Raw genomic sequence first — 51045 nt, 5'->3', positions numbered from 1 at the left:
CCCGCCACAGTGACAAGCCCTGCCTGCCAGCTTACAGGCTATTCATCAGCTCGGCCGCAATCTCGAACGAGCGCAGACGGGCCTGATGATCGACGATGGGGCCGTTGAACATCAGCTCATCGGCCCGGGTCTCGGCCAGCAGCGCCTTGAGGCCGTGACGCACCCGCTCCGGATCGCCGACCAGGGAGCGGGCCAGGGTCTGCTCCATCGCCATCAGTTCGCGGGGTGACCACTCTTCCCCCAGCTCGACCACGGGCGCGGGCAGCTTGCCCGCGTCACCGCGGTAGAGACGCAGGAACTGCTGCTGCACAGTGGTGAACTGGAAGCGGGCCTCCCGCTCGCTGTCGGCGGCGATCATGTTGATGCAGACCACGGCATAAGGCTTGGGCCAGCGCACCGAAGGGCGGTACTGGGTACGGTAGATCTCCAGTGCCTGCAACAACAGGGCGGGGGCGAAGTGGGAGGCAAAGCCGAACGGCAGCCCCATGGCCGCCGCCAGCTGGGCGCTGTAGAGGCTGGAGCCCAGCAGCCAGATGGGCAGGTGCAACCCCTGACCCGGCACCGCCTGTACCGCTCCCGCCCCGTCCCCAAAGTAGCTCATCAGCTCGCGCACATCCGCCGGGAACTCGTCCACCTCGCCGCTGCGCTGGCGCCGTAGCGCCTGCATGGTGCGCTGATCTGTGCCGGGCGCCCGGCCCAGCCCCAGGTCGATGCGATCAGGGTAGAGCGAGGCCAGGGTGCCGAATTGCTCGGCGATCACCAGCGGCGAATGGTTCGGCAGCATGATGCCGCCAGCACCGATCCGCAGTGTGTTGGTGGCACCCGCCAGGTGGCCGATCAGCACAGAGGTGGCGGCGCTGGCGATGCCCGGCATGTTGTGGTGTTCGGCCAGCCAATAACGCAGGTAGCCCCAGCGCTCGGCATGTTGCGCCAACTCGCGCGAACGACGGAACGACTCGGCCGGCTGGGATCCTTCGGGGACGGGCACCAGATCGAGCACGGAATAGGGGATGGCAGACATGGGTCACTCCATTGATTCACAGACCAGTAACAAGGAGGGCAATGTAGCACGAGATACCTGAATGAATCACGCATCGGGCCGGCGAATTGCCCCGCTCAATCTCTGGCAGGCCTACAACCGAAAGCGTCACACAGGCCGCACGCCTGATTTATCCTGCCCTGGCATCAGGTGGGATAGCGCTATGCCAGCCCTGACGGGGCGTCAACTGACAAGTTGCACAGTTACCCTCTCCGGCCGCAGGCGCTAGCATGCTGTGGCTCGTCGTCTGGTTGTGAGCTACACACACCCTCTTCTTGCAGGAGAATACAGGCATGAATGCAATCACAGACACCAAGACCGGCCTCTTCCTCGCCTCTTTCGAGATTGGCAAAGCCATGCCGGGGGCACAACTGCTGCACCTGAACCTGGCCGTCTATACCCCGGGGGAGACGGTGAACGGCGTCGCTCACCTGACCCAGGCAACCAATCCACCGCTGGACATGGCCTCCGAACTGAAGGGCCAGTACACCTATATGTGTGTCATGCCCAAGCTGTGCCATATCCTGGTAACCGCCCAGGGTTATCCCATCATCAAGTGGCCGCAAGGTGGCGGGATCGGCCCCGTGATCCAGCCCAACTTCGAGCTGCGCATGGTGCTCAGCGAAGACTGGAAGTCAGGCACGGCCAACTACAAGTACCAGGACAGCCACCAGGTGTGGCACGAGGTGAAAGACGCCCCCGTCAACCTGGTCCCCGCCGCCGTACTGGCGTGATCCCCAAGACGGCCCCGCCAGGGGCCGTCACATCCGACGCCATATCCTGATACCGCTCAATCATTTATTGTGTTTTCTGTCATCCTGTTGGCACACTGGTAGTTGATCGTCTCTGCAATCGCCCGTGTGACAAGGATGCGTCCATGACAAGTGCCAGGCCAGGTCGTAAACCCTTCTATGTGCATATCGCCACCCTCTTCATCCTGCTGTTTACCCTGCTGGGCAGCGCCCTCATAGCGCTGCAATTCCAGCAAGGGGCGCGCCAGGGGCTGGAGCATGAGCGACAGAACTTTCTGCAATACCGGGAACAGTTGTCCCTCGCGCTTCAGCTGAACGAGCGACCTGCCCGCATGTCCCTCAGCCTGCTGCGCAGCGGCCAGCTGGCGGCCATGACCAGCCTGGATGCTCGCCTGGGCTACCTGCCGCAACTGGCGGAAGTGCTGGCCAACAGCCCCAGCTATGGCGCCATCTACGCCGGCTATGAGGATGGCGACTTCTTCCTGTTGCGCAAGCTGACCGAACGGGCCAGAGCCCAGCTGGACAAGGTGCCCGCCGCCAGCACCCTGCTGGTACAGAGCCTGCATCAGGGCAAGGGGGAGTTTCTCTACTTCGATCAGCGGCTGACCCTGCTCGAGCGCCGGGCCATGCCCCTGTACCAGTTTGATCCCCGCAGCCGCGACTGGTATAAGCAGGCACGCTGGCGCACGGGGATCGCCACGACCAGTCCCTATCTCTTTTTTACCACCAAGGAGCCAGGCATGACGCTGGCGGTGGAGAGCGATGACAGACGGGCGGTGATCGGGCTGGATACCAGCGTAGAGGGGCTGTCGGCCCTGATCGGCAAGCTGCGCTTGCCAGCGCAGAGCCAGGTGATCCTGTTCGACGAATACGCCACCCTGCTGGCCGCCGATCCCAGGCATCTCCCCAGCTTCGAGCAGCTGAGCCAGCTGCCCACGCTGTCGGCGCTGTCCCATCCCGTGCTGACCCGGCTGCAACAGCAGATCAGCCGCCAACCCGCCCTGCTGAGCAGTCCGGTGGAGCTGAACCTGACCGCCGCCGATGACAGCGACTGGCTGATCAACCTCTCCCCCCTCGGCGAGGGTTCCCCCTTCCATATCGCCCTGCTGGTGTCGGCCGATCTGCTCTACCAGCAGGCCCGCGACGAGGCACTGGTCAATCTCGGCTGGGCGCTGGCGGGCTTGCTGTTGCTGCTGCCGGTGATCTGGCTGGTCTCCCGCCGTACCGCCACCCCGCTGCTGGCCCTGACCCAGGAGGCGGAGCGGATCCAGCACTTCGACTTCGGCGAGAGCCGGGTGCCTGAGTCGGCGATCCGCGAGATCGACGATCTGGCCCGTACCATGTCCGGCATGCGGCTGACCCTGGGCAACTTCATGAACATGGGCCGGGCGCTGGCGGCCGAACACCGCTTCGACTCCCTGCTCAGCCGCATACTGCAGGAGACCATAGCCGCGGTGCAGGCCCAAGGGGGCTGCCTCTACCTGGCCCAGGAGCAGAGCATGGTGGCGGTCCAGGCGAGCTGGCGACAGCAAGCCCTGCCTGCCGGGCAAGTCCCCTGGCAGGAGGCGCTGCTCGGCAAGCTGGCCCAGACAGAGCGACTCACCCTGGCCGTCGACGAGCGCGGCTGGCAGCAACATCTGGCGAGCTGGGGCCCCTTCCCCGGCCCCTGCCAGCTGGTGGCCGAGCCCCTGCGCAACCATAGACAGGAGCTGATCGGCTGCCTGCTGCTGATCCTGCCCGACTGCTCCGCCCGCGAGCTGGCCTCGCGCATCAGCCTGATCGAGGCGCTGGCAGGCACCTCGGCCTCCGCCATCGAGAACCAGCGCCTGCTGGAGGAGCAGAAACAGCTGCTGGAGTCCTTCATCGAGCTGATGGCCGGCGCGATCGATGCCAAGAGCCCCTACACAGGGGGTCACTGCCAGCGCGTGCCCGAGCTGACCCGGATGCTGACGGAGGCGGCCTGTACCCAGCAACAGGGCCCGTTCGCCGACTTTCGGCTCAATGAGGAGGAGTGGGAGGCCATCCATATCGCGAGCTGGCTGCACGACTGCGGCAAGGTCACCACGCCGGAGTTCGTGGTCGACAAGGCCACCAAGCTGGAGACCCTCTACGACCGGATCCACGAGATCCGCACCCGCTTCGAGGTGCTCAAGCGCGACGGTTACATAGAGGCGCTGGCGGCCCGCCTGCCGGCGTCAGAACGGGAAGCGGCCAGAGCGGAGGTGGCGCCGCTCTGGAGCACCCTGGACCAGGAGTTTGCCTTCGTCGCCGAGTGCAACCTGGGGGGCGAGTGGATGGCGCCGGAGAAGCTGACACGGCTGGATGCCATCGCCAGCCGCACCTGGCTGCGCACCCTAGATGACAGACTCGGCATCAGTCGGGAGGAACTCAAGCTGCGCCAGAGCGAGCCCGCCGCGCCGCTGCCCTGCGTCGAGCCGCTGCTGGCCGACAAGGCGGCCCACCTCATTCCCCGCCCTGTTCACGACCGCCTGGATGAGCACAACCCCTGGGGTTTCAAGGTCAAGGTGCCCCCCCATCTCTACAACCGGGGGGAGCGCTACAACCTGGCCATAGGCCGCGGCACCCTCACCGAGGAGGAGCGCTACAAGATCAACGAACACATCATCCAGACCATCCGCATGCTGGAGCGGCTCCCCTTCCCGCGCCACCTGCGCAGCGTGCCCGAGATCGCCGGCGGTCACCATGAGCGCATGGACGGCAAGGGTTACCCCCGTCAGTTGCTGGGGCAGCAGATGAGCATTCCGGCCCGCATCATGGCCATCGCCGACATCTTCGAGGCGCTGACCGCCAGCGATCGCCCCTACAAGTCGGGCAAGACGGTGGCCCAGTCGCTGGCCATCATGCAGAGCATGGTGCGCGAGCAGCACATAGACCCGGCGTTGTTTGCCCTGTTCGTCGGCAGCGGCATCTGGCGCGACTATGCCGAGCGTTTCCTGGCGCCGGAGCAGCTGGACCAGGTGGATAGCGATGCCCTCCTGGCCGCGCTGACGTAGGGCGGGATCATATTTTCTTACATTTGTGCGCTGGTCTGAGCGCACCGGCTTGGTTATAACTGTGCCCCTATAGCGAAGGGGGAGCAAAAGACTCCCCCTCACTCTTTGTCACACCACACTGTTCAGGTTATCCATGTCAAAACATCTCATCATGCTGGGCGCACTGGCGCTGTCCGGCTGCTCCCTGTTGTCGCCGCCCCCGCCCACAGTCACCCCGGTGCACCTGGCCGATGCCAGCCAGCACGGCTTCTATATCGAGTGCAGCAGCATGGCGGCCTGTTTCAATCAGGCCAACCAGACCTGCCCCCAGGGTTACAAGGAGACGGATCGCCGTCAGCAGACGCTCTACTCCACCCAGTACACGACGGGCAGCTATGACGAGGAGAAGAAGCTCTACAAGGCGGGCAAGCCTTATCGCGTGGCCAGTACAGTCCATTCGCTGACCATTCAGTGCCCCACGGACTTGAGTATCACGCCGCGCTAGCAAGCAGCCGGCAACGAAAAAGGGCCCGCGGGCCCTTTTTTATCGCGCCAGAACAGCCTCAGCGCGTCGCCTCGGCATGCTGGCGGGCCAGCTCATCGCTCATTGCCTCCCGCATCTTGAACTTCTGCAGCTTGCCGGTCACCGTCATGGGGTACTCCTCCACGAAGCGGATATGCCTGGGTACCTTGAAGTAGGCGATGCGGGCCGACAGGAAGTGCTTGAGCTCCTCCTCGCTGATCTCATGCCCGGGCCTGAGCTTGACCCAGGCGCACACCTCCTCGCCATAGCGCTCGCTGTCGACCCCGAACACGGCCGCATCCTGCACCGCCGGATGGTCGTAGAGCCGCTCCTCTATCTCGCGCGGATAGATGTTCTCGCCACCACGGATGATCAGCTCCTTGCTGCGCCCGACGATCTGCACATAGCCCTCTTCGTCCATGATGCCTATGTCCCCCGAATGCAGCCAACCCTCCTCGTCTATGGTCTCCGCCGTCTTGGCAGGATCCTGCCAGTAACCCTGCATCACCCCCTTGCTGCGACAGCAGATCTCCCCCCGCTCGCCGATGGCCACCGTCTCGCCACTCGGATCAACCAGCTTGATCTCGGTGTGATCGAGGGCGCGGCCGACCGTGGTGACCCGCTTGTCCAGTGGCGCATCGATGGCGGTCATGTGGTTGATGGGACTGCACTCTGTCTGGCCGTAGGCTATGGTCACCTCGGTCATGTGCATCAGGGTCTGCACCTTGCGCATCAAGGGCTCGGGGCAGATGGCCCCGGCCATGATGCCGGTGCGCAGGGAGGAGAGATCAAACTCAGCAAAGCCGGGCAGCTCCAGCTCGGCGATGAACATGGTCGGCACGCCGTGCAGGGCGGTGCAACGCTCCTCGCTCACCATCTGCAGGGCCACCACAGGGTCGAATGCCTCCGATGGAAACAGGGCGCAGGCCCCCACGCTGATGCAGACCAGATTGCCGAGCACCATGCCGAAACAGTGGTAGAGCGGCACAGGTATGCAGAGCCTGTCCTGCTCGCTGAACGCCATGCCCCGCGCCACCTGACGGCCGTTGTTGAGTATGTTGCCGTGGCTCAAGGTCGCGCCCTTGGGGTTGCCCGTGGTGCCCGAGGTGAACTGGATGTTGATGGCATCGTCCGGCTTGAGGCCGGCCGCCACCCGGGCAAGCCGGGCCGGATCCTGCTGGTCCCCCAGCGCCAGCACGGCACCGAAGTTGAGCATGCCGGCGCTGGCCTCCTCACCGAGCCGGATCACCATCGCCAGGCTCGGCAAGCGGGCGCTGACCAGCTGCCCTGGTGGCGAACTGGCCAGTTCTGGGGCCAGCTCATTGAGCATGGCGAGGTAGTCGCTGCCCTTGAAGGCACTGGCACAGATGAGGGCACGACAGCCCACGTTGTTGATGGCAAACTCCAGCTCGTAGCTGCGGTAGGCTGGATTGATGCAGACCATGATGGCGCCGATGCGGGCGGTAGCGAACTGCACCAGACACCACTCTATGTTGTTTGGTGACCAGATGCCGACCCTGTCCCCCGGCTGGATGCCGAGCGCCAGCAAGCCCAGCGCCAACCTGTCTATCTGGGTCAGGTATTCGCGGTAGTTCCAGCGGATCTGCTGGTGGCGCACCACAACGGCGGGCCGTTCGGGAAAGCGTTCGGCTATCTCTTGCAGGTATTCGCCTATGGTCTGATGAAGCAGGGGCTGATCGCAGGGACCGGCCCTGTAGCTGAGCAGTGAGGTCATGGGGTGACTCCTGGCCACGTTCAATTTGAATTGCCTACTGCTCGGCTGGCACGCTTTTTTCAGATTGTTACATTAATGTAAATCTCCACTATTAAAAAGACTCACTTTGGTCTAATGCCGACCACAAAAAACGGCCAACCCAGGTTGACCGTTTTGCATCCAGAACAACTGCCCTAGAACAACAGATGCGCCACACCGGCGATGACCGGCAGCGTGACCAGGGTGCGCAGCAGGAAGATGACAAACAGCTCCCACAGCTTGACCGGGATCTTGCTGCCCAGCAGCAGGGCACCCACTTCCGACATATAGATGAGCTGGGTGACCGACATGGCGGCGATCACGAAGCGGGTGATGTCGCTCTCTATGGTCGATGCCAGCACGGCCGGGATGAACATGTCGGCGAAGCCCACCATGATGGTCTTGGAGGCGGCTTCCGCATCCGGCAGTTGCAGCAGCTCCAGCAAGGGCACAAAGGGCGCCCCCAACCAATTGAAGATGGAGGTGTGCTCGGCCAGCATCAGGGCACAAGTCCCTATGGCCATCACCACAGGCAACACGCCGAACACCATGTCGAGTGCGTTCTTCACACCTTCTCGCGCCACCGCGCCCATGTCCGTCATGCTTTCGGCCTTGGTCAGCGCCCGCTCATAGCCGTAGCTCAGCACGCTGTGCTCATGAGGCACTGACTCCTGCTGACGGCACAGGGGGGTGCCATCGGCATAGACGTCCTTCTTCCAGGAGAGCGGCGGCAGGCGTGGCACGACTATGGCAGCCACCACACCGGCCAGGCAGACGGTCAGGTAGAAGGGCACGAACATGTGTTCCAGCCGGACCTGGGAGATCACCACCAGACAGAAGGTAATGGAAACCGCCGAGAAGGTGGTGCCTATGACGGCAGCCTCACGCTGGGTGTAGAACTTGCCTTCGTACTGCTTGCTGGTCAGCAGAATGCCGACACTGCCATCCCCCAGCCAGGAAGCGAAGCAATCCACGGCGGAACGGCCCGGCAGGCGGAACACGGGGCGCATGATGCGGGTCATCATGGTGCCGACGAACTCCAGCAGACCGAAGTCCAGCAGCAAAGGCAACAGCAGACCGGCGAAAATGAACACCGAGAACAGCACAGGCAGCAGATCGTGCAGCACCAGGCCACCGGTGGCACCGGAGCGTAGCGCCTCGGGCCCGGTCTCAAAGAAGGTCAACAGCACGAACACGCCGCCCAGCACCCGCACGCAGGCCCAGAAGGGGGAGACATTGAACAGGCTGTTGAGGAAGGGGCGCCTGACCAGGATGGCCGGCTTGAACAACCAGGCAACCAGCGTCATCAACATGGTGGTGGTGATGATGGCACTGACCATGGCCACCAGATAATCGGCAAACACCGTCTGTACCAGCTTCGCCAGCATGGCGACGGGTATGGTGACGTTTCCGTCATAGATGACGGGGGTCATGAACAGCAGGATCCCGATGAGTGACGGGACCAGGAACATCAGCACATTGCGGCGGGTATTGAGCGCAGGTGCTTGCAGAGTCTTTTCCAGCATGGTTTACAGCCTTAATGTTACTTTTCCTTAGCCAGGCAAACCTGCATATTCATGCTCTCACCCAGCAAAACGGGCGCAAGAATACCCCAATAAAATGCACAAACAAGCTTTTAACGGATCATTCCAAGCATAAATATTTTCACAGGCAAACCTTCCATAAGAATGACCTCAAACAGATATGCATATCAATTCATTGTTAATGGTTAGCATATTGTTTCAATTAGGTTGCATTCAGGTGCGCAGTATAATCAGTTGCGGTTGGCAGGCAATAAGTGACATAAGAAATATATCTATATAGTGATCGGGCCAGTCGGATGGGCCCCATAAAAAAACCGGAGTCTGTTGCCAGACTCCGGTTTTTCTCATCGATGGGCCAGGATGCCACACCGATCAGGCAGGACAGGGTGATCAGTCACGAACATAGATGACTTCAACGCCATCATCTTCGTCATCATCCCAGTCGTCGTCATCGTCGAGGGTCGCATCGAAGGCCAGGGAAGCCGCTGCGGCCTCAGCTTCGGCCTGGGCCAGCTGGTTCTTGTGGTAATCGTCCCACTTGAACTCCACCTTCTCGATGGCGTCCTTGGCATCTTCGACCAGCGTGCGTGGCATGGTATCCAGCAGATCCAGGATGTCGTAGCACACCTTCTTGGTGCCTTCCTTGCTGATGGCCGTGATCTGGTAGACAGGGCCTTCGTATGCCAGCGCAGCCTTGACGCGCTCCATCACCTCGACCGCTTCCTCTTCCAGGATCAGATCCATCTTGTTGAACACCAGCCAGCGCGGCTTGCCCGCCAGCTCGGGGCTGTATTTTTCCAGCTCCTTGACGATAGTCACGGCATTCACGGCCGGATCGGAGCCATCTACCGGGCAGATATCCACCAGGTGAAGCAGCACGCGGCAACGCTCCAGGTGCTTGAGGAAGCGGATCCCCAGACCTGCGCCTTCGGCGGCACCCTCGATCAGACCCGGAATGTCGGCGATCACGAAGGAGCGGGAGTTCTCGCCACGCACCACGCCCAGGTTGGGCACCAGGGTGGTGAAGGGGTAGTCAGCCACTTTCGGACGGGCCGCAGAGACGGCGCGGATAAAGGTGGACTTGCCCGCGTTGGGCAGACCCAGCATGCCGACGTCGGCCAGCAGCAACAGTTCCAGCTTCAGGGTACGTACTTCACCCGGCGTACCGCTGCTCTTCTGGCGCGGCGCCCGGTTGACGGAGCTCTTGAAGCGGGTGTTGCCCAGACCGTGGAAACCACCCTTGGCAACCATCAACTTCTGACCATGAGTGGTCAGGTCGCCCAGTCGCTCACCGGTATCTTCGTCACTGGCGCGGGTTCCGACAGGAACGCGCAGTACCTTGTCTTTGCCACGATGACCGGTACAGTTGGCACTGCGACCATTCTCACCGCGCTCGGCCGCATGGAAGCGTTCGAAACGGTAATCGATCAGGGTGTTCAGGTTTTCGTCGGCAACCAGATAGACATCGCCGCCATCGCCACCGTCTCCGCCATCCGGACCACCGTTGGGAATATACAACTCCCGGCGAAAACTGACACAACCGTTACCACCGTCACCGGCATCGACTCGAATCTGGACTTCATCAACAAACTTCATAGGTAACCGTCACCTTAATTCGAAAAACCGATACGCAATTATAGTGGTACAGGCCCCTGCGGGCGATACGCATCTTAGCGATGAATGCCTCGCACAACACCAGGCACATCTGCGTTCCGTTTTTTCGTAAACTGCGTCAGAAAAACAAAAGCCCCGCCTGTTGGCGGGGCTTCGGATCCTTGCGGTCCGTAATTACTCAGCAACTATGCTAACGTACTTACGATTCAGCGGACCTTTAACTTCGAACAGGATCTTGCCAGTCGCTTTCGCGTACAGGGTGTGATCGGTGCCCAGACCAACGTTGGTGCCAGCGTGGAACTTGGTACCACGTTGACGAACGATGATGCTGCCTGCCAGAACTGTTTCGCCGCCGAAACGCTTAACGCCAAGGCGTTTAGCTTCAGAATCGCGACCGTTGCGGGATGAACCGCCAGCTTTTTTGTGTGCCATCTATCGGACTCCTCTAATTAAGCGCTGATGCCAGTGATTTTGACTTCAGTGAACCACTGACGGTGGCCCGCTTGCTTACGATGGTGCTTACGACGACGGAACTTGACGATAGTCACTTTCTCGCCACGGCCGTGAGCCACAACTTCAGCTACAACCTTGCCACCTTCAACGAAAGGAGCACCTACTTTAAAAGTGTCGCCTGCAGCAACCATCAGAACTTCGTTGAAGTCGATGGTAGCGCCAGTCTCAACGTTCAGCTTTTCCAGACGAACGATTTGACCTTCGGCCACACGGTGTTGTTTTCCGCCGCTTTGGAATACCGCGTACATTTGATTAACTCCGTAAAGGCGTGTCTTTTGCTCAAGGCCAGACACGCGCAAAAACCTATAACAATGGGCCGGCATTCTACGCAAATCGATTTGCTCAGGCAAGGCCAATTTAGCAAAAAGTTTATTTTGTGCGCATATCTGCCGCCGTGAATAAACGCTTAACTGTAACCCATTGTGAAATCGTGTAGAATCCCCGCCATTACTAAAACCGCAGTTATTGCTGCCGTCACGTTACGAGACTTATGGACCAACAGACTATCCGTGCGCTCTGTGCCGCCGACATGACGGCGGTGAATGAACTGATCCTGGCGAGACTTCAGTCCGATGTCAGCCTGATCAACCAGCTGGGTTTCTATATTGTCAGTGCAGGCGGGAAACGGATGCGCCCCATGCTGACAGTGATGGCCGCCCGCGCATTGGGATACGAAGGTCAGGATCATCTCAAGCTCGCCGCCATCATAGAATTCATTCATACCTCTACCCTGCTGCACGACGACGTGGTCGACGAATCCGACCTGCGCCGCGGCCGGGAGACGGCCAACGCCCTGTTTGGCAATGCCGCCAGCGTGCTGGTGGGTGACTACCTCTACAGCCGCTCCTTCCAGATGATGAGCGAACTCTCCAACCTCAAGGTGATGGAGATACTGTCGGATGCCACCAACACCATAGCCGAGGGCGAAGTGTTGCAGCTGATGAACTGCAACGATCCGGATACCACGGAACAGAGCTACATGACGGTCATCTACTGCAAGACCGCCAAGCTGTTCGAGGCCGCCACCCGCCTCGCTGCCGTGCTGACCCATCAGCCCGAGCCCGTCGAGCAGGCCATGACCGACTACGGCAAGTATCTGGGTACCGCCTTCCAGATCATCGACGACGTGATGGACTACTGCTCCCAAAGCGATGAGATGGGCAAGAACGTCGGCGACGATCTGGCCGAAGGCAAGCCAACCCTGCCGCTGCTGCGAGCCATGGAAGTGGGCTCTCCCGAGGAGCGTCAGCTGGTGCGCGATGCCATCGAGCACCGCAACGGCATGGAGCATCTCGACCGGATCCTGGCCATTCTGGATCGCACAGGTGCGCTGGAGTACTCCCGCATGCGGGCCCGGCAAGAGGCCGACAAGGCCATCGCAGCGCTCTCCGTCCTGCCGGACTCCCAGCACAAGCAGGCGCTGGAAACCCTGGCCCAGATGGCGGTACAGCGCAGCGCCTGAGTCAACGACTCCTGCTGGATGAAAAAAGAGGCCCCAGGGCCTCTTTTTTATTGTCTGTGCTTTGCTGGTAGCCTGAGCCAGATGGCTCAATGGCTCAATGGCTCAATGGCTCAATGGCTCAATGGCTCAATGGCTCAATGGCTCAGCATCCAGAGGATCACAGCGCCCGCCACCACCAGCGAACCACCGATGCGGCGCAGCTGCTCGGGTGGTTGATCACTGAGCAGCCGCAGCATTTGCTGCCAGGCCTTCGGCATCAGCAGGGGGCCAAGCCCTTCAAACAGCAATAGCAGCCCCAATCCCATCAAGATGGATGTCAGCATTCCAGCTCCTTGCACAAAAAAGCCGCCCGTATCGGCGGGGTCTGGCACCATAAAGCAAAAGGGCCTGAATCATCAGGCCCTTTGGTCTTATTGCTTGTCTCTTACTGCTTGGTGCCGTGAGGAGACTTGAGGTAGCGGAAGAACTCGCTGTCTGGTTTGAGCACCATCAGGTCGTTGCCACCGGCAAAACTCTTGCGATAGGCCTCCATGCTACGCACGAAGCTGAAAAACTCGGGGTCTTTCTTGTAGCTGTCGGCATAGATCTTGGCGGCTTCGGCATCCCCTTCACCACGCAACTGACGCGCATTACTCTCGGCGTCGGCGATCATGACGGTCACCTTGCGGTCGATGTCGGCGCGCAGGATTTCGGCCTGCTCGCGGCCCTGGGAGCGATGCTCACGGGCTACTGCAGTCCGCTCGGCACGCATCCGCTGATAGATGGAGCTGGAGACTTCCACCGGCAGGTTGATCTGCTTGATCCGCACATCGACCACCTTGATGCCGAGCTCGGAGGAGCGCGCCATCTTCATCAGGGCATCTTCCATCACGGTACTGCGCTCACCAGAGACTATGTCCTTGATGGTGCGGTTACCGATCTCGGAACGCAGACCGTTGTTGATCTTGCGCTTGAGCAGGTCTTCGGCCTGGATCTTGTTGCCACCACCGGTTGCCAGGTAGTACTTGGAGAAGTCCTCGATCTTCCACTTCACGTAGGAGTCGATGATGAGGTCTTTCTTCTCCGAGGTGACGAAGCGATCCGCCTGGCCTTCCAGGGTCTGGATGCGGGCATCCATCTTGCGAACCTGATCGATGAGCGGCACCTTGAAGTGCAAACCAGGCTCATAGAGCCGCGGCTCGCCGGATTCAACCCGCTTCACCTTGCCAAACTGCACCACTATGCCCTTCTGGCCTTCATCAATGATGAAGATGGAAGAGAAGCAGACCATGGCGGCCACAGCGATGACACCAATAGCTATTTTTTTCATCTATTAGTTTCTCCCTGAGCTGAAACGGTCACCGCTGCGCAGCGGGGTCGGTGTGGAGTTGGCCCCTTCGTTGGACGGCGTGGTCGATTCAACTACCGGCGTGCCAGCCGGACGAGCCGGTTGTACCGCATTCGCCTTGCCAGACAATTTGTCGAGCGGCAGATAGATCATGCTGTTGTTACCCGCCGGCATGTCCACCAGCACCTTGTTGGCCTGTTGATAAAGCTCTTCCATGGTTTCCAGGTAGATACGCTCGCGAGTCAACTCGGGCGCGGCCTGATACTGGGGCAGCAACTCGTTGAAGCGAGCCACTTCACCCTTGGCCTTAAGCACTATCTGGGACTTGTAACCTTCGGCTTCCTGTTCCAGACGCTTGACCGAACCGCGGGCCTTTGGCTCCACTTCACGGGCATAGGCTTCCGCTTCACGAATGAAGCGCTGCTCATCTTCCTGGGCGGAGATGGCGTCATCGAAGGCGTCTTTCACCTCTTCCGGCGGACGCGCCGGCAGGAAGTTGACGTCGACGATCTGCAGACCCATGTGATATGGCTCCACGATACTGTCGATCACCTGCCAGGTTTCCTGACGGACCTTTTCCCGACCCGTGGTCAGCACATCGTCCATCCGGGTGTGACCCACCACATAGCGCAGGGCGCTGTCAGTGGCCTGACCCAGACTCTCGTCAGCATTGGTGACGCTGAACAGGTACTGCTCGGGATCGACCACGCGATACTGTACGTCCATCTCGACCCGCACCACGTTCTCGTCCTGGGTCAACATGAAGCCGGAGGCCGGCAGGGAGCGTACAGACTCGACGTCCACCGGGATCACCCGGTCGATGAAGGTCGGTTTCCAGCGCAGGCCCGGATCCACGTTATGGGAATATTCCCCAAAACGCAGCACCACGCCCCGCTCGGCTTCGCGAATGGTGTAGAAGCCGCTGACGACCCACACCACCACGGCCACGACCAGTGCGATAGAGAGACCAAAACGGCCCATCTCGCCACCTGACTTGCCACCACCCAGCAAACCACCAAAACGGCGGCTTACCTTGCGCAACATCTCGTCCAGATCAGGGGGTCCCTGATTCTTGCCGTTGTTCCCCCAAGGGTCACGGTCTTTGCCGTTGTTTCCAGGCTCATTCCAAGCCATCAGCATCTCCATTAATACAAGCGGATGGATATCAACTCTATCTGGCCATCAATCGTTGATGAAGCCTGTAAGCATTCATCTTCATCGACGAATCAATGCCTGATAAAGCGTTGTAAATTCTCGCCTTCCTGTTTCACGAGGCGGTTCCAGTCGGCAAGCTGCAAGCGTACCTCCAGGACAAAATCCCCCTCCTCGCTGAAACCTTCCTGTTCAATGCCCTTCAGACGATAGAGCGCACTGCGCAATCTGGCGGCCGAAGGGGGCAACTGCAGGGTGTGATGCACCATGGAGCCGGCCAGCAACTCGGTCAGGGCCGTAAACAGGTATTCACAGCCTTCACCCGTCTGGGCAGACAACCAGAGCCGCACCGGGCGTCCCTCATCATCCCGCTCCAGACCCGCCAGACGATCGGCCAGCTTGTCGATCTTGTTGCAGATCATCAGCTGGGGTCGGTCGTCGGCCTCAATCTCGGCCAATACCTGCTGCACCGAATCGATATTTTCCTGCATCTGCTCATCGGCACAGTCCACCAGGTGCAGCAGCAAGTCCGCTTCACGGGTCTCTTGCAGCGTCGCCTTGAAGGCAGCGACCAGATCATGGGGCAAGTGTCGAATAAATCCAACTGTATCCGCCAAGATCACATCACCCACATCCCGAATCACCAATTTACGCAGGGTGGGATCCAGTGTTGCGAACAATTGGTCGGCAGCATACACGCTGGCAGCTGTAAGTTGGTTGAACAAAGTGGACTTTCCGGCGTTGGTGTAACCCACCAGTGAAACGGTCGGCACCTCATTGCGGTTGCGGGCGCGACGGCCCTGCTCCCGCTGTTTTGCCACTTTGTCGAGCCGACGCAAAATCGCCTTGATGCGTTCACGCAACAGGCGGCGGTCGGTTTCCAGCTGGGTTTCGCCCGGGCCGCGCAGACCGATCCCGCCCTTCTGACGCTCAAGGTGGGTCCAGCCTCGCACCAAGCGAGTAGAAAGATGGCGTAACTGGGCCAGTTCGACCTGCAACTTGCCTTCGTGGGTACGGGCGCGCTGGGCAAAGATATCCAGGATCAGGCCGGTTCTGTCCACGACCCGACACTGGAACAGGCGTTCCAGATTGCGCTCCTGGGCAGGGGTCAGGGCATGGTTGAAGATCACCACGTCGGCGCCCAGCATCTGCACCTGGGACGCGATCTCTTCAGCCTTGCCGCTGCCGACAAAAAATTTGGCGCTGGGTGCACTGCGGTTGGTGGTGACCACCCCCAACGCATTGACCCCGGCCGAGCTCACCAACATCTTGAGCTCTTCCAGATCCTCCCGCTCACCCTCATCGCTGAAGTTGACATGTACCAGAACGGCCTGTTCGCCGGCTTCATAACGGTCAAACAAGCGCTTGCTCCTTGACAGGAATCATGATGAATCTGGGTTGGCGAGTCGTCTCGCCTCGGGATATCACGCCTCGGCTTCACCCTGTTCTTCGCCAGCTGCGCCAGGGACGTGCTGGTGATGGTTGACGGCACGGGCCGGCACCACGGTGGAAATGGCGTGCTTGTAGACCATCTGGCTCACGGTGTTCTTCAGCAAAATGACAAACTGGTCAAACGATTCGATCTGACCCTGCAGTTTGATGCCGTTCACCAAATAGATAGAAACAGGAATCCGCTCACGGCGCAGCGCATTCAAAAACGGGTCTTGGAGAGATTGCCCCTTAGCCATCTTCTTTTCCTTATAGTTTGTTGTTTTTAAACACCGGATATCAATATAACAACCTGATTATACAGGAGTGTCAAGCCACTCCGGCACGGGCAACGACCCTTGCCAGATTGCCAGACTCACCAGATTCCAACCAGGTGACTTCAGGCCAACCGCGCAACCAGGTCATTTGACGCTTGGCCAACTGGCGGGTGGCAACAATTCCGCGATAGCGCATCTCATCATACTCCACTTCCCCTGCCAGGTAGTCCCACATTTGGCGGTAGCCAACGCAGCGAATAGCGGGCAGGTCGGGGGTGAGATCGCCCCGCTCATAGAGCGCCCTGACCTCTTGTTCGAACCCGCTTTGCAACATCTTGTCAAAGCGCTGTTCGATGCGCTGGTGCAACAGGGCGCGATCGCTCGGTGCGATGGCAAATTGATGCACGCGATAGGGTAATCCTTCCCCCTGTACCTGGGTCAGCTCGGTGAGCGTCTTGCCACTGATGCGATAGACCTCGAGTGCCCGACTCAGACGCTGTGGGTCATTGGGATGGATGCGCTCCCCGGCGACCGGGTCTATGCGCACCAGCTCCTCGTGCAGCGCCTGCCAGCCGAGGCGAGCCGCCTCTTCCTCAATCCCGGCACGAATGACAGGGTCGGCGGATGGCAGCGGTGAGAGTCCCTCCAGCAGCGCCTTGAAATAGAGCATTGTGCCGCCCACCAGCAGTGGAATGCGGCCACGGGCGACTATGTCGTCCATCTCCCGCAAGGCATCGCGGCAAAAATCCGCCGCCGAATAGCTCAAGGCAGGATCGAGCATGTCGATCAGCTTGTGGGGAGCCAGGGCCAGCTCGTCGGCAGTCGGCTTGGCGGTGCCTATGTCCATGCCGCGATAGATGAGCGCAGAGTCCACGCTGATGATGTCGCAGGGCAGGGCCTGACACAGATTGATGGCGAGATCCGTCTTGCCGGAGGCCGTCGGCCCCATCAGAAAAATTGCAGTCGGCAAGTCAGCCACGTGAAAAACTCCCCTTGCATGGTCGCCACCGGAGCGGGCGCACCTGCAAAAAACTTGTCTATTGGTCGAATAGGCGGTCATCCCGCCCCTCAGTTGCCATCGGCAAACTCGGCCAGCACGCTCGTCAACGACACGGGGCGCACCATGCGCGTGTCTGCCAGTTGGTCACTGAAATCGGTCACAAGTTCCGTCAGCAAACGACTGGCAGTTGAAAAATCATATACTTTTTCGCGGCTTATCCCCTGCTCCACCAGCCATTGGCATAATACTTCAGCCAGCTGGCTCGCATCACTGTCAGATCCGCTCTCGATAATTTGCAACAATTCGGGTAATAACCGCACCAGATCTGTCTGGCGCAGCAAGGCTGGCACCCGAGTCAGGATCATGGTGTCGCGCCCCCCGTTTTTCAACTCCAGCCCCATGCGTTTGAGCAAACGTTCCTGCTCTTCAACCAGCGCTATCAAGTTCTTGGGCAACTTGAAGGAGACCGGCAGCAGCAGCGGTTGCGCCGCCAATCCCTGCCCCCAGGCCTCCAGCAGCCAGTTGCGCAGCAGCAGGCGCTCGGCCCGCACCAGCGAGAGCAGTGCCAGCTGGCCATCTCGCGCCAGCAGCAGATAGGCCTGCTCCACCAGGGTGAGCGCCCGCCAGACGCCGGGCGCGGCCTGAACGGCTGCGTTGGCGGTCACCGCCGAGGTGACGGGTACGACAGACGCGGGACCCGCACCGGGCAAGGTGGTGAGCAGCGCGCCCATGCCACGCATCGCCTCCCGGCTGGGGGGCTCGGGCGGCTGATAATTGCCGGCCCGCCCTGCACCGCCCCCCTCCCGCACTTCCTGGGCCGGCGCCCGATAGTTGTGCTCGGCGCCGTACCACTCGGGACGGGGCGCCTGGCCCGGGTATTCAATCTGCCCGCTGACCGGCAGCTCGACCAGGGTCTCGGCCAGCGGCTCGCTCTGTTCGGCTCTGGCGGCCGCCTCCCGGTGCAGGGCGGTGAACAGCGCCTGGAAGATGAAGTCGTGGATGAGGCGCGCCTGATGGAAGCGCACCTCGTGCTTGGCCGGATGGACGTTCACGTCCACCTGATGGGGATCCAGCTCGATATAGAGCACATAGGCGGCGAAGCGGTCGGCGGGCAGCAGCTCGTCATAGGCCTGGCGGATGGCGTGATTGATGAGCTTGTCGCGCATCATGCGGCCATTCACATAGGTGTATTGCAGATCGTTCTGCGGCCTGGCTCCCTGCGGGGTCGCCAGCCAGCCCCACAGGCGCACGTCGCTGTGCTCGCTTTCCACCGCCAGCGCGTGGTGCATGAAGGGGGTGCCACAGACGGCGGCCAGGCGGCGCTCCTGCTCGGGCACCGTATTGGCGGCCTTGTACTGGCGCATCACCTTGCCGTTGTGGCGCAGGATCAGGGTGACATCGAAACGGGAGAGCGCGATGCGGCGCACCAGCTCGTCGATATGGGCAAATTCGGTCTTTTCGCTGCGCATGAACTTGCGCCGCGCGGGGGTATTGAAGAAGAGATCCACCACCTCCACAGTGGTGCCCACCGGATGGGCCGCCGGCTTGACGGTGACCTGCATCTCGCGCCCTTCTGCCTGGGCTTGCCAGGCCTCGGACTGATCCTGGGTGCGGGAGGTGAAGGTGAGGCGGGAGACAGAGCTGATGGAGGCAAGCGCCTCGCCGCGAAAGCCCAGGCTGCAGATCCCTTCCAGATCATCCAGGGTCGCCACCTTGGAGGTGGCGTGCCGCGACAACGCCAGCACCAGCTCGTCTTTGGCGACGCCGCAGCCGTTGTCACGGATGCGGATCAGCTTGGCGCCGCCCTTGTCGATGTCGATCTCGACCCGGTCGGCCCCCGCGTCCAGGCTGTTTTCCACCAGCTCCTTGACGACCGAAGAGGGCCGCTCCACCACCTCGCCTGCGGCAATCTGGTTGGCCAGAATGGGCGGTAAAATACGGATCGGCATGGCTTGCTCCTGACCTTTAGTCTTGCGGGATCCAGACCCAGTCACCACTGAGCAGGGCCGCCCCCCCCCTCTCCTGCGGCAATCTGGTTGGCCAGGAAAGGCGATAAAACAGGGAGCAGCATGGCTGCCCACTGTCTCTATTCCTGGGGGATATAGAGCACCTGCCCTATCTGGATATCCCGTGATTTGAGTTTGTTGATCTCCACCAGGCGCGCCTGGCTCACCCCGAACTTCTCGGCGAGGCGAGAGAGACTCTGGCCGCGGGTGACCACGTGGCGGATCATCCTGGCCTTGTCGTTGCTCTGCACGCTGCTGACAGGCACGCTCGGCTCCTTGGCGGCCACCACATAGGGCTTGATCACACCGGCGCCGGACGAGCTGCTGACGCTGCTGACCGGAGCGCCGCCATCGCTGCTGCGGTTTGGCTCGGTGGCCGGCATCCGGTTGGTCACCACGGGCTGCGACTGCACCTGCGCCGGTTTGCTCACGGCGGCAGGCTTGCTCACCACCACGGGTCTGCTGACCGCGGCTGGCTTGCTGGCCTGCCCCTTGCCGGTCAGCATGGCGCCCTTGGTCGGGTGGGCACGGTAGTAGTTGCGGATGCCTTCGAAGATGGCGCGAGCCAGCTGATCCTGATAGGCAGGGGTCGCCAGCAGCTTCTCTTCGGCGTGGTTGGAGATGAAGCCCGTCTCCACCAGCACGGAGGGGATGTCAGGCGCTTTCAGCACCGCCAGACTGGCGTGCTCCGGCGCCTTCTTGTGCAACCTGGCCACCTTGCCCATGGAGCGCAGGATCTGGCGGCTGACGTCGTAGCCCTCGGCGCGGGACTTGTCCATGGAGAGATCGAGGAAGGTCTGCGCCAGATAGGGGTTGGGATCGGATTCGGCCAATACCTTGCCCACCCCGCCCAGCAGTTCGCCCTGTTTCTCCTGCTTCTCCAGCCAGCTGCCCATCTCGCGATTGGCACGGTTGGTCGACAGCACCCAGACAGAGGCACCGCGCGGGGTGGAATTGTGGAAGCTGTCCGCGTGCACCGACACCAGCAGGTCGGCCTTGGCCTTGCGGGCTATCTCGGATCGCTTGTTCAGATCGACGAAGTAGTCGCCACGACGGGTCAGCACGGCGCGCATGCCGGGTTCCCTGTCGATGAGTGCCGCCAGCTTCTGGGAAACAGCCAGGGTGACCCGCTTCTCATAGGTGCGGCGCGGACCTATGGAGCCCGGATCTTCCCCGCCATGGCCCGGGTCTATGGCGATCACCACCCCCCGGCCCTTGCCGCCCACAGGCGCAGCCTGCACGGCGGCGGAGGCTTTTTCTTCATAGGGCAGGTCGATCACCAGCCGGTGGCCATAGGGGCCAGCCGGCGCCAGCGGGAACACCACCGGCTTGATGGTGGAGCTCAAGTCCAGCACCAGTCGCAGGCCGCCCTTCTCCAGCGGAGAACTCTCGCGGATCTTGCGCACCAGCTCGCTGTTGTTCTCGATGCGGGCCAGATTGGTGACGTTGTTCGCCCCTTTGAGGTCGATCACCAGCCGATCCGGGCCTGTCAGGGTGAAGTAGTTGTAATTGGGGGCGCTGCTCATGTCGAGCACCACCCGGGTGTTATCCGGCGATGGCCACACCCGCACACTCTTGAGCTGATTCGCCCAGGAGGGTAAGGCCATCAGAGAGAGGGCAATAACAAGGATCAAGCGCACGTAGATGACAACCGTTCCAGAATGGCTTCGCCAATCGCAGTGCGAGCCTCTATCAGAGCCTCACGCTGCTCGTTTACATAAGTCAGGGTAATGTCCAGATCGGGCGCCGGCAGCCAGCCTTCACCCTTTTCTGGCCACTCCACCAGGCAGAGGGTATTGGCGGCAAAGTAGTCCCGAATGCCCATGAACTCCAGCTCTTCCGGATCGGCCAGGCGGTAGAGATCGAAGTGGTAAACCTGCCACTCGGCCAGTTCGTAGGGCTCGACCAGGGTGTAGGTCGGGCTCTTGACCTTGCCCTGATGGCCCAGCCCCTGCACCCAGCCACGGGTCAGGGTGGTTTTTCCGGCCCCGAGGGAGCCGTGCAAGAACACCGTGGTCGCCTGCTGGCAGGCGTGTGCCAGACGGCCACCCAGTGCCACTGTTGCTGCCTCGTCCGGCAGTGTCATCATCAACTGTTTTGCCATGTTCTTCTTTAACTTGTTATGGTGTCGGGATTAACCAGTCGACGGATAAAAGGCAGCAGGTCCGATGCCAGCATGCCCCGCTCTCCGTCTGCGGCGGCCAGATCGGCCGCTTCCCCGTGGATCACTGCGCCCAGCCGGGTTGCCTCGACGGCAGACCAGCCCTGGGCCAAAAGGGCGGCGATTATACCAGATAACAGATCGCCCATGCCGCCACTGGCCATGCCGGGATTGCCCTCGTCACAGAGCGCTATCCCCTTGCCGTCACAGATGAGCGTTCCCGCCCCCTTGAGCAGCACGACACCGCCAAAAACTTGCTGCAAGCGCCGCACGGCGGCAAAACGATCTGCTGCAATCTCGGCAATGGAGCAGCCCAGCAGGCGGGCCGCCTCACCCGGGTGAGGCGTAAGCACCCAATTATCCTGATGACGGGGACATAGCGCCAGCCAATTCAATCCATCGGCGTCCAATACCAGCCGTGTCCCCTCATTGACCAAGGACTCAAAATGGCGGCGACCCCATTCGTCCTGACCGAGTCCCGGCCCCACCAGTCGCACCGAGGCCCAGTGCTCATCCGCATCGGCCTGCGTATTCATCAACTCGGCTTGATAAAGGCTGACGGAACCATGACTCGGGTGTTGACATACCCGTACCAGCCCGGCTCCTGCCCGCAGGCAGGCAAGACCCGCCAGCACTATGGCGCCCTGCATGCCCACATTGCCCCCCACCAGCAGCACCTTGCCGTGGGAACCCTTGTGGGCCGAGCGCTGGCGCGGTGTCAGCCACTGCTTGAGGCCGGGGTAATCGATCCGTTCGACAGCCGCTTGCAGGCCAGCCTCCGGCGTGACGCCGAGGGGATCGCAATCGAGCCGGCCGACACCATCCACCCCCTCGCCGGTGAGCATGCCCTGCTTGATGCCGATGAAGGTGAGGGTGCGGCTGGCACGGACCAGGGCCCCCATGGCACGACCCGTGTCGGCATCGAGGCCGGAGGGCAGATCCACCGCCAACACCGGCGCTCCCAAGCTATTGATTGTTGCGACGATCTTTGTCAGAAGCGGCGAGAGGGGGGTATGGACACCTGTGCCGAGCAGTGCATCGATCACCAGATCCGGCGGCGGCAGTGAATCAAGCTCGCTCGCGCCAGCCATCAGCACAGTCCCGCCCTGCGCCAGCCACTCATCGGCGGCCCGCCTCGCATCCCCTTTCAGTCCGGCGGGATCCCTCGCGGCGATCACCTGGGGCTCGAGACCGATCTGCCTGGCGAGGCGGGCCAGCACATAGCCGTCACCGCCGTTGTTGCCTGGGCCGACGAAGATCCACCAGTTGCGGCTCTGCGGCCAATGGTGGGTGGCATAGGTGCGCAGCGCCGCACCGGCCCGCTCCATCAGGGCGTAGAGCTCCTGCCCTTCGCGCTCGGCCCAACGCTGCTCCAGCGCGCGGATCTGTTCAGTCCGCCACAGTGATTGTGGTAAACTGCGCACCTCTTTCCCGCTGATAGCATCCCCGATGACCTGTACCATGATGGCTCCTGACTTTCATCCATTGGCCCTGGCTGACACGCGCCGGGCACCCGATGCGACATGACCACAGCTGATTTTCACTGCCGGTTGACCCAGGACATCAAGCCTTTCGGACCAGATGCAGCATGACCATACCTGATTTTCACCGTCGATTGACTCTGAATATCAAGCCTGTGGGGCCTGATGCAGCATGAGCACGCCTGAGCTTCAGCAGTTGGCCCACGATATCAAGCTATGGGCGAGCGAGCTAGGATTTGACCAAGTCGGCATCACCGACACGGATCTCAGCCTCGAAGAGCCCAGGTTGCAGGCCTGGCTGGATGCCGGCCATCACGGCAGCATGGACTACATGGCCCGCCACGGCATGATGCGGGCCAGGCCGCACGAGCTGCTGCCGGGCACCCTGCGGGTGCTGTCAGTGCGGATGAACTACCTCCCCTTCGAGGCCGGTTTCGCCGCCACCCTGCGCGACCCGACTCTCGGCTACATAAGCCGCTATGCCCTCGGCCGCGACTACCACAAGGTGCTGCGCAACCGCCTCAAGCAGTTGGGCGATCGCATAGAACAACGCTGCCGGGAACTCTGGCAGGTCACGGGAGAGTGGCGCCCCTTCGTCGACTCGGCCCCCATACTGGAGCGGCCACTGGCCGCCAAGGCGGGGCTGGGCTGGATCGGCAAACACTCGCTGCTACTCAACGAATCGGCGGGTTCCTTCTTCTTTCTGGGAGAGTTGCTGATCAGCCTGCCGCTGCCGCTGGATGCCCCGGTGGAAAAAGAGCAGTGCGGCAAGTGCGTGGCCTGCATCAATATCTGCCCGACCGGCGCCATAGTCGCGCCCTATGTGGTGGATGGGCGCCGTTGCATCTCCTACCTCACCATAGAGAACGACGGCCCCATCCCGGAAGAGTTCAGACCGCTGATGGGCAATCGCATCTATGGTTGTGACGACTGCCAGCTCATCTGCCCCTGGAACCGCTATGCGGATGTGAGCCCCGAGCCCGACTTCAGCCCGCGCCCCAACCTGCACCGCCCGCCGCTGCTCGAATTGTGGCGCTGGAGCGAAAGCGAGTTTCTCAAGCACACTGAGGGGAGCCCGATCCGGCGTATCGGCTATCAGCGCTGGCGCCGCAACCTGGCGGTGGCACTCGGCAACGGCCCGGCCACCCCGGACGTCATAGCCGCGTTGCAGCTGGCGCAGGACGAGGCAGAGCCCATGGTGGCCGAACACATAGCGTGGGCGCTGGCGACCCTGGCCCTGCGCCAGCAGGATGACAGCAAAAAAACCCGCTTGTTGATCCGTTGCATCGAAAAAGGTCTGCCGGATCACGCATAAGCGATCTGCCCCTTGCCGGATACACGTCATTTTTTCATGCTCTGCCGACGGTTAACCGTCGGCACTATAAAAGGAACAATCTGATGCAGATGTTGGGAGTGGATATCGGTGGCTCAGGGATCAAGGGATGCCTGGTCGATACCGAAACGGGCGAGCTGATTGGCGAGCGCCATCGTCTGGTGACGCCGCAACCGGCCACCCCGGCCGCCGTTGCACATACCCTCAAAGCACTGGTGGAACATTTCCAATGGAAGGGCCCGGTGGGCTGCGGCTTTCCCGCCACCATCCACAACGGCATCGCCAAGAGCGCGGCCAACATCGACAAGAGCTGGATTGAGACCGATGCCGCCCACCTGTTTGCCGATGTGACCGGCCTGCCCTGCCACGTGATCAACGATGCCGATGCGGCTGGCCTGGCCGAGATGCGCTTCGGGACCGGCAAGGATCGCAGCAAGGGTGTCATCATCCTCATCACGGTCGGCACCGGCATAGGCACAGCCGTGTTCGTCAATGGCCAGCTGCTGCCCAACACCGAGCTGGGCCATCTGATGCTGGAAGGCATGGTTGCCGAGCACTACTGCTCGGATGCGGTGCGCAAGCGCGAGGATCTCTCCTGGAGCCGCTGGGGCAAACGCTTCAACAAATACCTGGCTCGCCTCGAGTTTCTGTTCTCTCCCGACCTCTTCATTCTGGGGGGCGGCAGCTCCTCCAAGCTCGACAAGTTCATCGACAAGATTGAGACGCGGGCCCCCCTGGTGGCGGCCGCCAACCTCAATCAGGCCGGCATCATAGGCGCCGCCCTCCATGCCGCCGAGCTCAGCCGGGAACAGGCTCCCCGCTGAGCCGGACGCCTGGCAGAGAATAAGAGAGGCCCGGCAGATGCCGGGCCTCTCTTATTGCTTCTGTGCTAGATATCGTCGAGTCTATGCACCCCGTGCACCAGCCGGGTCAGGCGGGTCTGCTCCAGCGATGACAGCGCACTCAGCAGGGCGGCCGTCTCTTCCGTCGGGCATTCGCGGGCCAGGTGGCCCAGCTCGCCGATGAGTTTCTCTTCCTGACGGCACACCTGCTGCACTATGTCCTGAGTCTGGGCCGTGGCAGGCAGTGACAGCCGCTGGATGTCAGGCAGCAGATCCTCGCTGAACCCTCGCTCAAGCCAGGTCTCCCTGATCCCGCCCCCCAGCTGGCCCAGGTAGTCGTGCAGATGGGCCTTGGCCGCTTCCTCCCGCTCTTGCAGATAGGCCAGCAGCATGCGGCTGCGCTCGCCATCCACCTCGGCCATCAGCCGCCCGTAACAGAGCCCGAGCTGGTGATGAACCAGTTCCAGATACAGCAGCAAGTCCTTGATCTGTTGAAATCGCATTACTCTGCCCTCCCGCATACCATGCCCTTTCAGTATAAAAAACAGGCAATTGCAATCCAAGCCCAAGCGTGGCGCTTGTTGCGCTGCATCAAGACGCAGGCCAAGAAAGCAGCGATCAGAACAAAGTGGAATGATTTGTGCCAATCCGGGTGCGATAGCAGCATGACCAGGCAAACCCGACTCGAGACTAATAAAGAAGGAGATAAGACCACATTTGCCATGTGATATTCGGCGATATAGCTACACTGCCAAATACAATATTGATGTGAGCGAGATCACCGTCCGCGTTAGTCGGCAGACGGGAATACTTAGCACTTTTTTAGACGTCTAGAAGTATAAACACGCGTTGACACAGCCATCCAGACATCTTAGCATCATCCTCCATGATGACAGAGCAACCCAGTGGAACCTCTGCCCAATTCACCCGCCTGTAGCGCCCTGTGCTTTAAGGCTGTTAGCACGGAAGAATCCATGATTAAGTTGAACGGTCTCAACAAAGTCTACGGTAAAGGCAGTGATGCCGTGCACGCCCTGCGTGACGTGAGCCTGCATGTGCCACAAGGCAAGATTTTCGGGGTGATCGGCGCCTCGGGGGCCGGCAAGAGTACCCTCATTCGTTGCGTCAACCTGCTGGAGCGCCCGACAGAGGGCCAGGTCATCGTCGATGGCCAGGATCTGGTCGCCCTGCCGGAGCGGGAGCTGACCCAGGCCCGCCGCCAGATCGGCATGATTTTTCAGCACTTCAACCTGCTCTCCTCCCGTACCGTGTTCGCCAATATCGCGTTCCCGCTGGAACTGGCAGGCTGGAGCAAGGCCCAGATCCAGGCCAGAGTCGACGAATTGCTGGCCCTGGTCGGGCTGGAAGCGCGCGCCCACGCCTATCCGTCCGAGCTGTCAGGCGGTCAGAAGCAGCGCGTCGCCATCGCCCGAGCCCTGGCGCCGGCCCCCAAGGTACTGCTGTGTGACGAGGCCACCTCGGCCCTGGATCCGCAGACTACCCGTTCGATCCTGAGCCTGCTCAAGGAGATCAACGTCAAACTGGGGCTCACCATCTTGCTCATCACCCACGAGATGGACGTGGTGAAGGGGATCTGTGATGACGTCGCCATCATCAGCGACGGCAGCCTGATCGAGCAGGGCGAGGTCGCCTGGTTCTTCAGCAACGCCAAGACCCAGCTGGCACGGGACTTCATCCACTCCACCATACATCTGGAGGTGCCGCAGGAGTATCAGGACAGGATGAGTACCGAGCGGGTGGCCAACAGCTATCCGCTGGTGAAGCTCGGCTTTACCGGCAGCACGGTCGATACGCCCCTGATTTCCGAGGCGAGCCGTCGCTTCAATATCGACATCAGCATTCTGAGCGCCGATATCGAGTACGCCGGGGGCGTCAAGTTCGGCTTCCTGCTGGCGGAGCTGTTCGGGGATGAGGCCCAGTGCGAGGCGACCCAGCAGTTCCTGATAGACAATCATATTCAGCTGGAGGTCATGGGTTATGTCCGCAGCAATGACTGATCTGCTCATCACTGCCCTCAAGGGCTGCCAGACGCAGTCCCTGATCACAATCGCATTCAGCTGGAGGTAATGGGTCATGTCCGAAGCAATGATTAATCTGCTGGTCACAGCGCTCGGCGATACCCTGCTGATGGTGTTTGCCTCCGCCCTGTTTGGCTGCCTGCTCGGCCTGCCGCTGGGTGTGGCACTGCACGTGACCAAGGCGGGCCAGATCCTGGCCAACCCGGCCCTGAACAAGTTGCTCGGCATCCTGGTCAACATTGGCCGCTCAGTGCCCTTCATCATTTTGCTGGTCGCCATCATTCCGCTGACCCGGCTGATCGTCGGCACCAGCATAGGCACCATAGCCGCCATAGTGCCGCTGACCATAGGTGCCGTGCCCTTCATCGCCCGTCTGGTGGAAGGGGCCCTGATGGAGGTGCCGGACGGCTTGCTGGAAGCAGCCAAGGCCATGGGTGCCAAACCCCTGCAAATCATTACCAAGGTGCTGCTGCCCGAGGCCCTGCCCGGCATAGTCAACAGCGTCACCATTACCCTGGTCACGCTGGTGAACTACTCCGCCATGGCCGGTGCCATCGGAGGCGGTGGTCTGGGTGATGTGGGTATTCGCTACGGCTACCAGCGCTTTGACCCCACCGTCATGCTGGCAACCGTCGTCATTCTGGTTTTACTGGTTCAACTCATCCAGAGCGCAGGTGAGCGCCTGGTCAACACATGTGATCATCGTTAATCGTCGATTTCTGACAGGAGGTTTTTATGAAATTTGGCATTAAATCCGTTGCGGCTGCCCTGCTGGCTGGCCTGGTTCTGGCCGGTTGTGGTCAGAAAGAAGAGAACAAGACCCTGAAAGTGGGCGCCATCGCCGGGGCGGAATCCCAGCTGGTGGAAGCCGCGGCCAAGGTCGCCAAGGACAAGTACGGTCTGACCGTCGAAGTCGTTACCTTCTCCGACTTCGCCACCCCGAACGTGGCCCTGAACGATGGCAGCATCGATCTGAACGCCTTCCAGCACAAACCGTATCTGGATAGCCAGGTCAAGGATCGCGGCTTCGATCTGGTGCCGGTCGGCAACACCTTCGTCTACCCCATCGCCGGCTACTCCAAGAAGATCAAGGCCCTGGCCGATCTGAAAGAGGGCGCGCAGATCGCCGTGCCGAACGATCCGACCAACCTGGGTCGCTCCCTGATCCTGTTGCAAAAGCAGGGCCTGCTGACCCTGAAAGAGGGTACCGGCCTGGAAGCGACCGTGCTCGACATCGCCAGCAACCCGAAGAAGCTGAAGATTGTTGAACTGGAAGCGGCCCAGCTGCCCCGTTCCCTGGAAGACGTGGATCTGGCCATCATCAACACTGTCTACGCCTCCCAGATCGACCTGCTGCCAAGCCGTGACGGCCTGTTCGTGGAAGACAAGGACTCCCCCTACGTCAACCTGATCGTCTCCCGTGGCAACAACAAGGATGACGCCAAGGTGAAGGAGTTCGTCCAGGCCTTCCAGAGCGACGAAGTGTACAAAACTGCTGACGAACTGTTCAAAGGCGGCATAGTCAAAGGTTGGTAATCACTCACTCTGCAAAAAAGGCCACGCCAAGCGTGGCCTTTTTTATTGCCGCGGTTATCATAACCGGGAGCACGGCAACACGAACATAACAGAACATGAAAAAATGGTATCTGGCCTACTGCAAGCCAAAGGAAGAGGCCCGCGCCCGCGCCCATCTCGAAGCCCAGGGGATTGAATCCTATTACCCCATGGTCGAAATCGAGAAACTGCGGCGGGGCAAGCGTGTCCCGGTACGGGAACCCATGTTTCCCAACTATCTGTTCATCTATGTGGATCTGGAAGAGGTCACCCCTGTCACCCTGAAGTCGACCCGTGGCATCAGCCGCATCATCCACTTCGGCAAGGAGTGGACCGCCATCAGCAGCCAGCTGGTCTATCAGTTGATGAGCCGCGATGATAGCGACGAGGCGAGAGCCAGCTACGCCAACCTGCCGACCCAGGGCGACAAGGTGTTGATCGAATCTGGCCCTTTGGCCGGATTCGAGGCCATCTATCTGGAACCGGATGGGGAGAAACGCGCCATCCTGCTGGTCAGTCTGCTGAACCAGGAGACCTCCAGCAGTTTCGACAACCAGTCTTTCCGCCGACTGGACTAAGCCGGCGAGCAAGGCCTCACGCCTGCTGGTCAGCCTGCTGAACCAGGAGACATCCAGCAATTTCGACAATCAGGCCTTCCGCCGCCTGGATTGAAAAAACGGGGCAGGCCCATCGGCCTGCCCCGTTTTTTTGCCGCCTTGCTCCGTCTCAGGCATCCAGCTCGAAGCGACTGATGACGGAGGTCAGCCGCCCCGTATCCTGCGCCAGTCTGGCCACTATCTCCTCCCCCTGCTGGCTGCGCTGACTCGACTGCCGGCTGAGCCCGGCGATCTCCTCCACAGTACCCGCCACCTCCTGGGCAACCCGGGACTGCTGCTCGGTGGCGGTGGCAATAGCCCCCAGCTGACCGGACAGATCCTGCACCAGCTGAAGCATGGCACTGAGGGTCTCCGTCACAGACGCAACCGCATCCCGGCCCTGTTCCACCAGCTGGGTCCCGCTGCCGACCGTGCTCACCGTCTGGCGAGTCTGTTGCTGAATGCTGGCGATGGTCTGGCTGATCTCGGCCGTCGACTGGCTGGTACGGCTGGCGAGCAGACGCACCTCATCGGCCACCACGGCAAAACCGCGCCCCTGCTCTCCCGCTCGCGCCGCCTCGATGGCTGCGTTGAGCGCCAGCAGATTGGTCTGCTCGGCTATGGTGGCGATCACCTCGGTGACGCGCCCTACCTGCTCACTCTGGGTGCTGAGCAGCCCCATGGCCTGATTGGCTTGGGCAATCATGGTCGCTATCTCCTGCATGGTAGCGGTCATGCGGCCGAGGGCATTGCCCCCTTGCCGCGTCTGCACCTCGGCCTGCTGGGCGGCCCGGGCCGCGTCGGCTATGTTGCCCGCCACATCCCGGGTGCTGACCGACATCTGTTCGATCGCCGCCGCCACCGTATCGACCCGCTGATTCTGGCTCGCCAGATCGGTGACTATGGCCCGGGTGGTGTCGCCGACCTCGACGCACGCCCCCTCCACCTGCCCCACGGCCCCCTGGATCTCGCCGACCAGCTGGCGCAGCTGCAGGGACATCTGGTTGATGGAGCCCGTCAGCCCGCCCAGTTCATCCTGGCTCTGCACCGGCAGAGGGCGGGACGGCAGACGGCCGTTGGCCACCAGATCGGCCCGCACCACCAGGCTGGCGATGTCCCGGGTCAAGCGGCGGCTGAACAGCAGGGCCACCAGGGTGCCCAGCACTATGACGGTCAGGGTGGCCAGCAGCAGGGTACGGTTGATGGTTTGTCCGGCGCTGGCCATCTTGTGGCCCATGCTGTCCACCTCGGCGCGGGTCTGGGTGACCTGGGCCGCCAGCTGGCCGGCCAGCTGGGTCAGCGCAGGCTCGATATCGGTCGCCATCAGATGGTTGGCCTGATCCCAGTCCGGCGCCTGACGCTTGCTGATCACCTGACCGACCAGCTCGGCGAAGGGGGCGGACATCTCTTCAAACAGCGACCAGAGGCCCTTCTGGGCCTCGGTAAAGTTGGCCTGCTGCTGTTTCACCTCGGCGACACGCTGCTGGTGGAACTGGTAGTAGTCCTGATATTTAGTGCGATATTCGGGATCACCCGAGATGAGGAAGTCGCGCAGGGCGGAGAGCGCATTGGAGAGGCCGTTGTAGGCATCCCCCACCTGCTTGAGCAGCAGTCGGCGATCCCCCGGCAGCTGATCCTGCGGGGTGGCCACCTCTTCATTGGCAAAGGATTGCAGCTGATCGAGGGCCGATTCCGCCAGCGGGCCCGCCTCCAGCAGCATGAGTGTGTGGGCGGGCAGGTTCTCCTCGGTATGGGCGATGGCCCACACCTTCTCCTGATTGCCCTTGAACGCCTTGAGAGACTGGGCGAGAGCCGGTGTGAACGGCTGCCGTTCGATGGCCTGCCAGGCTCCTTCCCACTCCTGCTTGAGGCGGGCGGCCTGGGCCGGATCCTTGCCGAGGATGAGGTAACCGCGCAAGGAGGAGACGGTCGCCACCAGCGCCTTCTGACTCGCCTCATCCCGCTGCAGAGCGGGCAGCGCCTGCTCCAGCAGATTGGTTTCGGCTTGCCCGATCCGGCCGAGCTGGTGATAGACCAGGGCCGAGGAGAGGAACACCAACAGGTTGATAAAACAGAAGCTGAGCAATAACTTGCTTGAAATTTTCATGAACGTCCTTGTTCAACTGCGGGCATGCTGCCCGGCACTCAGTCCCCGATCAGACCCGGTAACCGTTCGCGCCAGGTGTCATGCCACCCCATCAATTCATCGCGCGGCATGGGCCGGGCGGAGAAGAAGCCCTGACACACGTCGCACCCCAATCTGGCCAGCAGTCGCCAGGTCAGTTCATCCTCAACCCCCTCGGCGACCGACTTGAGCCCCAGTTTGCGGGCCAGTTCGATACTTGACTCTATTATGGCCAAACGTGAGGGGTCCTCATAGCAGCGATCGACGAAGGACCTGTCCAGCTTGAGCTCGGTGAAGGGCAGCAGGGCCAGCTGCTGCATGGAGGAGTAGCCGGTCCCGAAGTCATCGATGGAGAGCCCGAAGCCGTGCATGCGCAGCCGGGTCAGCACCTCCAGCGACTTGCCCAGATCCTTCACGAACGAGCTCTCCGTCACCTCCAGGGTGATGAGCTCGGGGTTGATGCTCCAGCGCTGGCACTGGTTGATCAGGGTGTTGCAGAGATCCCCCTCGATGAGGGAGGTGGTGGAGAGGTTCATCGACAGGTTGAGGGAGAGCCCGGTCTGCTCCCACAGGTGGCCATCGCGCAGGGACTTGCTGATGATCACCTCGGTCAGCTGGTCGATGAGACCATTGTGCTCCGCCAGCGGAATGAAGCGAGCCGGCGAGATGAGGCCGTAGTCCGGGTGCTGCCAGCGGGCCAGCGCCTCCATGCCGACCCACTGGCCGGAGCCAAAGCTCACCTTGGGCTGATACCAGGGCAGCAGCTGATCCTGCTCCAGCGCCTGACTCAGCTCATCCAGGGTCAGGCTGTGGCCGTCCTCCTCCTGGGCCCGCTCCTGTTGTGGCCGCCAGGCGCCGATCAGCTGGCTGATCTGCTGCTGGCTGGAGGGCTTCTCGATGCGCCCCAGCACCTGCAGACCATAGGCGGCACTCATCCGCAGCACGGCTTCGACCACGTCATCTTCCAGCGCGCTGGAGAGGATGATGCCGCCACGAAAGCCGCCGAGGGAGAGGCGGCGCAGCAACGCCATGCCATCCATGCCGGGCATGCGCAGATCGCAAAACAGGATGTCGACCTGATGACGCTGACACATGGCCAGCGCCTCCAGCCCGTCCTGAGCCTCCAGCAGGGAGGGATAACCGAGCCCACGGATCTGGTGCATCAGTGCCTTGCGCTGGAACGCGTGGTCTTCCACCACCATGATCACCAACTCATGCTGTGTCTTGTTCATCGAGCCATAGTCCAATTTCGCGTGTAATAGAGTTCATCAGCGCCTGTACTGTCTGGCTCAACTCGGTGAGTTCTTCCAGCTGCTTCAGACGGGCCGCCGCTTCGAGTCGAGCCGCTTCCTCTGCCAATGCCAACTGCCCAACCATGCGGGCAGCGCCCTTGATGCGGTGCGCCGTCTCCACCAGGGCATGGGTATCCTGGCGGGCCACCGCCTGCATCATGTCATCGCCATCCTGGCGGTTGGAATCCAGGTACTCCCGCGCCATGCTGCGGGCCACCTCCTCATCCCCGAACAGCGAGATCCAGCACTCTCCCTGCTCTCTGGCCGGTTCGGGCGGTTGTGGCGCCGCCTCGTCCACCGGCACGACCACCGGCAGCCAGCGGGCCAGCATCTGGCGCAGGGTATCCAGGGTGTAGGGCTTGAACAGCATGTCGTTCATGCCGGCCTGCTGCATCTGCAGGCCGGCCCCTTCCGATGTATCGGCCGTGACTCCTATGATGGGAGCCTGCTCCCCCTGCGCCCGCAGGGTCCGGGTCAAGCTGTAGCCATCCATCACCGGCATGTGACAGTCGGTCAGCAGCAGGGAAAAGTCCTGCCCCTGCCAGGTGCGCAGCGCCTTCTCGCCATCGTCCACCACCTCGGCATCCACCCCGAGAATGGCGAGCTGGCGCGCCAGCAGGGCGCGATTGATGGGATGATCGTCGGCCACCAGCACGCGTCCCTGCAACTGAGCGGCATGGGCCTGCACCGGATGGATCGCTTTTTCCCCCAACAACTGGTGGCAGGTCTCCAGCAACAGATCGGGGTAAAGCGGGGATTGACCCAGCCGCCACCAGGCATCCGATCCCATGCGGCCACGCAGCGCTTCCAGCGGGGAGAGCACTATGCCCTTGAGGGCGGATTGCTGCAAACGCGTCGACCACTCGCTGCCCAGCGCCTGTTCGAGCCAGCCCTCTTCCGCTAATAACAAACCACTCACCGGCTGCTGCCACTGCTGCGGGTCCAGACGATTCAAGCTGGCCCCCAGCCGTTGCATGGCAGACTGCAGGGCCGCATCCTCGCCAAACAGCCACCATTGCTGACCTGCCAGCGGCGGCGCATCCCATTGGCACTCCGTCAGCGGGAAACCGAACGTCAGCCGGGTTCCCTGACCCGGTTTGCTCTCAAGAGCCAGGCTGCCCCCCATTTTCTGGGCCAGCTGATGACAGATGGCCAGCCCGAGCCCGGTGCCACCGAAGCGTCGGGTTATGTCGGACTCCACCTGCTCGAACGGGGTAAACAGGCGATCCTGCTTCTCTTCGGCGATGCCGATGCCGGTATCGCTGACGGCGATGAACAGTTGCTCGGCGCGATAGCTGACCTGGATGCGGATCTCGCCCCGCTCGGTGAACTTGACCGCATTGTTGAGCAGATTGGAGAGCACCTGCCCCACCCGCACGACGTCGATGCGGGCCTGATCCGGCACCTCTGGCGCCCACTCCAGCGTCACCTTCAACCCCTTGCCATGGGCCAGGGTGGCATGACCGCGGATCACGTCGCAGATCACGGAGGCGAGGCGACCATCCTGATAATGCAGCTGCAGCTGGCCCGCCTCTATCTTGGAGAAGTCGAGCACGTCGTTGACCAGATAGAGCAGGTTGTTGGTGGAGGTGATGACGTTGCGCAGCATGTAGCGCTGATCTTCGTTCAGCTCGCTCATCTGCAGCAATTCCAGCATGCCGTGCATGCCGGAGATGGGGGTCCTGAGCTCATGGCTCATGGTGGCGAGGAAGCGGCTGCGCACCTGCATCGCCTGCTCCGCATAGGCGCGTGCCTCTCGCAGCTCGTTCTCCTGGCGCTTGAGTGCCGTGATGTCCTGGATCACCCCGTTGAGGATCAGATGCCCCTCTTCCTGTGGCACGAAACTGCCGCGTACCTGCAAATAGCGATCCCCTTCGGGGCGCGCCACCCTGACCTCCAGATCGAGCGGCGCCAGGGTCTCAGCATGATTGGCCACCTTGCTGACAAAGTCCTGCAGCGCCTCTTCGGTAAAGCCGAACACCTCACCCCCCGACTCGGCCGACAGCATCTCCTGCTGACTGGCGCCCAGGATCTCGCTCGCCCCCTGAGAAGCATAAAGGAAGCGGCCCTTGCCTGGCCCCTGCCACAGGTATTGATAGACTATGCCCGGCATGCTGTCGGTGATCTGGGTGAGCCGGGTCTCCGCCTGGCGGGCCCGCGCCTCGGCCTCCTTGATGCGGGTCACGTCGGTGAGCACGGTCAGTACGCCCAGCATGTCGCCGTTCGGGGAGCGATAGGGGCGCTTGGCATAGATGACGTGGAACATGGCACCATCCTGGCGACGGCTGTAACCCGCCCCTTCCAGCTGCTCACCGCGCTGCCACACCTCCAGCTCCTCCCTGAGCACCCGCTCCCGCTCCTGGGGCGGCATGCCGTCGAGATCGTCGCAATCATCGCCGACCTTGGCCCCGATGAAGGCATCCCGGTAGGCCTGATTGCAGAGGGTGATACGCTGCTCGCGATCCCGCAGCGCCACCATGTTGGGCAGGGAGTTGAGCAGGGTCTGCACGAAGGTCAGCTGCTCGTTCAGCTTGTGCTCAGCCAGCTCACGCTGGACGATCTGGCGGCGCAGCGTGCGGTTCCAGCCGATGAACAGCAAGACGCTCAGCAGGAAGGCGCCGATCCCGAAGGAGGACCAGAGCAGCACGGTCGCCGGATTGATGCCGGTCTGTATGCTCAAGGAGAGCCATTTGTGCTCCAGCTTGGCCAGTTCCTCCGGCCGGATGGAGATCAGCACCTTGGTCAGTATCTGCTGCAGCATGGGATCTTGCTGGTGCACCGCCATGGCGACAGGCACCCGCAGCTCGTTGCCGGAGAAGACCACCTGATAGCGATTGTTGAACCCCTTCTGCAGCGCCTGTTCCAGGGTCGTCATGCTCATCAGCACATAGTCGACCTCATGCTGATCGAGCAGGGGTAGCAGCCTGGTGTCGCTGCTGACCGTCACCGGATAGGCCCCCACCTCCTCAAGTATCAGCTCCTCGACCGAACCACCGACTATGCCTACCTTGTGGCCCTTGAGTGCGTTGAGGTTTTCCAGCTCCTTGCCCCCCTGCCTGGCGGCGATCACCCTGTGAATGAAGGCGTAATCCGGGGTAAACAGGCTGTACTGGCGCCGCTCGGCTGTGGGGGTAATGGCCGGGATGAGATCCAGCTTGCGCGCCTTGAACAGCGCCTGAGTCTCGGCCCAGCTGCTGGTCGGCACCAGGGTGAATTTGAGGCCGGAGCGCATGCTGAGCAGCTTGAGCAGATCGGCGAGGAACCCCTTGAGCTGGCCATTGCCGTCGATCTCGCTCACCGCCGGCCAGTCGGGGGCGACGCCGAATTTCAGGGTCGGGTGCTGCGCCAGCCACTCCAGCTCGCTCTGGTTGAACACTATCTGACGGGGGCCGTTGGCCAGTTCGTAGTCGACTATGCCGCCAGTCTCCAGAATGCGGCGTCGCTCATCGAGAGGGATATCGTTGAGGGCCAGCTCCAGCAGGCCCAGCAGACCCTGATTGTTCGGGCCTACCGCCATGGCCAGCGAGGTATCGGTCACCCACTCAGGGGTGATCACCTTGAGCCCGGCCTGCTGTTGCAGGCGCTGCAAGCGCACCAGGGCTGGCAGATCCGCCAGATAGGCATCCGCCAGACCTTTCTTCACCATGAAGACAGCCTCGTCGCTGCTGTCGGCCTCCACCAGGTGCGCCATGCCAAGCTGCTCCAGTTCCTCACAGGAGCTGAAACCGTGTTCACACACCCAGCGCAGTTGACGGGCCGCCGGCAGTGTCAGCTGGTCATCCCCCTTCGCCAGCAGAATGCCACGGGGCAGCCCCATGAGGTCCGAGGTAAAACGCATCTGTTGCTGCCGGGAGTGGCTGGGGGTCACGCCGATCAGCATGTCGACCTCGCCATCGAGCAGGGCCTGCTGGGCTCCGGCATAGTAGGGATAGGTCTTGTAGCGCAGGGTCAGTCCCAGCCGGCTCGCGACCAGGGAGGCAAAATCGTCGAGCGGGCCGCTGAAACCACCCCGGCTATTCGCATAGACATAGGGGGGCCAGGCCACCGAGGGCATGCCGACCACCAGGTCGCTGCGCGAGGCGAGCCACAGCCGCTCGGACAGCCCCAGTCGATCCTTGTCCAGACCGGTTTCTGCCGCGGCGACAAGGCTCCAGCAGGCAAGCCAGCACAACAGGAAGGCGCGATAACAAAGACGCAACATGGACAACTCCTGAACAGATCGGAGAGCGATGATAGAGATTTTGGCAAAATGTGCGAATGAAAATTCGTAACCAAACTCAACCGGATACGAAAAATGGCAGGCCTGAGCCTGCCATTTTCCTGCAAGAAGGGGGCCAGGCCCCACATCATCAGGTTATTCGATTCCCAAGCCGGAAGCCGGTTTGATATTCCCGCTCACGGATGTGGGCGATCTGCACATTTTGCCCTTCCAGACCTATGTCTTTCAGCAAGGCGGGCGAGAGGTGCAGGTAACTGGTGCGGCGTTCCAGCCGGGTGATCCGCTTCTGAACCAGGGATTCGACGGTGCGCAGCAGGGTCAGTTCGATAGACATGATATTCTCCAGTTGAACGTGCGGTTCTCCCGGAGAGGGGGCATCACCCTGCGGGACAACCGCGGGTGATGAAAAAGCAGGTGTTACCTGTTTCCTCCACGCGGCAGAAAAAGAGCACGAGTCTTCGCGCTGCTGATGCAGCGGTCGAACGCAACGTTTAGCATTGAATGTTGCATATCCGTCTCCTTACCGAGTGAAAGTTGAACAAGTTGCCACAGTCTAAAAAAAGACCGAATTTTATACAAGAACCTCACCCCCCATATGGGGAGTGAGCCATCTATCAATATCCAGACGAGACACAAGTCTCTCGCCCGTCAGCCGCACACATCCGCTCCCGGACGGAGCGCACAGGATTTGCCTGGCGCGAGTCAGATCCCGGACAAGAGGCGGAACTCTTCCAGCGCATAGGTATCCGTCATGCCGCTCACATAGTCGAGCAGCAGCCGCACCCGGTAGTACCACTCCTGTTCGGTACCCTTGTCGAAACGGGGATCCCGGTTGGCCACCGCCAGCCGGTAGGCTTTGAGGTGGCGGGCCGACAGGCGGTGAAACAGGCGGCGGGCGAAGAACAGCTCGCTGCCCCCCTGCCCCGCCAGCAGTCGCTCGAACTGGCTGGCAGGCAGCGCCAGCAGGCAGGCATAGGTGGAGAGCACGCCACGCAGGGCGGCATAGCCTTCCAGCTCCAGCGCCTCCACCTCGGGCCGCATGAACACCTGCTCGCGAGCCACCTGTTTGAGGGTGTCGAGCACCTGCGCCGCCGGCGCCTGACCGTGCAGCAACGCCTGGGGATAGGCGCCACTCAGTATGATGTCGTGCTCGCTCACATAGGTGTGGGCGGCCAGCGCGATCAGATCCCGGGTCAGCTGCTGGCGAAAATGGGGGAAGAAGCCTCTGTCAGAGGCGGTGGCATCCGCCAGCAAGCCCGCCATGTAGGCGCCCTCATCAGCCAGACGCAGCGCCTGTTGCAGCTCGCTCAGGCTGAGAATGCGCCTGTCCACCGCATCTTCGAGATCGGCGATGCAGTAGGAGATGTCGTCGGCCGCCTCCATGATGTAGACCAGCGGGTGGCGGCAACCGGGCGCCAGTCCCAGGCTCTGGCTCAGGGAACGGTAGAGGGGTTGTTCACTGAAGAAGATGCCACGCTTGCTGGCCCAGCCATGATGCTGACTGTAGTGCAAGGGCTGCTGCGGATACTTGCACAGGGCGGCCAGCTGCCCCAGGGTCAGATTCAGCTCGTGCAGGCTGTGCACCAGCCGCAGGCTCTGGGCGTTGCCGTCGAACACCAGCAAGTCCTGGCGCAGCTCGGCCCACTGCGAGCTGGGGAGCTGGTCATGGGCGCTGGCAAAGAGATTATCCAGCTCTTGTGCCAGCCACTGGCTCATCACCTGCTCGCCAAAGTGGCCGAACGGCGGGTTGCCGACATCGTGCAAGAGACAGGACATCTCCACCAGATTGATGAAAGCCCCCTCGCACACCGAGCCCGCCGGCAGCGCTGCCAGAACGCGGCGGCTGATCTGGCGGCCGGTCTCCTGCACCTCCAGCGAATGGGTGAGACGGCTGCGTACCGAGGCCTTCACATCCAGCGGAAAGACCTGGGTCTTCTGCTGCAGTCGGCGCACCGGCGCGGCCTGCACTATGCGAGCGCGATCCAGCTCGGTCGCCTCCAGCAGATCTTCGTCGCCCCAGCGATGGATGCGCCCAGGGGTAATCAAACGGCTATACATGTTGCGGCTCCTTGCCTGCGACTCGCGTCTATGAGAGCAGCCAGCGTTTCAACCTGGCGATATCACCCGGACACTCGCGGCGCAGCGACTCTATCCAGTCCTCCACGTTCTCCCACCAGGCGGGGTGATCCGGGCTCTGGATCAGCTGGGCCAGCTGCTGCAGCCGGCGCAGACCGATGGAGCCGGCCGCCCCCTTGATCTTGTGTGCCTCCTCCACCACGCCAGCCTGATCGCGGGCGATCATGTTGGAGTCGAGCACAGCCATGTAGTCCGGCATCATCTTCTCGAACAGATCGACGCTGGAGAGCAGCACCGGCTTGCCCACCGTATCGGCGTAGTCGGTGAGGAAGGGCAAGTCCAGCAGCTCATCCTGGCTGCCCGCATCGGCCTGCTCATCCGCCTCATCGTCGGCGAGATCTGCAAACAGGTGACCAATCACCTCCCGCACAGCCCTGGAGCCGAGCGGCTTGTTGATCACATCCTGCATGCCGTGATCCCGATAGTACTGGCGATCGCCGGTGGCGTTGGCGGTGAGCGCCACCATGGGCGGCAAACTGTCGCCGTAGCGCTCAAGCAGCTGGGCCGCCACGTCGAAGCCGGTCATGTCCGGCAGCTGGATATCCAGCAGGATCAAGTCAAAGTCATCGGGATTGGCCATGGCCAGCGCCTGGGCACCGTCCCGTGCCACCTGCACCTGATGACCGAGCTTGTTGAGCAGGGCGCAGGCCACCGTCACGTTCAGCTCAACGTCCTCCACCAGCAGGATATCCAGGGAGGGCATCTCGGGCTCGGCATCGGCGGCCTGAGGCTCGACGCAGTCCACCTCCAGCTCGGCGGTGAAGCAGGAGCCCTCACCCGGGTCGCTGTCCACGTAGAGCTGGCCGCCCATGGCCTGTACCAGCTGACGGGAGACCGCCAGCCCTATGCCGGTGCCGGTGGCGTGCTTCTTGCCCTGCACCTGATAGTACATGGCGAAGATCTTCTCCTGCTGGGCGCGAGGAATGCCGACGCCGGTATCCTCCACCTCGAAGTGCAGGGCCAGCTTGCCCGGCTCATCGGCCGCGTGGGAGAGGCAACGTACCGTCACCCCGCCCTCATCGGTAAACTTGACCGCATTGCCCACCAGGTTCCACAACACCTGGCGCAGCCGGGTGCCATCGGCCATCACGAATTGCGGCATGTCGCCGTCCCGGTCGAAATGCAGATAGAGCCCCTTCTGCTCCGCCTGGATGCGCGACAGCGTCTCCAGCTCGTCGAGGAAGGCGGGCAGGTCGATGGGGGTCGGCGCTATTTCCAGCCGGCGCCGGTCGAGTTTGTCCAGATCTATGATGTCGTTGAAGATGTTGCCGAGCGTCACAGCACTCAGGTGGATGGTCTTGAGCTGCTGATGCTGCTTGGGATCGAGCGGTGTATCCATCAGCATCCGGCTCAGCCCCACTATGCCGTTGAGCGGGGTGCGCAGCTCATGGCTGATGGTGGAGATGAAGGTGGTCTTGTCGCGGCTCGCCTTCTCCAGCTTGTCCTGATACTGCTTGCGCTCCGTGATGTCGCGGCCGAAACCGAGCAGGCCGAGCCGCTTGCCGAAGCGATCGAAGAAGGGCACCTTGCGCAGCTCGAAGTAGGCCTTGCGACCGTCGGGGTACTCCAGCCACTGCTCATAGGTGAGCGGCTCGTTGCTGGCGAAGACCTGCTTGTCGGTCTCCACCACCTTGTTCGCTATCTCCTGCTTGTAGACGTCGAACGGGGTCAGCCCGATGAGTTCGGCCTCCACCTTGCCGGTGAGCTCCTCCATGGCGCGGTTGCAGCCGGAGAACTGCTCGTCTTCGTTGCGGTAGTAAACCAGATCAGGGGAGCAGTCGATGAAGGAGCGCAGCAAGGCGGTGCGCTCACCCAGATGCAGCTGGGCCTTCTCGCGCTGGAACACCTCGTTCTCCAGATCCTCGATCGCCTGCTGGCGCAGGGTCTCGGCCCGGTTTGTCTCGGCGATCTGGGCGTTGAGGCGGCTGATGTTCTCCTGCAACTGGCTGTTGAGCTCCAGATCCCGCTCGCGCATGTCTTGCAGCTTGCGCACCATGCGGGTCAGCCGCTGGCGGGAATCCTCCAGCTGATCCACTACGATGGAGAGAAAATAGACGGCCCAGGGGGTGACCAGCAGGCCGAAGAAGACAGAGCGCACCAGATCGACAACGTCCACTGTGCCGCGCAGAAACAGGGTGACCCCCATCTGGATGGAGACGGCCAGCACTATGATGGCGGTGGCCAGGAACATGCTGAAGCGCACCAGCCCCAGCTTGGTCATCAGGTCGACGTAATATTGCGCCCAGGATTTGATTTGTTTCATCTTGTTGTTTTCTCCCCCATATTCGCCGAACAGAATACCAGCACGGCGCGCCGAACTCTTGTGCCGTCGCACGATAAATTATCGATTAACCTCCTCCTTGCACTGGGGTAGCATGCCGGAGTCAATTCGGTCAGCCCGAGTTAAGACTGGCTGGCTATAATGTCCGGCTGTTCAATTCAACCATCTGATATTTCAGGAGTCTCATCGATGCGCAATCTCACCCTGCTGAGTCTTGGTCTGCTGGCAGCCAATGCCGCCCACGCCGATCTGGGCGAGATCCCCAAGCAGTCCGGCTGGTCCGGTTTTCTGCTGGGCGGGGTCAACGCCGTCAGCTACAAGTCCAACTTCTATGCCGGCGATGACAACCACAGTCGCATCGATGACCTCGGCGCCCCCGACAGCGAGAGCGGCCTGACGCCGCTGCTCAACGCCGACATCCGCTACACCTTCGCCGATACCCGTACCCAGATCTTCCTCGGCAACCTGATCCAGGATGCGGTACGCTTCGACTTCACCCAGCAGCTCGGCCTGCGTCAGGAGATGGGTGACAAGGGCATAGTCGCCACCTCGCTGGTGTTCAACGTCATGCCGGTCGAACTGTGGAGCGATCCCTTCGCCACCGGGGTGGATCGCAGCTCGACCGATGTGAAGTCAAAAGGAGTCCGTTTTGCCTGGGACAAGATCTGGGGCAGCAACTTCTACGGCACCCTGACCACCCGGGAAGTGGACATGGATGAGGAGCGCAGCGGCCAGCAGTATGACCAGAGCCACGGCACCCACTACGCCGATATGCTGGATCGCAACGGCAAGATGCACGACATGGAGCTCTCCTACCAGTGGCACTTTGGCGGCAACCAGTTGCTGGAGCCCGCCATCGTATACAAGGAAGCCCGCCTCGACGGCAGCGCCGAGAGCTTCAAGAACACGGGTCTGAAGCTGACCTACGCCCAACGCGGTCCCCAGTGGTCCATCGTCAGCAACCTCTATGCCGGCAAGCGCAAGTATGACGAGGCAAACCCCCTCTTCGGCCAAAGTGCCGATGCGGACGAGTTTGCCATCAACGGCACCTTCTTCTGGCACAAGCTGTTCGGCGTCGATGCCCTCGCCGCCACCTTCACTGCGGCCTACTCCAGGGCCAACTCCGACATCGGCTTCTACGACAGCCAGTCCAGCCGCGTCAGTACCGGCCTGCTCTACAACTTCTAAGCACGCCCCCGGCAACAAACAACAAGGCCACCCCATGGGTGGCCTTGGCATCTTCAGCGTTGGGCTGACGTCAGATACCGAGCGAGTCGAGCAAATCGTCATGCTCGTTGGCGACCGGCGCGGCCACCGGGGCCGGCTTGGCGGCCGCCAGCTTGGTCTGGGCGATCAGGGCATCCGGATCCAGCTCCTCCTCATCCATGCCATCGTTGTGAATGCGGATGAACTCTGTCCTGTCCATCGCCAGCTCCAGATAGAAGATGTTGTTGCGAGCGGTGAAGAAGGTGACCCGGCGCGCTTCCGGGTTGTCGAGGTTGGTATCGACGCTCAGCATCACCTGCTTGTTCAGCGCCAGCATCTTTGGCTGGTTCTGGGTGATGTGAGTCTGCAGATCCCGGCCTACCTTGACGGTGAAGCTGCCGACTATCTGGTTCATCAGCTCGCCCATGACGTTGCTCACCTCGTCCGAGGTATGGGAGATGGCGAGATCTTCCTTGGAGAGGCCCATGCTGAGCATGTAGCTCTCATAGAGCTCCATGGCCGCAGAGGCGGAGAAGTTGATCACCACCAGGCCGGAGAAGCCGCCATCAAACAGCACGAAACAGCCGATATCCGGCTTGAGGCAGGTCTTGCTGATCCGCTGCACCATGCCGGAGAAACGCACCTGACTCTGGGTCGCCGCACTCAATACGTCCGTAACCGAATGACACAGACTCAGCAGCACATCCTCTGTGGTCAATACGGCATCGTTGTCGGCTCTTGTCACTATCATGGGACCTTCCTGAACATCGAAAATGGGCTTATCTATACCATAACTCTAACAGATAGCGCGGCTTGGGCTTCGAAATAGCGAGCCGCCTCTCACTTGACTCAATTATCAGCGGCAAGCGGAATGAAACCGGCCAGATGACTGAGCTTGAGGCGCCAGCCGGCGGCCTCCTGCTGCAAGCTGGCCTCGTCATGAGGCAAGGAGGGATGCGCTCCCCAGATGGGACCTGGCCATGCCCGATCCGTGGTAAAACGGGCGACATGATGCAAATGCAGTTGCGGCACCAGATTGCCGAGCGCCGCCACGTTGATCTTGTCCGGCCGCAGCGCCTGCTCCATCAGGGTGGCCAGGGCGCAGGACTCCTGCATCAGCTGTTGCTGCTGCTCGGGTGCCAGATGGTGAATCTCCCACAAGTTGGCGACCCGTGGCACCAGGATGAGCCAGGGATACTGGCTGTCTTTGGCAAGCAGGACACGACAAAGCGGCAGATCCCCGAGCAACTGGGTATCCGCCTGCAGGCGAGTGTGCAATTCAAACATGAAGACCTCGTTGGATAAGGTGGGCGCAATGCACGAAGAGAGCCCCCACGTTACTGCAACGGGCCGCAAACTTAAAGTCGCGGCACGGCCCAGCCGATGAAGCGCTTGCGAAGATCGGGATCCGCTTTGAGGAACAGCTGCTGCAACTGCCCTTCCAGCTCGCGGGTAGCCAAGGCGGGAGCCGTGGCGCCTGCGGTTGCAGTGGTGGCCACGGCGGCTGTCGTCAGCGCCGCCTTGCCGGCGCCGCGATTGTACTCATCGAGCCGGGCACGCCAGTCCATGCCGAGCAGCATGCCGCTGGTCACCAGCGCATCCTGCTGGATGGAGAGCGTCCGGCCATCTGCCTGCAACGCCACCACGGGGGCCCTGGCATAAAGCTGCATTCCCTTTTCAGTGGCCGGTACGCTGGCCACCAGTTGCAGGCGCTGTTGACTGGCCTGATAGCGCAGCACCTGCGGCTCGGATCGCACCTGCCGATCATTTTCGCTGCTATTGCGGCTCGGGATCACCCCCTCATAGCGCACCAGCAGTTGCTGCTCTCCGTCCGCCAGGGTGGCGTGCTGCTCATCCTGCAACTTGCCACTGCTCACCGCCAGGATCTGGAAATCCGTTGGCACCGCCACCTCGACCTCGGCCTGCGCCGTACTCATGCCCGTCGCCGCGCACAGCAGCGTCAATCCAACCCAACCCTGATAACCCTTCATGCTCGCTCATCTTCCTGATCGCTGTGATGGGCGCAGGGTAACAGCCGAAGATGACAGAAAAATAACGGCGCAGAGCCCTCACAACAGGTAGTGGGGCCGCTCGGCAAACCACTGGGCCAGCACCTGCTTGAACAGCCGGATCTTGCGCGGAACCCGCCGCTGCTGGGCATGCAGCACGTGCAGCGGGTGCAGACCTGTCTGCCACTGATCCAGCACGGCCACCAGCTCGCCGCTCGCCAGCCAGGGCTCCACCAGCATCAGCGGACACTTGGCGTACCCCATGCCCGCGCGGGCCAGTTGCAGTACGGTACTGTAGTGATTGGCCCGCACCTTGCCCTGCACCAGAATGTGAGCCTCCTCCTCTCCCTTGCGAAAGTGCCACTGCTCCCAGGCCGGGTTGTGGCCCTGCAACAGGCAGGGGCGGCCGCTCAGTTCATAGGGCATGGCGGGGAGGCCTTCCCGCGCCAGCAGGGCGGGACTGACCACCACCACGTCCTTGAGCTGACCGAGCGGCAGCGCCACCAGGTTGTCGGGTATGCTGCTCATGGCGCGCAGCGCTATGTCGTGCTCTCCCTGACTCATGTCGACCATGGCGTTGGTAAAGTTGAGCTCGACCTGCACTCCCGGGCAGAGCTCGGCAAAGCGGCCGAGCAGCTCGCTCACCATGCGATCCCCCGTGCTGACCGGGCAGGTGAAGCGCAGCCGGCCACTGTCCTCCTCGGTCAGCGCCTGTATGTCCTGCTCCGCCTGGCGGGCCAGTGCGAAGATCTGCCCCGCCTGCAAGTAGAGGGTCTTGCCCGCCTCGGTCAGGCTGAGGCGGCGGGTGGTGCGCTGCAACAGCTGGGCATTGAGGGCGGCTTCCAGGGCGCTGACATGGCGGCTCAGCATCCCCTTGCTCACACCCAGGGCATCGGCGGCGGCGGAAAAACTGCCCCGCTGCACCACCTCGTAAAAACTGGTCAGATGGGAGACATCCATCATTAGCTCCAATATGGAAACAATGCGTTTATTTTACGCGCTTTTTCTCTCTTTTTATCGCGCTAGAATCAACACATCCCAACCAGGAGTGAAACAGATGAAGATTGTGATTGTGGGTGCCTCCGGCACCGTCGGCTCGGCCGTCAGCGAGTTGCTTGCCAAAGACCACCAGGTGATCCGGGTCGGTCACAGTCGTGGTGATGCCACTGTCGACATGCGTGACCCCGCCTCCATCAAGGCACTGTTTGCCAAGCTGGGGACGTTCGATGCACTGGTGGTGGCCAGCGGCAGCGTGGCCTTCAACGGCCTGACCGAGATGACGGACGAGCAGTGGCAAGTGGGGATAGAGAGCAAGCTGATGGGCCAGATCAATCTGACCCGTGCCGCCATCCCCCACCTGAATGACAAGGGCTCCATCACCCTGATCAGCGGCATTCTGAGCGAGGAGCCCATCAACTGGGGGGCCAGTGCGACCACCATCAACGGCGCCATAGAGCACTTCGTCAAGGCGGCAGCCTGCGAACTGCCCAAGGGGCTGCGCATCAACGTGGTGAGCCCGACCGTGCTGACCGAGTCGATGGACAAATACGCCGCCTTCTTCCCGGGCTTCGTGCCGGTGCCGGCCGCCCGGGTGGCCCAGGCCTACCAGAAATCCGTGCTCGGCGTGCAGACCGGCCAGGTGTTCAGGGTCAATGGCTGACGCCTTGCCAAACAGTTGAAAAACCAATAAAAACGGGCCCCGCACTGGGGCCCGTCTGTTTGTCGGCTGTTCCTTTCGCCACCAGCAAACGTTTGTTTCCCGGCGACAAAAAAAAGCGGCGAGCCTTAGTCGATCAGACCGTACTGCTCGCGCAGCACCTCGATGATCTCCTGCTTGGGATTGGCACTGCGCACCAGCGGCTGACCGATGATCTTCTCGGCGATCCCCACATAGGTGTTGGAGATATCCATCATCACCTCGGTCGGCAACTTGTTGTCACGGGCCAGGGCGAAGCGTTCCGGCATGCGGTGCTTGTTGAGCAGGATATCCGGATCCGGGAAGTGGTTCAGCAGCCACTGACGGAAACCCTCTTTCGACTTCTCGACGATCTGGCCGTCGCGCAGGGCGGCGCCATCCCAGATGCGGGAGCTGTCGGGGGTACCCACTTCATCCATATAGATGAGCTTCTCGTTGCCAGCCGCGTCCTGGACATAGCCAAACTCGAACTTGGTATCGACGAAGATCTGATCCAGCTCGGCCAGGGCATCACTGATGACGTTGAAGCCTTCCTTGAGCAGCACTTCGTAGCGGTCGATATCGGCCAGCTTGCTGAAGTTGAAGCCCTGGTAGTGGCGCTCTATATCGGCGCGGGAGACGTTGACGTCATCGGCCTCAGGCACGCCATCCAGCCCTGTCAGCACACCCTTGGTGGAGGGAGTGATGAGGATTTCCGGCAGCTTCTGATCCTTCTTCAGGCCTTCCGGCAAGGTGATGCCGCAGAACTCGCGTTCGCCATCCTTGTAGGCACGCCACATGGAGCCTGTGATGTACTGGCGGGCGATCGCCTCGATCATCACGGGGCGGGCTTTTTGCACGATCCAGACGAAGGGGTGCGGGATATCCAGGATGTGGCTGTCGGCCAGTCCCTTCTCCTTGAACAGCTTGAACCAGTGGCTGGAGATGGCGTTGAGTGCCGCCCCCTTGCCAGGTACACCGTTCAGCCCGTCCACACCTTGCCAGATGCAGTCGAAGGCAGAGATGCGGTCGCTGATCACCATGAGGGCAAGCGGCGCATCGGCTGGCACATCATAGCCTTTCTCCTTGATGAGCCGGGCACTGTCTGCGGGGGTCAACCAGTAGACGCTGCGCACTTTGCCGGAATGGACAGGTTTATCGGTACGGATCGGCAAATCGTCATTCACCGCCAATACTTGATCTGCAAGACTCATGGCTAATAACACTTCCTGTTTGTGGGAGGAATAAAACGGGAGCACAGGGCCCCTGTTTCTGGGGGTTAACATATCAAGCGCATCAGACCCTGTATTTACAGGGGGATTAACCTAACAAAACAGGGGCACTAGGCCCCTGTTTCTATTCTGTTTTTGCTGCCTGGTCAGCCAGGCCCTTGGCGAATGCCTCGGACAGGCTGATGTACATCTGGGAGATGACACCGGACGACACTGGCTTCTTGTCCTTGTCGAACAGTGTGATGGAGGTCTTGCCCCCAGCCATCTCGCCAAGCTGGAAGCGATACTTGTCCTCTTCCAGTTTGAACGGCTCGCTGCCCTTGGCCTTCCAGAAGTCGCTGCCCGGCTCGTCGTATTCGACGTCGATCCAGCCCAGAGACTGCTGGGTATCCTTGATGGTGAAACCATAGCCAGGCAGCACCTGGTTGAGGCGACGCCACACCTGATCAAAGGAACCGTCGGCAATCCAGGCACTCAGCTCGTTGTTGTCCAGCCCCAGCTCCAGCCCCATGCCATCGTTGGCCTTGTGCTGTTCGCGGGACTTGAGCTGCTTGTCGTAATAGAGGGAGAACTGGTTCAGGGCGCGAGTGGCGTAGCGCTGGGCATCGGCCGGCGTCAGCACAGTGCTGGTCTCGCCGTCTATGGTCTCTTCGTGATCCAGCACCCGCACCGACATGTTGACCGCGTGACGCTGGACATCGTTGCGCAGGGTGAACTGGTAACGCTGACGGATGTTGAAGTCGTCATCCTCTTCGCTCCAGCCATCGAGGGCCTTGGTGTTGTCAAACCAGCCGGTCTGCAACACGCCGGCCTGCTGATCCAGCTTCTCCGTGGTCACCTTGTACTGGGCCAGGAAGTTCATCAGGAAGGCCCAGGTATCGCGCTCCACGCTCTGGGAGGTGCTCAGGGCATAGAAGGCCACTGTGGGCTCGCTGGCATTGGGCACCACCTGGCTGCCCGGTACCACGGTCAGCAGCTGGGCGGGCGGGCGCACGTCAATCTTGGCGCCGAGGGCACCTTCGCGGCTGCTCTCGGGCAGCGCCGGGATGTCGAAGCTGCTGTTAAAGGCGGGGGTACTCAACCCGGCCGGCACCAGGAACGCGCGGCCTTCAAGGCGGGCATCCTCGTACTCGAAACCACGGTTGGCCATCTTGCGCTCTTGGGGTGAGCTACAGGCTGCCAGCACGGCAACGGTCGCCACACTCAGCACCAGGCGCACTGCATTTCCCTTTCCATTTGCTTTAAACACTCGCCATCAACTCCGCAGTGGTCAGTGCTCGCGTCATCGCTTGTTCGCCCTCGGGGGTGAGGTCGGTGAGCGGCAGACGCAAGGTCGCCGTCGCCATCAATCCCAGTCGGGCACAAGCCCACTTCACCGGGATGGGACTCGGTTCGCAGAACAGAGTCTGATGCAACGGCATCAATCGATTGTTGATGTCATGGGCCAGACCGGCATCACCGGCCAGCGCTGCACGACACATGTCGGCCATCTGGGCCGCTGCAATATTGGTGGTGACCGAAATGACTCCGTCGCCACCTTGCAGCATAAAATCACATCCACTGGCATCATCGCCACTATAAAGCGCGAATTCCGCTCCGCACAGCTCACGCAGCAGCGGAGTACGGCTCAGATCCCCGGTGGCCTCTTTCAGACCTATGATGCCGGGCACCCTGGCCAGTCGGGCTACCGTCTCCGGTTTGAGATCGCAACAGGTGCGACCGGGCACATTATAAAGAATTTGGGGCAGACCACTAGCCTCGGCGATCGCACAATAGTGACGATAGAGGCCTTCTTGGGTGGGTTTGTTGTAATAAGGGGTAACCGAGAGACCCGCCACCACGCCCGTTTCGGCGAATCGTTTGGCCAGGGCGATGGCATGGGCGGTATTGTTGGAACCGCAACCGGCGATGACGGGAATGCGTCCGGCGGCCAGTTCCACGGTTTTTTCCACGACGGCTATGTGCTCCTGCTCGCTCAGGGTCACCGATTCCCCCGTGGTGCCAACCGCAACTATGGCGGTGGTGCCTGCGCTGACATGATAATCGACCAAGGCGGCCAGACTGGTCCAATCGACTTCGCCTGAAGCCAGCATGGGGGTAACGAGGGCAACGATACTACCGCGTAACATGGATATTTCTCCCGATTTTCAGGGGCGTTATGGTAAAGCTGCCCCCTTGGAAAAACAAGGGAGGCAGGGGGCAAGCCGTGATACCATTCTGCACAAAAAGCGGTGCGCGAGCGCGACGGCCTGCGCCAATCCCGGGTCTTCTCGACTCGAGACAAGGCTCGCGGCCACGGCATTCTTACAAGGTTGCCATGTACCAGCGCAGGGAATGGCCCAAGGCCGGCCACCCGGTCAGGGCGACGCCCACTGCGCTCACATTCGCAACAAGCTAATGGACGAGAGAAGATTTATGACTCACTACCTGGTCGTAACGGCCATAGGCACGGACAGGCCTGGCATAGTCAATGAGGTCACCCGCCACGTCAGTGGCTGTGGTTGCAACATTGTCGACAGCCGTCTTGGTATCTTCGGTAATGAATTCACCTTCATCATGCTGCTGTCCGGGGACTGGAACAGCCTGATGCAACTCGAGATAAGCCTGCCCCTGCGCAGTCAGGAGTGGGATCTCATCACCATGATGAAACGCACCGAGCGCCACCACTCGCTGCAGTACGACATCAGCGCCAATGCCGAGATCCTGATCCGTGACCAGCCCGGCATCGTAAGCCAGTGTACCCAGTTCTTCAGCGACCACGGCTGGGACATCCAGGCCATGCAGACCATTACCCTTGAGCAGCAACCCTTCAACCTGCTCAAGGCGAGCTTTCAGCTCAATCTGGCCAAGCAGGGAGAGACTGCCGGCTCGGAAACGGCCTTCGCCGGATTCTGTCGCGAACTGGGCGCAGAATCGTTCGAATTCATCGTCAACAACAAACACGCCTGACGGCGTTCGGAGACCCCATGCAACCACTACAGGCTGGTACCCAGGCCCCCGACTTTTCCCTGCCCGATCAGGACGGCAACCCGGTTCGTCTTGCCGATCTGCGCGGCAAGAAGGTGCTCATCTATTTCTACCCCAAGGCGATGACCCCGGGCTGCACCACGCAGGCCTGTGGTCTGCGTGACGTCAATAGCGAGTTGGCGGCCCTCAACGTGGTGGTGCTCGGCATCAGCCCGGATCCGGCCAAGCGCCTGAAGAAGTTCGAGGAGCGCGACAGCCTCAATTTCCGCCTGCTGGCCGATGAAGATCACGCGGTGGCCGATGCCTTTGGCGTCTGGGGCCCGAAGAAGTTCATGGGCAAGGAGTATGACGGCATTCACCGGCTGAGCTTCCTCATCGATGAAGAGGGCAAGGTCGCCCACCGCTTCGACAAGTTCAAGACCAGCGACCACCATCAGGTGGTGCTCGACCTCATCAAGGGTTGAACCCGCCCGGCCTGAAAAACACCCAATACAAAAAGGCTATGTCCCAATT

The 51045-nt window shown here is 61.4% G+C and carries 44 protein-coding genes; 14 read left to right on the top strand and 30 right to left on the bottom strand.

Features of this window, described 5'->3' with window-relative positions; all coding sequences use genetic code 11:
- Window positions 1-31 precede the first annotated feature (31 nt).
- A complete protein-coding gene (locus BN1118_RS03860; RefSeq protein WP_043554644.1) occupies window positions 32-1021 on the bottom strand; it encodes a luciferase-like monooxygenase in 990 nt (329 codons plus the stop codon).
- Window positions 1022-1332: 311 nt separating this feature from the next.
- On the opposite strand from BN1118_RS03860, the gene BN1118_RS03855 reads away from it, so the two are divergent.
- The 3 genes from BN1118_RS03855 (at window position 1333) to BN1118_RS03845 (ending at window position 5289) form a co-directional block, all read left to right on the top strand.
- The gene (locus BN1118_RS03855) at window positions 1333-1773 is read left to right on the top strand and encodes a DUF1842 domain-containing protein (RefSeq protein WP_043135146.1); all 441 of its coding nucleotides are present in this window, start codon (window positions 1333-1335) and stop codon (window positions 1771-1773) included.
- Between the two features lie 59 nt (window positions 1774-1832).
- Window positions 1833-4805 (top strand): HD domain-containing phosphohydrolase, encoded by a 2973-nt coding sequence (locus BN1118_RS03850; RefSeq protein ID WP_156994814.1) that lies wholly within the window; start codon window positions 1833-1835, stop codon window positions 4803-4805.
- A 133-nt stretch (window positions 4806-4938) separates the two neighbouring features.
- Complete coding sequence (locus BN1118_RS03845; protein WP_043135148.1) at window positions 4939-5289, top strand: hypothetical protein; 351 nt, start codon at window positions 4939-4941, stop codon at window positions 5287-5289.
- Between the two features lie 58 nt (window positions 5290-5347).
- Here BN1118_RS03845 and BN1118_RS03840 read toward each other — a convergent pair whose 3' ends face one another.
- The 5 genes from BN1118_RS03840 to rplU all read right to left on the bottom strand — a co-directional run bounded on the left by BN1118_RS03840 (window position 5348) and on the right by rplU (window position 10979).
- Window positions 5348-7042, bottom strand: a complete 1695-nt coding sequence (locus BN1118_RS03840; RefSeq protein ID WP_043135149.1) for an AMP-binding protein — start codon at window positions 7040-7042, stop codon at window positions 5348-5350.
- Window positions 7043-7215: 173 nt separating this feature from the next.
- Entirely contained in the window at window positions 7216-8586 is a 1371-nt protein-coding gene (locus tag BN1118_RS03835; protein WP_043135150.1) for a YjiH family protein, read from the bottom strand.
- 408 nt (window positions 8587-8994) lie between these two features.
- Window positions 8995-10200, bottom strand: a complete 1206-nt coding sequence (gene cgtA, locus BN1118_RS03830) for an Obg family GTPase CgtA (RefSeq protein ID WP_043135152.1) — start codon at window positions 10198-10200, stop codon at window positions 8995-8997.
- Between the two features lie 192 nt (window positions 10201-10392).
- Window positions 10393-10650 (bottom strand): 50S ribosomal protein L27, encoded by a 258-nt coding sequence (gene rpmA / locus BN1118_RS03825; protein ID WP_005311678.1) that lies wholly within the window; start codon window positions 10648-10650, stop codon window positions 10393-10395.
- A gap of 17 nt (window positions 10651-10667) precedes the next feature.
- Window positions 10668-10979 (bottom strand): 50S ribosomal protein L21, encoded by a 312-nt coding sequence (rplU, locus tag BN1118_RS20965; protein ID WP_005304210.1) that lies wholly within the window; start codon window positions 10977-10979, stop codon window positions 10668-10670.
- A 242-nt stretch (window positions 10980-11221) separates the two neighbouring features.
- Between rplU and ispB the strand changes: the two genes are divergently transcribed.
- Window positions 11222-12193, top strand: a complete 972-nt coding sequence (gene ispB / locus BN1118_RS03815; protein WP_043554642.1) for an octaprenyl diphosphate synthase — start codon at window positions 11222-11224, stop codon at window positions 12191-12193.
- Window positions 12194-12327: 134 nt separating this feature from the next.
- On the opposite strand, the gene BN1118_RS03810 is transcribed toward ispB, so the two are convergent.
- The 10 genes from BN1118_RS03810 to BN1118_RS03765 all read right to left on the bottom strand — a co-directional run bounded on the left by BN1118_RS03810 (window position 12328) and on the right by BN1118_RS03765 (window position 23008).
- Window positions 12328-12516, bottom strand: coding sequence for a DUF2065 domain-containing protein (locus BN1118_RS03810; RefSeq protein ID WP_043135155.1), 189 nt, complete (start codon window positions 12514-12516; stop codon window positions 12328-12330).
- Window positions 12517-12617: 101 nt separating this feature from the next.
- Window positions 12618-13502, bottom strand: a complete 885-nt coding sequence (gene hflC, locus BN1118_RS03805; RefSeq protein ID WP_005311670.1) for a protease modulator HflC — start codon at window positions 13500-13502, stop codon at window positions 12618-12620.
- Between the two features lie 3 nt (window positions 13503-13505).
- Window positions 13506-14654: an FtsH protease activity modulator HflK gene (hflK, locus tag BN1118_RS03800; protein ID WP_043135178.1), complete on the bottom strand. Its 1149-nt coding sequence runs from the start codon at window positions 14652-14654 to the stop codon at window positions 13506-13508.
- Window positions 14655-14746: 92 nt separating this feature from the next.
- Window positions 14747-16033: a ribosome rescue GTPase HflX gene (gene hflX, locus BN1118_RS03795; protein ID WP_043554641.1), complete on the bottom strand. Its 1287-nt coding sequence runs from the start codon at window positions 16031-16033 to the stop codon at window positions 14747-14749.
- Window positions 16034-16096: 63 nt separating this feature from the next.
- Window positions 16097-16360: an RNA chaperone Hfq gene (gene hfq / locus BN1118_RS03790; RefSeq protein ID WP_005311664.1), complete on the bottom strand. Its 264-nt coding sequence runs from the start codon at window positions 16358-16360 to the stop codon at window positions 16097-16099.
- A 70-nt stretch (window positions 16361-16430) separates the two neighbouring features.
- Window positions 16431-17348 (bottom strand): tRNA (adenosine(37)-N6)-dimethylallyltransferase MiaA, encoded by a 918-nt coding sequence (gene miaA / locus BN1118_RS03785; RefSeq protein WP_084214013.1) that lies wholly within the window; start codon window positions 17346-17348, stop codon window positions 16431-16433.
- Between the two features lie 98 nt (window positions 17349-17446).
- Window positions 17447-19327, bottom strand: a complete 1881-nt coding sequence (mutL, locus tag BN1118_RS03780) for a DNA mismatch repair endonuclease MutL (protein WP_043554639.1) — start codon at window positions 19325-19327, stop codon at window positions 17447-17449.
- Window positions 19328-19464: 137 nt separating this feature from the next.
- Window positions 19465-21024 (bottom strand): N-acetylmuramoyl-L-alanine amidase, encoded by a 1560-nt coding sequence (locus BN1118_RS03775; RefSeq protein WP_043554638.1) that lies wholly within the window; start codon window positions 21022-21024, stop codon window positions 19465-19467.
- Entirely contained in the window at window positions 21015-21488 is a 474-nt protein-coding gene (tsaE, locus tag BN1118_RS03770; RefSeq protein ID WP_042865703.1) for a tRNA (adenosine(37)-N6)-threonylcarbamoyltransferase complex ATPase subunit type 1 TsaE, read from the bottom strand. Before tsaE ends, BN1118_RS03775 begins: the two co-directional genes overlap by 10 nt.
- 8 nt (window positions 21489-21496) lie before the next feature.
- On the bottom strand, window positions 21497-23008 hold the full coding sequence (locus BN1118_RS03765; RefSeq protein ID WP_043554637.1) for a bifunctional ADP-dependent NAD(P)H-hydrate dehydratase/NAD(P)H-hydrate epimerase: 1512 nt from the start codon (window positions 23006-23008) through the stop codon (window positions 21497-21499).
- A gap of 190 nt (window positions 23009-23198) precedes the next feature.
- Between BN1118_RS03765 and queG the strand changes: the two genes are divergently transcribed.
- Together queG and ppgK are read left to right on the top strand one after the other, a co-directional pair.
- Window positions 23199-24341 (top strand): tRNA epoxyqueuosine(34) reductase QueG, encoded by a 1143-nt coding sequence (gene queG, locus BN1118_RS03760; RefSeq protein ID WP_043554636.1) that lies wholly within the window; start codon window positions 23199-23201, stop codon window positions 24339-24341.
- Between the two features lie 83 nt (window positions 24342-24424).
- Window positions 24425-25183 carry a polyphosphate--glucose phosphotransferase gene (ppgK, locus tag BN1118_RS03755; RefSeq protein WP_043141820.1) on the top strand — a complete coding sequence of 253 codons (759 nt, stop codon included), beginning with the start codon at window positions 24425-24427 and terminating at the stop codon, window positions 25181-25183.
- 65 nt (window positions 25184-25248) lie between these two features.
- Here ppgK and BN1118_RS03750 read toward each other — a convergent pair whose 3' ends face one another.
- Window positions 25249-25704 (bottom strand): hypothetical protein, encoded by a 456-nt coding sequence (locus tag BN1118_RS03750; protein WP_043554635.1) that lies wholly within the window; start codon window positions 25702-25704, stop codon window positions 25249-25251.
- Window positions 25705-26175: 471 nt separating this feature from the next.
- On the opposite strand from BN1118_RS03750, the gene metN reads away from it, so the two are divergent.
- From metN to rfaH, 4 genes are all read left to right on the top strand, one after another.
- Window positions 26176-27219 carry a methionine ABC transporter ATP-binding protein MetN gene (metN, locus tag BN1118_RS03745; RefSeq protein WP_043554634.1) on the top strand — a complete coding sequence of 348 codons (1044 nt, stop codon included), beginning with the start codon at window positions 26176-26178 and terminating at the stop codon, window positions 27217-27219.
- Window positions 27220-27295: 76 nt separating this feature from the next.
- On the top strand, window positions 27296-27949 hold the full coding sequence (locus tag BN1118_RS03740) for a methionine ABC transporter permease (protein ID WP_042865698.1): 654 nt from the start codon (window positions 27296-27298) through the stop codon (window positions 27947-27949).
- Between the two features lie 26 nt (window positions 27950-27975).
- Entirely contained in the window at window positions 27976-28776 is an 801-nt protein-coding gene (metQ, locus tag BN1118_RS03735; protein WP_043141813.1) for a methionine ABC transporter substrate-binding lipoprotein MetQ, read from the top strand.
- Window positions 28777-28871: 95 nt separating this feature from the next.
- Window positions 28872-29372: a transcription/translation regulatory transformer protein RfaH gene (rfaH, locus tag BN1118_RS03730; protein ID WP_043554633.1), complete on the top strand. Its 501-nt coding sequence runs from the start codon at window positions 28872-28874 to the stop codon at window positions 29370-29372.
- Between the two features lie 148 nt (window positions 29373-29520).
- Here the strand turns inward: rfaH and BN1118_RS03725 are convergent, their stop codons facing one another.
- From BN1118_RS03725 to arcB, 6 genes are all read right to left on the bottom strand, one after another.
- Window positions 29521-31497 carry a methyl-accepting chemotaxis protein gene (locus BN1118_RS03725; RefSeq protein WP_043554632.1) on the bottom strand — a complete coding sequence of 659 codons (1977 nt, stop codon included), beginning with the start codon at window positions 31495-31497 and terminating at the stop codon, window positions 29521-29523.
- A 38-nt stretch (window positions 31498-31535) separates the two neighbouring features.
- Entirely contained in the window at window positions 31536-32747 is a 1212-nt protein-coding gene (locus BN1118_RS03720; protein WP_043141807.1) for an EAL domain-containing response regulator, read from the bottom strand.
- Window positions 32728-37008, bottom strand: coding sequence for an ATP-binding protein (locus tag BN1118_RS03715; RefSeq protein WP_043554631.1), 4281 nt, complete (start codon window positions 37006-37008; stop codon window positions 32728-32730). The genes BN1118_RS03720 and BN1118_RS03715 overlap by 20 nt, the downstream gene beginning before the upstream one ends.
- Window positions 37009-37156: 148 nt before the next feature.
- Window positions 37157-37360: a hypothetical protein gene (locus tag BN1118_RS03710; protein WP_043554630.1), complete on the bottom strand. Its 204-nt coding sequence runs from the start codon at window positions 37358-37360 to the stop codon at window positions 37157-37159.
- Window positions 37361-37728: 368 nt separating this feature from the next.
- Window positions 37729-39084, bottom strand: coding sequence for a dGTPase (gene dgt, locus BN1118_RS03705; RefSeq protein ID WP_043554629.1), 1356 nt, complete (start codon window positions 39082-39084; stop codon window positions 37729-37731).
- A gap of 28 nt (window positions 39085-39112) precedes the next feature.
- Complete coding sequence (gene arcB / locus BN1118_RS03700; protein ID WP_043554868.1) at window positions 39113-41425, bottom strand: aerobic respiration two-component sensor histidine kinase ArcB; 2313 nt, start codon at window positions 41423-41425, stop codon at window positions 39113-39115.
- 207 nt (window positions 41426-41632) lie between these two features.
- Here arcB and BN1118_RS03695 point away from each other — a divergent pair, with 207 nt between their 5' ends.
- On the top strand, window positions 41633-42631 hold the full coding sequence (locus tag BN1118_RS03695) for a DUF2860 family protein (RefSeq protein ID WP_043141798.1): 999 nt from the start codon (window positions 41633-41635) through the stop codon (window positions 42629-42631).
- 70 nt (window positions 42632-42701) lie between these two features.
- Here the strand turns inward: BN1118_RS03695 and BN1118_RS03690 are convergent, their stop codons facing one another.
- From BN1118_RS03690 to BN1118_RS03675, 4 genes are all read right to left on the bottom strand, one after another.
- Complete coding sequence (locus BN1118_RS03690; protein ID WP_042865686.1) at window positions 42702-43400, bottom strand: DUF3334 family protein; 699 nt, start codon at window positions 43398-43400, stop codon at window positions 42702-42704.
- 98 nt (window positions 43401-43498) lie between these two features.
- Window positions 43499-43936 carry an HIT domain-containing protein gene (locus tag BN1118_RS03685; protein ID WP_043554628.1) on the bottom strand — a complete coding sequence of 146 codons (438 nt, stop codon included), beginning with the start codon at window positions 43934-43936 and terminating at the stop codon, window positions 43499-43501.
- 71 nt (window positions 43937-44007) lie between these two features.
- On the bottom strand, window positions 44008-44640 hold the full coding sequence (locus BN1118_RS03680) for a DUF2057 domain-containing protein (protein WP_043554627.1): 633 nt from the start codon (window positions 44638-44640) through the stop codon (window positions 44008-44010).
- A gap of 78 nt (window positions 44641-44718) precedes the next feature.
- Window positions 44719-45618 carry a LysR family transcriptional regulator gene (locus tag BN1118_RS03675; RefSeq protein ID WP_043554626.1) on the bottom strand — a complete coding sequence of 300 codons (900 nt, stop codon included), beginning with the start codon at window positions 45616-45618 and terminating at the stop codon, window positions 44719-44721.
- 97 nt (window positions 45619-45715) lie between these two features.
- On the opposite strand from BN1118_RS03675, the gene BN1118_RS03670 reads away from it, so the two are divergent.
- The gene (locus tag BN1118_RS03670; RefSeq protein WP_043554625.1) at window positions 45716-46318 is read left to right on the top strand and encodes a short chain dehydrogenase; all 603 of its coding nucleotides are present in this window, start codon (window positions 45716-45718) and stop codon (window positions 46316-46318) included.
- A 125-nt stretch (window positions 46319-46443) separates the two neighbouring features.
- Here BN1118_RS03670 and BN1118_RS03665 read toward each other — a convergent pair whose 3' ends face one another.
- The 3 genes from BN1118_RS03665 to dapA all read right to left on the bottom strand — a co-directional run bounded on the left by BN1118_RS03665 (window position 46444) and on the right by dapA (window position 49694).
- Entirely contained in the window at window positions 46444-47547 is a 1104-nt protein-coding gene (locus BN1118_RS03665; protein ID WP_043554624.1) for a phosphoribosylaminoimidazolesuccinocarboxamide synthase, read from the bottom strand.
- A 142-nt stretch (window positions 47548-47689) separates the two neighbouring features.
- Entirely contained in the window at window positions 47690-48814 is a 1125-nt protein-coding gene (bamC, locus tag BN1118_RS03660) for an outer membrane protein assembly factor BamC (protein ID WP_103473022.1), read from the bottom strand.
- On the bottom strand, window positions 48807-49694 hold the full coding sequence (dapA, locus tag BN1118_RS03655; RefSeq protein ID WP_042865678.1) for a 4-hydroxy-tetrahydrodipicolinate synthase: 888 nt from the start codon (window positions 49692-49694) through the stop codon (window positions 48807-48809). The genes bamC and dapA overlap by 8 nt, the downstream gene beginning before the upstream one ends.
- Before the next feature lie 286 nt (window positions 49695-49980).
- Here dapA and BN1118_RS03650 point away from each other — a divergent pair, with 286 nt between their 5' ends.
- Window positions 49981-50514 carry a glycine cleavage system transcriptional repressor gene (locus BN1118_RS03650; RefSeq protein WP_042865677.1) on the top strand — a complete coding sequence of 178 codons (534 nt, stop codon included), beginning with the start codon at window positions 49981-49983 and terminating at the stop codon, window positions 50512-50514.
- A 17-nt stretch (window positions 50515-50531) separates the two neighbouring features.
- The gene (gene bcp, locus BN1118_RS03645) at window positions 50532-50996 is read left to right on the top strand and encodes a thioredoxin-dependent thiol peroxidase (protein WP_043554623.1); all 465 of its coding nucleotides are present in this window, start codon (window positions 50532-50534) and stop codon (window positions 50994-50996) included.
- The last annotated feature ends 49 nt before the right edge of the window (window positions 50997-51045 follow it).

Origin of the sequence: Aeromonas bestiarum (assembly GCF_000819745.1) — a bacterium.
GTDB lineage: Bacteria > Pseudomonadota > Gammaproteobacteria > Enterobacterales > Aeromonadaceae > Aeromonas > Aeromonas bestiarum.
Note: the sequence above shows the minus strand (reverse complement) of the source record. Positions and strands in the feature narration are given on the sequence as shown.

Coding starts and splice junctions, on each gene's coding strand:
- BN1118_RS03860 (WP_043554644.1), bottom strand. CDS start 1,021: ATGTCTGCCATCCCCTATTCCGTGCTCGATCTGGTGCCCGTCCCCGAA.
- BN1118_RS03855 (WP_043135146.1), top strand. CDS start 1,333: ATGAATGCAATCACAGACACCAAGACCGGCCTCTTCCTCGCCTCTTTC.
- BN1118_RS03845 (WP_043135148.1), top strand. CDS start 4,939: ATGTCAAAACATCTCATCATGCTGGGCGCACTGGCGCTGTCCGGCTGC.
- BN1118_RS03840 (WP_043135149.1), bottom strand. CDS start 7,042: ATGACCTCACTGCTCAGCTACAGGGCCGGTCCCTGCGATCAGCCCCTG.
- BN1118_RS03835 (WP_043135150.1), bottom strand. CDS start 8,586: ATGCTGGAAAAGACTCTGCAAGCACCTGCGCTCAATACCCGCCGCAAT.
- cgtA (WP_043135152.1), bottom strand. CDS start 10,200: ATGAAGTTTGTTGATGAAGTCCAGATTCGAGTCGATGCCGGTGACGGT.
- rpmA (WP_005311678.1), bottom strand. CDS start 10,650: ATGGCACACAAAAAAGCTGGCGGTTCATCCCGCAACGGTCGCGATTCT.
- rplU (WP_005304210.1), bottom strand. CDS start 10,979: ATGTACGCGGTATTCCAAAGCGGCGGAAAACAACACCGTGTGGCCGAA.
- ispB (WP_043554642.1), top strand. CDS start 11,222: ATGGACCAACAGACTATCCGTGCGCTCTGTGCCGCCGACATGACGGCG.
- BN1118_RS03810 (WP_043135155.1), bottom strand. CDS start 12,516: ATGCTGACATCCATCTTGATGGGATTGGGGCTGCTATTGCTGTTTGAA.
- hflC (WP_005311670.1), bottom strand. CDS start 13,502: ATGAAAAAAATAGCTATTGGTGTCATCGCTGTGGCCGCCATGGTCTGC.
- hflK (WP_043135178.1), bottom strand. CDS start 14,654: ATGGCTTGGAATGAGCCTGGAAACAACGGCAAAGACCGTGACCCTTGG.
- hfq (WP_005311664.1), bottom strand. CDS start 16,360: ATGGCTAAGGGGCAATCTCTCCAAGACCCGTTTTTGAATGCGCTGCGC.
- mutL (WP_043554639.1), bottom strand. CDS start 19,327: ATGCCGATCCGTATTTTACCGCCCATTCTGGCCAACCAGATTGCCGCA.
- tsaE (WP_042865703.1), bottom strand. CDS start 21,488: ATGGCAAAACAGTTGATGATGACACTGCCGGACGAGGCAGCAACAGTG.
- BN1118_RS03765 (WP_043554637.1), bottom strand. CDS start 23,008: ATGGTACAGGTCATCGGGGATGCTATCAGCGGGAAAGAGGTGCGCAGT.
- queG (WP_043554636.1), top strand. CDS start 23,199: ATGAGCACGCCTGAGCTTCAGCAGTTGGCCCACGATATCAAGCTATGG.
- ppgK (WP_043141820.1), top strand. CDS start 24,425: ATGCAGATGTTGGGAGTGGATATCGGTGGCTCAGGGATCAAGGGATGC.
- BN1118_RS03750 (WP_043554635.1), bottom strand. CDS start 25,704: ATGCGATTTCAACAGATCAAGGACTTGCTGCTGTATCTGGAACTGGTT.
- metN (WP_043554634.1), top strand. CDS start 26,176: ATGATTAAGTTGAACGGTCTCAACAAAGTCTACGGTAAAGGCAGTGAT.
- BN1118_RS03740 (WP_042865698.1), top strand. CDS start 27,296: ATGTCCGAAGCAATGATTAATCTGCTGGTCACAGCGCTCGGCGATACC.
- metQ (WP_043141813.1), top strand. CDS start 27,976: ATGAAATTTGGCATTAAATCCGTTGCGGCTGCCCTGCTGGCTGGCCTG.
- rfaH (WP_043554633.1), top strand. CDS start 28,872: ATGAAAAAATGGTATCTGGCCTACTGCAAGCCAAAGGAAGAGGCCCGC.
- BN1118_RS03725 (WP_043554632.1), bottom strand. CDS start 31,497: ATGAAAATTTCAAGCAAGTTATTGCTCAGCTTCTGTTTTATCAACCTG.
- BN1118_RS03720 (WP_043141807.1), bottom strand. CDS start 32,747: ATGAACAAGACACAGCATGAGTTGGTGATCATGGTGGTGGAAGACCAC.
- BN1118_RS03715 (WP_043554631.1), bottom strand. CDS start 37,008: ATGTTGCGTCTTTGTTATCGCGCCTTCCTGTTGTGCTGGCTTGCCTGC.
- BN1118_RS03710 (WP_043554630.1), bottom strand. CDS start 37,360: ATGTCTATCGAACTGACCCTGCTGCGCACCGTCGAATCCCTGGTTCAG.
- dgt (WP_043554629.1), bottom strand. CDS start 39,084: ATGTATAGCCGTTTGATTACCCCTGGGCGCATCCATCGCTGGGGCGAC.
- arcB (WP_043554868.1), bottom strand. CDS start 41,425: ATGAAACAAATCAAATCCTGGGCGCAATATTACGTCGACCTGATGACC.
- BN1118_RS03695 (WP_043141798.1), top strand. CDS start 41,633: ATGCGCAATCTCACCCTGCTGAGTCTTGGTCTGCTGGCAGCCAATGCC.
- BN1118_RS03690 (WP_042865686.1), bottom strand. CDS start 43,400: ATGATAGTGACAAGAGCCGACAACGATGCCGTATTGACCACAGAGGAT.
- BN1118_RS03685 (WP_043554628.1), bottom strand. CDS start 43,936: ATGTTTGAATTGCACACTCGCCTGCAGGCGGATACCCAGTTGCTCGGG.
- BN1118_RS03680 (WP_043554627.1), bottom strand. CDS start 44,640: ATGAAGGGTTATCAGGGTTGGGTTGGATTGACGCTGCTGTGCGCGGCG.
- BN1118_RS03675 (WP_043554626.1), bottom strand. CDS start 45,618: ATGGATGTCTCCCATCTGACCAGTTTTTACGAGGTGGTGCAGCGGGGC.
- BN1118_RS03670 (WP_043554625.1), top strand. CDS start 45,716: ATGAAGATTGTGATTGTGGGTGCCTCCGGCACCGTCGGCTCGGCCGTC.
- BN1118_RS03665 (WP_043554624.1), bottom strand. CDS start 47,547: ATGAGTCTTGCAGATCAAGTATTGGCGGTGAATGACGATTTGCCGATC.
- dapA (WP_042865678.1), bottom strand. CDS start 49,694: ATGTTACGCGGTAGTATCGTTGCCCTCGTTACCCCCATGCTGGCTTCA.
- BN1118_RS03650 (WP_042865677.1), top strand. CDS start 49,981: ATGACTCACTACCTGGTCGTAACGGCCATAGGCACGGACAGGCCTGGC.
- bcp (WP_043554623.1), top strand. CDS start 50,532: ATGCAACCACTACAGGCTGGTACCCAGGCCCCCGACTTTTCCCTGCCC.